Origin of the sequence: Kitasatospora sp. DSM 101779 (assembly GCF_025655475.1) — a bacterium.
Lineage (GTDB): Bacteria > Actinomycetota > Actinomycetes > Streptomycetales > Streptomycetaceae > Kitasatospora.
The window spans coordinates 799,622-854,563 of sequence record NZ_JAHTIK010000001.1 but is presented as its reverse complement, the minus strand read 5'-3'; the positions used below and the strand labels follow the sequence as shown (position 1 = coordinate 854,563).

General features: G+C 73.7%; 55 protein-coding genes, 1 tRNA gene and 3 pseudogenes (1 of these 59 running past the window's edge). 31 read left to right on the top strand and 28 right to left on the bottom strand.

The genetic code is table 11. The features are described 5' to 3' along the window. The 6 genes in view from KSNIM_RS04065 to KSNIM_RS04040 are tightly spaced (at most 33 nt apart) and all read right to left on the bottom strand, a layout consistent with a single transcriptional unit that may run on beyond the window. Positions 1-764 carry the 5' portion of an ABC transporter substrate-binding protein gene (locus KSNIM_RS04065; RefSeq protein ID WP_263101823.1) on the bottom strand. The gene continues 214 nt to the left of window position 1, outside the view, so 764 of the gene's 978 nt are visible here — the first part of the coding sequence; it begins with the start codon at positions 762-764; the stop codon falls past the left edge of the window. A 33-nt stretch (positions 765-797) separates the two neighbouring features. Next, positions 798-1,565, bottom strand: a complete 768-nt coding sequence (locus KSNIM_RS04060; RefSeq protein ID WP_317633988.1) for an amino acid ABC transporter ATP-binding protein — start codon at positions 1,563-1,565, stop codon at positions 798-800. Next, complete coding sequence (locus KSNIM_RS04055; RefSeq protein ID WP_263101822.1) at positions 1,562-2,530, bottom strand: amino acid ABC transporter permease; 969 nt, start codon at positions 2,528-2,530, stop codon at positions 1,562-1,564. The genes KSNIM_RS04060 and KSNIM_RS04055 overlap by 4 nt, the downstream gene beginning before the upstream one ends. 31 nt (positions 2,531-2,561) lie before the next feature. Next, entirely contained in the window at positions 2,562-3,494 is a 933-nt protein-coding gene (locus KSNIM_RS04050) for an ABC transporter substrate-binding protein (protein WP_411543654.1), read from the bottom strand. Next, a complete protein-coding gene (locus KSNIM_RS04045) occupies positions 3,491-4,012 on the bottom strand; it encodes a GNAT family N-acetyltransferase (protein ID WP_263101821.1) in 522 nt (173 codons plus the stop codon). Before KSNIM_RS04045 ends, KSNIM_RS04050 begins: the two co-directional genes overlap by 4 nt. Next, positions 4,009-5,160, bottom strand: a complete 1,152-nt coding sequence (locus tag KSNIM_RS04040; RefSeq protein ID WP_263101820.1) for an LLM class flavin-dependent oxidoreductase — start codon at positions 5,158-5,160, stop codon at positions 4,009-4,011. The genes KSNIM_RS04045 and KSNIM_RS04040 overlap by 4 nt, the downstream gene beginning before the upstream one ends. Before the next feature lie 562 nt (positions 5,161-5,722). Here KSNIM_RS04040 and KSNIM_RS04035 point away from each other — a divergent pair. The 4 genes from KSNIM_RS04035 (at position 5,723) to KSNIM_RS04020 (ending at position 10,058) form a co-directional block, all read left to right on the top strand. Further along, on the top strand, positions 5,723-6,673 hold the full coding sequence (locus KSNIM_RS04035; RefSeq protein ID WP_263101819.1) for an amino acid ABC transporter permease: 951 nt from the start codon (positions 5,723-5,725) through the stop codon (positions 6,671-6,673). After that, a complete protein-coding gene (locus tag KSNIM_RS04030) occupies positions 6,670-8,673 on the top strand; it encodes an FAD/NAD(P)-binding protein (protein WP_263101818.1) in 2,004 nt (667 codons plus the stop codon). Before KSNIM_RS04035 ends, KSNIM_RS04030 begins: the two co-directional genes overlap by 4 nt. A 104-nt stretch (positions 8,674-8,777) precedes the next feature. Beyond that, positions 8,778-9,869 carry a vWA domain-containing protein gene (locus KSNIM_RS04025; protein ID WP_263101817.1) on the top strand — a complete coding sequence of 364 codons (1,092 nt, stop codon included), beginning with the start codon at positions 8,778-8,780 and terminating at the stop codon, positions 9,867-9,869. Positions 9,870-9,981: 112 nt separating this feature from the next. Next, positions 9,982-10,058 (top strand) — tRNA-Met (locus KSNIM_RS04020). A 223-nt stretch (positions 10,059-10,281) separates the two neighbouring features. On the opposite strand, the gene KSNIM_RS04015 is transcribed toward KSNIM_RS04020, so the two are convergent. The 4 genes from KSNIM_RS04015 to KSNIM_RS04000 form a co-directional block, all read right to left on the bottom strand. Further along, positions 10,282-10,488 (bottom strand): STAS domain-containing protein, encoded by a 207-nt coding sequence (locus tag KSNIM_RS04015; RefSeq protein ID WP_263107825.1) that lies wholly within the window; start codon positions 10,486-10,488, stop codon positions 10,282-10,284. Next, entirely contained in the window at positions 10,440-10,640 is a 201-nt protein-coding gene (locus tag KSNIM_RS04010) for a hypothetical protein (protein WP_263108262.1), read from the bottom strand. The genes KSNIM_RS04015 and KSNIM_RS04010 overlap by 49 nt, the downstream gene beginning before the upstream one ends. Positions 10,641-10,796: 156 nt before the next feature. Continuing rightward, the gene (locus KSNIM_RS04005; RefSeq protein WP_263101816.1) at positions 10,797-11,003 is read right to left on the bottom strand and encodes a cold-shock protein; all 207 of its coding nucleotides are present in this window, start codon (positions 11,001-11,003) and stop codon (positions 10,797-10,799) included. A 120-nt stretch (positions 11,004-11,123) separates the two neighbouring features. Next, positions 11,124-11,498 (bottom strand): hypothetical protein, encoded by a 375-nt coding sequence (locus KSNIM_RS04000; RefSeq protein WP_263101815.1) that lies wholly within the window; start codon positions 11,496-11,498, stop codon positions 11,124-11,126. A 271-nt stretch (positions 11,499-11,769) separates the two neighbouring features. On the opposite strand from KSNIM_RS04000, the gene KSNIM_RS03995 reads away from it, so the two are divergent. From KSNIM_RS03995 to KSNIM_RS03985, 3 genes are all read left to right on the top strand, one after another. Continuing rightward, positions 11,770-12,120 (top strand): ArsR/SmtB family transcription factor, encoded by a 351-nt coding sequence (locus KSNIM_RS03995; RefSeq protein WP_263101814.1) that lies wholly within the window; start codon positions 11,770-11,772, stop codon positions 12,118-12,120. Then, the gene (locus KSNIM_RS03990) at positions 12,117-13,829 is read left to right on the top strand and encodes a SulP family inorganic anion transporter (RefSeq protein ID WP_411543653.1); all 1,713 of its coding nucleotides are present in this window, start codon (positions 12,117-12,119) and stop codon (positions 13,827-13,829) included. The genes KSNIM_RS03995 and KSNIM_RS03990 overlap by 4 nt, the downstream gene beginning before the upstream one ends. A gap of 139 nt (positions 13,830-13,968) precedes the next feature. Next, entirely contained in the window at positions 13,969-14,103 is a 135-nt protein-coding gene (locus KSNIM_RS03985) for a DUF6126 family protein (RefSeq protein WP_263101813.1), read from the top strand. 71 nt (positions 14,104-14,174) lie between these two features. Here the strand turns inward: KSNIM_RS03985 and KSNIM_RS03980 are convergent, their stop codons facing one another. Then, positions 14,175-14,588 (bottom strand): hypothetical protein, encoded by a 414-nt coding sequence (locus KSNIM_RS03980; RefSeq protein ID WP_263101812.1) that lies wholly within the window; start codon positions 14,586-14,588, stop codon positions 14,175-14,177. 239 nt (positions 14,589-14,827) lie between these two features. Between KSNIM_RS03980 and KSNIM_RS03975 the strand changes: the two genes are divergently transcribed. From KSNIM_RS03975 to KSNIM_RS03960, 4 genes are all read left to right on the top strand, one after another. Beyond that, positions 14,828-15,196 (top strand): ArsR/SmtB family transcription factor, encoded by a 369-nt coding sequence (locus KSNIM_RS03975; RefSeq protein ID WP_263101811.1) that lies wholly within the window; start codon positions 14,828-14,830, stop codon positions 15,194-15,196. Between the two features lie 224 nt (positions 15,197-15,420). After that, a complete protein-coding gene (locus KSNIM_RS03970) occupies positions 15,421-16,452 on the top strand; it encodes a glycosyltransferase family 2 protein (RefSeq protein ID WP_263101810.1) in 1,032 nt (343 codons plus the stop codon). Positions 16,453-16,620: 168 nt separating this feature from the next. Further along, positions 16,621-17,424 carry a glycerophosphodiester phosphodiesterase gene (locus KSNIM_RS03965; RefSeq protein WP_263101809.1) on the top strand — a complete coding sequence of 268 codons (804 nt, stop codon included), beginning with the start codon at positions 16,621-16,623 and terminating at the stop codon, positions 17,422-17,424. After that, positions 17,421-18,800, top strand: coding sequence for an MFS transporter (locus KSNIM_RS03960; protein WP_263101808.1), 1,380 nt, complete (start codon positions 17,421-17,423; stop codon positions 18,798-18,800). Before KSNIM_RS03965 ends, KSNIM_RS03960 begins: the two co-directional genes overlap by 4 nt. 55 nt (positions 18,801-18,855) lie before the next feature. Here the strand turns inward: KSNIM_RS03960 and KSNIM_RS03955 are convergent, their stop codons facing one another. Beyond that, a complete protein-coding gene (locus KSNIM_RS03955) occupies positions 18,856-19,467 on the bottom strand; it encodes a hypothetical protein (RefSeq protein ID WP_263101807.1) in 612 nt (203 codons plus the stop codon). 340 nt (positions 19,468-19,807) lie between these two features. Between KSNIM_RS03955 and KSNIM_RS03950 the strand changes: the two genes are divergently transcribed. Then, positions 19,808-20,743: a hypothetical protein gene (locus KSNIM_RS03950; RefSeq protein WP_263101806.1), complete on the top strand. Its 936-nt coding sequence runs from the start codon at positions 19,808-19,810 to the stop codon at positions 20,741-20,743. A gap of 49 nt (positions 20,744-20,792) precedes the next feature. On the opposite strand, the gene KSNIM_RS03945 is transcribed toward KSNIM_RS03950, so the two are convergent. Further along, the gene (locus tag KSNIM_RS03945) at positions 20,793-21,233 is read right to left on the bottom strand and encodes a MarR family winged helix-turn-helix transcriptional regulator (protein WP_263101805.1); all 441 of its coding nucleotides are present in this window, start codon (positions 21,231-21,233) and stop codon (positions 20,793-20,795) included. A 132-nt stretch (positions 21,234-21,365) separates the two neighbouring features. On the opposite strand from KSNIM_RS03945, the gene KSNIM_RS03940 reads away from it, so the two are divergent. After that, a complete protein-coding gene (locus KSNIM_RS03940) occupies positions 21,366-22,250 on the top strand; it encodes an MBL fold metallo-hydrolase (protein ID WP_263101804.1) in 885 nt (294 codons plus the stop codon). Between the two features lie 14 nt (positions 22,251-22,264). On the opposite strand, the gene KSNIM_RS03935 is transcribed toward KSNIM_RS03940, so the two are convergent. The 3 genes from KSNIM_RS03935 to KSNIM_RS03925 are packed head-to-tail and all read right to left on the bottom strand — an operon-like array spanning position 22,265 to position 25,154. Next, positions 22,265-22,732, bottom strand: coding sequence for a copper chaperone PCu(A)C (locus KSNIM_RS03935; protein ID WP_263101803.1), 468 nt, complete (start codon positions 22,730-22,732; stop codon positions 22,265-22,267). After that, a complete protein-coding gene (locus KSNIM_RS03930) occupies positions 22,729-24,903 on the bottom strand; it encodes a heavy metal translocating P-type ATPase (protein WP_263107823.1) in 2,175 nt (724 codons plus the stop codon). The genes KSNIM_RS03935 and KSNIM_RS03930 overlap by 4 nt, the downstream gene beginning before the upstream one ends. A gap of 44 nt (positions 24,904-24,947) precedes the next feature. Beyond that, on the bottom strand, positions 24,948-25,154 hold the full coding sequence (locus KSNIM_RS03925; protein ID WP_263101802.1) for a hypothetical protein: 207 nt from the start codon (positions 25,152-25,154) through the stop codon (positions 24,948-24,950). A gap of 333 nt (positions 25,155-25,487) precedes the next feature. On the opposite strand from KSNIM_RS03925, the gene KSNIM_RS03920 reads away from it, so the two are divergent. Continuing rightward, on the top strand, positions 25,488-26,042 hold the full coding sequence (locus KSNIM_RS03920) for a TetR/AcrR family transcriptional regulator (protein WP_263107822.1): 555 nt from the start codon (positions 25,488-25,490) through the stop codon (positions 26,040-26,042). Between the two features lie 31 nt (positions 26,043-26,073). Here the strand turns inward: KSNIM_RS03920 and KSNIM_RS03915 are convergent. After that, positions 26,074-26,280 (bottom strand): annotated as a pseudogene (locus KSNIM_RS03915) (helix-turn-helix domain-containing protein); the annotation flags it as partial. Between KSNIM_RS03915 and KSNIM_RS03910 the strand changes: the two are divergent. After that, a complete protein-coding gene (locus KSNIM_RS03910; RefSeq protein ID WP_317633987.1) occupies positions 26,279-27,205 on the top strand; it encodes an agmatine deiminase family protein in 927 nt (308 codons plus the stop codon). The pseudogene KSNIM_RS03915 and the gene KSNIM_RS03910 sit on opposite strands and share 2 nt — an antisense overlap. Positions 27,206-27,304: 99 nt before the next feature. Here the strand turns inward: KSNIM_RS03910 and KSNIM_RS03905 are convergent, their stop codons facing one another. Then, positions 27,305-28,213 carry a LysR family transcriptional regulator gene (locus KSNIM_RS03905; protein ID WP_263101800.1) on the bottom strand — a complete coding sequence of 303 codons (909 nt, stop codon included), beginning with the start codon at positions 28,211-28,213 and terminating at the stop codon, positions 27,305-27,307. Between the two features lie 513 nt (positions 28,214-28,726). Between KSNIM_RS03905 and KSNIM_RS03900 the strand changes: the two genes are divergently transcribed. The 10 genes from KSNIM_RS03900 (at position 28,727) to KSNIM_RS03855 (ending at position 39,099) form a co-directional block, all read left to right on the top strand. After that, positions 28,727-29,497 carry a PucR family transcriptional regulator gene (locus KSNIM_RS03900; protein WP_263101799.1) on the top strand — a complete coding sequence of 257 codons (771 nt, stop codon included), beginning with the start codon at positions 28,727-28,729 and terminating at the stop codon, positions 29,495-29,497. 259 nt (positions 29,498-29,756) lie between these two features. Then, positions 29,757-30,419, top strand: coding sequence for a DUF4142 domain-containing protein (locus KSNIM_RS03895; protein ID WP_263101798.1), 663 nt, complete (start codon positions 29,757-29,759; stop codon positions 30,417-30,419). A gap of 106 nt (positions 30,420-30,525) precedes the next feature. Then, complete coding sequence (locus KSNIM_RS03890; protein ID WP_263101797.1) at positions 30,526-31,875, top strand: DUF1996 domain-containing protein; 1,350 nt, start codon at positions 30,526-30,528, stop codon at positions 31,873-31,875. Positions 31,876-32,167: 292 nt separating this feature from the next. Next, the gene (locus KSNIM_RS03885) at positions 32,168-32,845 is read left to right on the top strand and encodes a hypothetical protein (protein WP_263101796.1); all 678 of its coding nucleotides are present in this window, start codon (positions 32,168-32,170) and stop codon (positions 32,843-32,845) included. Continuing rightward, complete coding sequence (locus KSNIM_RS03880; protein ID WP_263101795.1) at positions 32,842-34,278, top strand: NADH-quinone oxidoreductase subunit NuoF family protein; 1,437 nt, start codon at positions 32,842-32,844, stop codon at positions 34,276-34,278. The genes KSNIM_RS03885 and KSNIM_RS03880 overlap by 4 nt, the downstream gene beginning before the upstream one ends. A gap of 199 nt (positions 34,279-34,477) precedes the next feature. Next, positions 34,478-35,494, top strand: a complete 1,017-nt coding sequence (locus KSNIM_RS03875) for an SCO0930 family lipoprotein (protein ID WP_263101794.1) — start codon at positions 34,478-34,480, stop codon at positions 35,492-35,494. Next, a complete protein-coding gene (locus tag KSNIM_RS03870; protein WP_263101793.1) occupies positions 35,491-35,967 on the top strand; it encodes a hypothetical protein in 477 nt (158 codons plus the stop codon). Before KSNIM_RS03875 ends, KSNIM_RS03870 begins: the two co-directional genes overlap by 4 nt. Positions 35,968-36,511: 544 nt before the next feature. Next, positions 36,512-37,333, top strand: a complete 822-nt coding sequence (locus KSNIM_RS03865; RefSeq protein WP_263101792.1) for an RNA polymerase sigma factor — start codon at positions 36,512-36,514, stop codon at positions 37,331-37,333. A gap of 442 nt (positions 37,334-37,775) precedes the next feature. Continuing rightward, a complete protein-coding gene (locus KSNIM_RS03860) occupies positions 37,776-38,198 on the top strand; it encodes a hypothetical protein (protein ID WP_263101791.1) in 423 nt (140 codons plus the stop codon). Between the two features lie 64 nt (positions 38,199-38,262). Continuing rightward, positions 38,263-39,099, top strand: a complete 837-nt coding sequence (locus KSNIM_RS03855; RefSeq protein WP_263101790.1) for a hypothetical protein — start codon at positions 38,263-38,265, stop codon at positions 39,097-39,099. Positions 39,100-39,215: 116 nt separating this feature from the next. Here KSNIM_RS03855 and KSNIM_RS03850 read toward each other — a convergent pair whose 3' ends face one another. Further along, the gene (locus KSNIM_RS03850) at positions 39,216-40,154 is read right to left on the bottom strand and encodes an RNA polymerase sigma-70 factor (RefSeq protein ID WP_263101789.1); all 939 of its coding nucleotides are present in this window, start codon (positions 40,152-40,154) and stop codon (positions 39,216-39,218) included. A gap of 172 nt (positions 40,155-40,326) precedes the next feature. Between KSNIM_RS03850 and KSNIM_RS03845 the strand changes: the two genes are divergently transcribed. Continuing rightward, positions 40,327-40,812 (top strand): carboxymuconolactone decarboxylase family protein, encoded by a 486-nt coding sequence (locus KSNIM_RS03845; protein WP_263101788.1) that lies wholly within the window; start codon positions 40,327-40,329, stop codon positions 40,810-40,812. A 43-nt stretch (positions 40,813-40,855) separates the two neighbouring features. Here the strand turns inward: KSNIM_RS03845 and KSNIM_RS03840 are convergent, their stop codons facing one another. From KSNIM_RS03840 to KSNIM_RS03825, 4 genes are all read right to left on the bottom strand, one after another. After that, a complete protein-coding gene (locus KSNIM_RS03840) occupies positions 40,856-41,164 on the bottom strand; it encodes a hypothetical protein (protein ID WP_263101787.1) in 309 nt (102 codons plus the stop codon). A 509-nt stretch (positions 41,165-41,673) separates the two neighbouring features. After that, positions 41,674-42,057 carry a VOC family protein gene (locus KSNIM_RS03835; RefSeq protein ID WP_263101786.1) on the bottom strand — a complete coding sequence of 128 codons (384 nt, stop codon included), beginning with the start codon at positions 42,055-42,057 and terminating at the stop codon, positions 41,674-41,676. Positions 42,058-42,121: 64 nt separating this feature from the next. Then, entirely contained in the window at positions 42,122-42,628 is a 507-nt protein-coding gene (locus KSNIM_RS03830; RefSeq protein ID WP_263101785.1) for a DinB family protein, read from the bottom strand. Between the two features lie 172 nt (positions 42,629-42,800). Next, complete coding sequence (locus tag KSNIM_RS03825; RefSeq protein ID WP_263101784.1) at positions 42,801-43,007, bottom strand: hypothetical protein; 207 nt, start codon at positions 43,005-43,007, stop codon at positions 42,801-42,803. Positions 43,008-43,280: 273 nt separating this feature from the next. Between KSNIM_RS03825 and KSNIM_RS03820 the strand changes: the two genes are divergently transcribed. Both KSNIM_RS03820 and KSNIM_RS03815 read left to right on the top strand, forming a co-directional pair. Continuing rightward, complete coding sequence (locus KSNIM_RS03820; RefSeq protein ID WP_263101783.1) at positions 43,281-44,324, top strand: magnesium and cobalt transport protein CorA; 1,044 nt, start codon at positions 43,281-43,283, stop codon at positions 44,322-44,324. Positions 44,325-44,409: 85 nt separating this feature from the next. Further along, positions 44,410-45,564: a glutamate--cysteine ligase gene (locus KSNIM_RS03815; RefSeq protein ID WP_263101782.1), complete on the top strand. Its 1,155-nt coding sequence runs from the start codon at positions 44,410-44,412 to the stop codon at positions 45,562-45,564. Positions 45,565-45,643: 79 nt separating this feature from the next. Here KSNIM_RS03815 and KSNIM_RS03810 read toward each other — a convergent pair whose 3' ends face one another. After that, a complete protein-coding gene (locus KSNIM_RS03810; RefSeq protein ID WP_263101781.1) occupies positions 45,644-47,047 on the bottom strand; it encodes a PLP-dependent aminotransferase family protein in 1,404 nt (467 codons plus the stop codon). Here KSNIM_RS03810 and KSNIM_RS03805 point away from each other — a divergent pair. Together KSNIM_RS03805 and KSNIM_RS03800 are read left to right on the top strand one after the other, a co-directional pair. Then, complete coding sequence (locus tag KSNIM_RS03805; protein ID WP_263101780.1) at positions 47,046-48,284, top strand: aminotransferase class V-fold PLP-dependent enzyme; 1,239 nt, start codon at positions 47,046-47,048, stop codon at positions 48,282-48,284. The two genes, KSNIM_RS03810 and KSNIM_RS03805, sit on opposite strands and share 2 nt — an antisense overlap. Next, positions 48,281-49,585, top strand: coding sequence for an MFS transporter (locus KSNIM_RS03800; protein ID WP_263101779.1), 1,305 nt, complete (start codon positions 48,281-48,283; stop codon positions 49,583-49,585). The genes KSNIM_RS03805 and KSNIM_RS03800 overlap by 4 nt, the downstream gene beginning before the upstream one ends. 451 nt (positions 49,586-50,036) lie before the next feature. Here the strand turns inward: KSNIM_RS03800 and KSNIM_RS03795 are convergent, their stop codons facing one another. The 3 genes and pseudogenes from KSNIM_RS03795 to KSNIM_RS03785 all read right to left on the bottom strand — a co-directional run. Next, positions 50,037-50,849 carry a family 1 encapsulin nanocompartment shell protein gene (locus KSNIM_RS03795; RefSeq protein WP_263101778.1) on the bottom strand — a complete coding sequence of 271 codons (813 nt, stop codon included), beginning with the start codon at positions 50,847-50,849 and terminating at the stop codon, positions 50,037-50,039. A 69-nt stretch (positions 50,850-50,918) separates the two neighbouring features. Then, positions 50,919-51,896, bottom strand: a complete 978-nt coding sequence (locus KSNIM_RS03790) for a Dyp-type peroxidase (RefSeq protein WP_263107821.1) — start codon at positions 51,894-51,896, stop codon at positions 50,919-50,921. A 32-nt stretch (positions 51,897-51,928) separates the two neighbouring features. After that, a pseudogene (locus tag KSNIM_RS03785) lies at positions 51,929-52,144 on the bottom strand (hypothetical protein); the annotation flags it as partial. A 211-nt stretch (positions 52,145-52,355) separates the two neighbouring features. On the opposite strand from KSNIM_RS03785, the gene KSNIM_RS03780 reads away from it, so the two are divergent. After that, positions 52,356-54,728 (top strand): FdhF/YdeP family oxidoreductase, encoded by a 2,373-nt coding sequence (locus KSNIM_RS03780; protein ID WP_263101777.1) that lies wholly within the window; start codon positions 52,356-52,358, stop codon positions 54,726-54,728. Positions 54,729-54,744: 16 nt separating this feature from the next. Here the strand turns inward: KSNIM_RS03780 and KSNIM_RS03775 are convergent. Continuing rightward, positions 54,745-54,942 (bottom strand): annotated as a pseudogene (locus tag KSNIM_RS03775) (hypothetical protein); the annotation flags it as partial.

Sequence of the window (54,942 nt, the reverse complement as noted above, 5' to 3'; positions counted from 1 at the left end):
ACCTCGGTCTCGCCGGTCTGCGCGGCGTGGAAGGCCTCGGTCGGGTTGGGTCCGAGCCAGGCGTCGATCCGGCCCGAGGAGAGCGCCAGGTAGTAGTCGGAGGAGTTCTGGTAGTACTTGATGTCGACCGGCTTGAGGCCCGCGCGGACGTTCTGCTCGTTCCAGGCGATGAGCAGCTTCTCCTGGTTGGTGCCGGAGGAGGTGCCGATGGTGTGCCCGGCGACGTCCTTCGGTCCGGTGACGCGCCAGCTGCCGCCCTTCTTCGCCTCGAAGCCGAGGATGTCCAGCCGGTAGGTGGCGAAGTCGTACTTCTCCTTGCGGGCCTCGGTGACCGTGATGTTGGTGATACCGAGGTCGTACTTGCCGCTGTCGAGGCCGACGAAGACGTTCTCCCAGGAGACCGGGTTGAGTTCGACCTCCAGCCCGAGGACGTTGCCGATCAGGTGCGCGAGGTCCGGTTCGGCGCCGATGATCGTCCGGTCGTCGGTGGCGTGGAAGTCGAGCGGCGGGACGGTGCCCAGGGAGTCGACCACCTGGAGGGTGCCTCTTCGGCGGATCTCCGCCGGGACGAGGGCGGCGATCGCGTCCACCTTGGGTGTGGTGACGCGGTGCTGGTTCGGGGTCAGGTTGATCGTGACGCCGTTGGGGGCGGTGCCGGACTTCGCTCCCGCGAGGTCGGCGGACGCGCCGGTGGAGGCGGAGCCGCAGGCGGTGAGGAGGAGGGCGGCGGCAGCGGCGGCGAGGGCACGGCGGGGGAGGGACACGGCGGGACTCCTGTGCGGTGTTCGGAGGGAACGTCAGAGGACCTTGGAGAGGAAGGCGCGGGTGCGTTCGTGCTGCGGGTGGTCGAGGACGGCCTCCGGCGGGCCCTGTTCGACGACCACGCCGCCGTCCATGAAGACGACGGTGTCGGCGACCTCGCGGGCGAAGCCGATCTCGTGGGTGACGACGATCATGGTGGTGCCGGCCGCGGCGAGGTCCCGGATCACGTCCAGCACCTCGCCGACCAGTTCGGGGTCGAGCGCCGAGGTGGGCTCGTCGAAGAGCAGCACCTTGGGCTCCAGGGCGAGCGCCCGGGCGATCGCGACCCGCTGCTGCTGGCCGCCGGAGAGCCGGCGCGGGTACTCCTCGGCCTTGTCCGCGAGCCCGACCCGGGCGAGCAGCTCCAGGGCGGTGGCCCGGGCCTCGGCCCTGGACTTGCCGAGGGCGCTCACCGGCGCCTCGGTCAGGTTCTCCAGCACGGTGAGGTGCGGGAAGAGGTTGAAGTTCTGGAAGACGAAGCCGAGCCGGGTGCGCTGGCGCAGCACCTCGCGCTCCTTGAGCTCGTACAGCCGGCCGCCGGAGCGGCGGTAGCCGATGAGTTCGCCGTCGACGGATACGGTGCCGCGGTCCAGCTTCTCCAGGTGGTTGATCGCCCGCAGCAGGGTGGACTTGCCGGAGCCGGACGGGCCGAGCACGACGGTGACCGAGCCGGGGGCGGCCTGCAGGTCGACGCCGCGCAGCACCTCCAGCCGGCCGAAGCTCTTGTGGACGCCACGGACGTCCACCATGGCGGTCGCGGTCATCGCGGGCCTCCCGAGGGGCTGAGCCGGTCGTCGGTGATCCGGCGGACGAGGTCCCGGGCCCGGCGTAGCGGCCCGGGCGGCGGGGTGCGGTCGGCGCCGCGGGCGAAGTGCCGCTCGACCCAGAACTGGCCGATCGACAGCAGGGTGGTGAGCAGCACGTACCAGGCGGTGGCGACCATGAGCAGCGGGACGACCCGGCCGGTGCGGCCGTAGACCACCTGGACCTGGTAGAAGAGTTCGCCGATCGCCATCACGTAGACCACCGAGGTGGCCTTGAACAGCGAGACGATCTCGTTGGCGGCGTTCGGCAGGATGCCGCGCATGGCCTGCGGCAGGACGATCCGCCGGGCCTGCCGCAGCCGGGGGATGCCGAGGGCCGCGGCGGCCTCCAGCTGACCGGTGTCGACGGCGATCACCCCGGCACGGATGATCTCCGCGGCGTAGGCGGCCTGGTGCAGGGCGAGCCCGAGGACGGCGGCGCCGAACGCGCCGAGCACGTGCACGGTGTCGAACTCCCAAAGAACCGGCCCGAAGGGGACGCCGAGGCCGAACCGCCGGTACAGGTAGGAGAGGTTGAACCAGAAGACCAGCTGGACGATGAGCGGGATCGAGCGGAACGCCCAGACGTACGTCCAGCCGATGGTCTGCAGGATCGCGCTGCGGGAGAGCCGCAGCGCGGCCACCACCGCGCCGAGCGCGAAGCCCAGCAGGGTGGCCCAGAAGGTGAGCCGGAGGGTGGTGCCGACGGCCTGGAGGATCGTGCCGGTGGCGAAGTAGACCCGGAAGGTGGGCCAGTCCCAGCCCGGGTTGGTGGCGAGGCCGTGCAGGAACTGCGCGACCAGGACGAGGGCGGCGGCGCCGGCCGCCCAGCGCCACGGGTGGCGGGCGGGGACGACCGGGAGGCCGGCGTCGCCGGGCGGCCCGGTTCTCGGCCCGGCGGTCTGCGCGGGCGCGGTGGTGGTCATGGCGGGACTCCTCTGCGGGGCGGACACGGGATCACGGGTGCTCGGGCGGGCTGATCTGCGAGGCGGTGACCGCGGAGTCCCCGGTGCCCCACTTCTGCAGGATGCGTGCGTACGTGCCGTCCTTGATCAACTGGTTGACGGCGGCCTGGAAGGCAGGGGTGAGCGGCGAGCCCTTCTTGAACGCGAAGCCGACGTCGAGACGGTGGAACTCGCCGAGGAAGCGGGTGCCTGCGGCGGGCTGGGCGGCCTGGTGGCGCAGCCCGTTGATGGTGGACATCACCACGTCGATCCGGCCCTGCTGCAGCCCGGTCAGGACGGCGCCGCTGTCGGAGAACGCCCTGACCTCGTAGGGCTTGCGGCCGGCCGCGGCGCAGACGTCCTTCCTGGCGTTGAGCGTGGTCTCGAAGGTGGTGCCGGCGCCGGTGCCGATGGTGAGGCCGCAGAGCTGGACGAGGTCGGTGACCTGCTGCAACCTGGTGTCGTCCTTGCGGACGGCGAAGCCCTGGCCGTCGTCGATGTACGTGACGAAGTCGATGGTCCTCAGCCGGGCGGTGGTGACGCCGAAGTTGCCGGTGCCGACGTCGTACTTGCCGCTGCCGAGGGCGGGCAGGATGGTCTCGAAGGCGGCGTCCTCGCGCTGTACGGCGAGGCCGAGGACCTTGGCGACGGCGTCGGCGACGTCGACGTCCAGCCCGGCCGGGGTCTTCTTCGCCGGATCCGGGTAGAAGGCGCTCGGCGGGGCGCCGACGGCGCCGCCGAGCCGGATCGTGCCGGACTTCCGTACCTCCTCGGGCAGCAGTGCGGCGATCGCGTCGACCTTCCGCACGCCGGACACCACGTCGTGGGAGGCGGCCTCGACCGCGGAGGCTCCGGCCGCGGGCCCGGCCGGTACCGGGTCCGCGCCGCAGCCGGCCAGGAGGAATACGGCGGCGGCGGCTGCGACGGCGGCGGGTGTGCGGCTCACGGTTCGGGGGCCTCTCTCGGTTCGGGGGCCGCCGGGCGGCGGTCCGTCAGGTCCTTCTCGAAGGGCAGCGGGTGCAGGGCGCCCGGGGGCGCGTCCAGGTCGAACAGCGGTGTGTAGCCGGCCGCGAGGTAGAGCTGCCGGGCCTCGGGCTGGCGGGAGCCGGTGGTGAGGAAGAACCGCCGGTAGCCCTCCGCCGCCGCGGCCCGCTCCAGTTCGGCGAGGACCCGCCGGGCCAGGCCCCGGCGCCGGTGCGCGGAGTGCGTCCACATCCGTTTCACCTCGGCGGTGCCGGGATCACCGTGGCGCCGGTAGGCACCGCCGGCGACCGGTGCGCCCTGCTCCAGCAGGAGCAGCAGCAGGCCGCCCGGCGGGGCGAACTCCTCGACCGGGTAGCGCGCCATCTCCTCGTGGCCGCCCGGTCCGTAGCGGCTGACGTACTCGTGGGTGAGCTCGCGCACCAGCGGCTCGGCGACCGGTTCGTCCAGCCGGGCGGCCCGGATCTCGACGGTGGTGCTCACGCCTGGACCGCGATCAGCTGCTGCCGGTCGCGCTCCTTCGCCGCGGCCAGGGCGGCGGCCTTCGCGGCGTCCCGCTTCGCGACCTCCTCCCGGACGATCGGGATGACGTACCGCCCGAAGTCGACCGCGTCGGCGACGTGGTCGTAGCCGCGGGCGGAGATGATGTCCACGCCCAGGTCGTAGTAGTCGAGCAGTGCCTCGGCGACCGTCTCGGGGGTACCCACCAGGGCGTTGGAGTTGCCGGCGCCGCCGGTCGCGGCCGCGGTGGGCGTCCACAGCGCACGGTCGTAGCGCTCGCCGGCCTCGGCGATGGCGATCAGCCGCTGCGACCCGGTGTTCTCCGGGGCCTCCGCGGAACGCCGCCGCACCAGGTCGCCGCCGGCCCGCCGGTCCCTGATCGCGCCGACCGTCCGGTGCGCCTTCTCCCACGCGAGTTCCTCGGTGGCGGCGATGATCGGCCGGAACGCGACCTGGATCCGCGGGGTGTCGGCGCGGCCCGCTGCGCGGGCGGCCTGCTCGACCTTCTCGATCTGCTCGGCGGTGCGGGCCAGCGGCTCGCCCCACAGGCAGTAGACGTCCGCCTCCGCGCCACCGGCCGCGTACGCCGCCTCGGAGGAGCCGCCGAAGGACACGCCCGGCCGGGGCTGCTGCACGGGGAAGACGTCGGAGACGAAGTCCTCGAAGCGGTAGTGGGCGCCCTCGTGGTCGAACGGCTCGTGGGACGTCCAGGCCTTCTTGACGATGCCGATGTACTCGCGGGTGCGCTCGTAGCGCTCGTCCTTGGTGAGGTAGTCGCCCTCGCGGCGCTGCTCGTGGTCGTTGCCGCCGGTGATGAAGTGGACGGTGAGCCGGCCGTCGCTGATCCGGTCCAGGGTCGCGAAGGTCTTCGCCGCGAACGTCGGGTACGAGACGTTGGGCCGGTGCGCCAACAGGATCTGCAGCTGGTCCAGCTTCGAGGCGAGGAAGGCGGCGGCCGCCGCTGGCTCCGGGGAGCCGGCGCCGTAGGCGAACAGGACGCGGTCCCAGCCGTTGTCCTCGTGGGCGCGGGCGAGCCGCAGCGTGTAGTCGCGGTCGAACGCGGCGGTGGTGCGGGGCGTGGTCTCCGAGCCGTCGCCGGTGGCGGCGATGCCGAGGAACTCGACGGGCATGGTGCATGGCCTCTCTACGGGGGCGGGCAGGGTGGAGCACGCGCGCGGCGGGGCGCGTGGCAGGGCCGCCCGGCAGTACGGGTGGTGGACGGACGGGTGCGCGACGGACGCCGACGGTGCGTCGGCGGGAGCGGGTGCGCGGAAAGGCGGCGGCAGCATGCCGGGAGGTCCGCAGCGGGCGGACGGGAGCCGGCCCCAACACGGCGGGGCGGACGAGGGAGTGCCGCCCGGAAGGACGACGGGCCGGTCAGACGGCCTGCTGCCGGGTCAGCCGCAACACGCCGCGGACCACACCCGACCGAAGTCGATGTGGCCGCGCGTGACCAGGGGCTGCTCGGCGTACATGCGGCAAGTTGAGCAGTGAACCGTGGAGTTCGTCAACCTCCGTCCGGATCCGGGACGGCCGGAACGCCCTTGACACCCGCCGCTGCGGCACGCGTACGATCGGCCCGAGCGAGGTGCCCAGGAGCCGGCCGAAGTCCCGTCGGCTCCCGCCGTGTTGAGGGACGCGGCGCGCGTGACGGACCAGCAGACCCCTGCCCGCGTCCGCCCCGGAGTCCCCATGGCCACGTCGCACGACGTCCTGCCCGCCGCACTCGCCCCACCGCCCGCCGACACCGACCTGCCGATCGTCGCCCGCCGCCGACCCGGCCGGACGCTCGCCGCCGTGCTCGCCCTGCTCGCCGTCGGACTGCTGCTGAACTCGGTCGCGCACAACCGCGCCTTCCAGTGGGACGTGGTCGGCCAGTACCTCACCTCGACCGCGATCCTGCACGGCCTGGTACTCACCCTGTGGCTGACCGCCGCCGTCATGGCGCTCGGCTTCGCCCTCGGCACCCTGCTCGCGGCCGCCCGGCTGTCCGGCAACCCGGTGCTCGCCGCACTGAGCCGCGGCTACGTCTGGGTCTTCCGGGCCACGCCCGTCCTCGTCCAACTGCTCTTCTGGTTCAACATCGGCGCGCTCTACCCGACCTTCTCGCTCGGCGTCCCGTACGGGCCCGAACTGCTCAGCGTGAAGACGGTGAACCTGCTCGGGCCGACCGCCACCGCGATCGTCGGACTCACCCTGCACGAAGCCGCGTTCGCCGCCGAGGTCGTCCGGGCCGGCATCCTCTCCGTCGACCAGGGCCAGTTGGAGGCCGCCCAGTCGCTCGGGCTGCGCCCCGCCCGTGTGCTGCGCCGGATCGTCCTGCCGCAGGCGATGCGCTCGATCGTGCCGACCGCCGGCAACATGCTGATCGGCACCCTCAAGGGCACCAGCATCGTCAGCGTGCTCGCCGTGCACGACCTGCTCTTCTCCGCTCAGCTGATCTACAACCAGACCTACCAGGTGATCCCGCTGCTGGTGGTGGCCACGCTCTGGTACATCGCGGTGACCAGCGTGCTCTCCGTGGGCCAGTACTACGTCGAGCGGCACTACGCCCGCGGCGCCGGCCGCGACGAGCAGCCGCCGACCCCGCTCGCCCGGCTGCGGGCGGCGTTCGGACCCGGACGGCGGGAGCCGGCCCGGTGAGCGCGCTGGTCATCGTCGGCGCCGGGCCGCGCGGCACCGGACTGCTGGAGCGGATCGCCGCCAACGCACCCGAACTCCTGCCCGCGCAACGACCGTTGCACATCCACCTGGTCGACCCGCACCCGCCCGGCGGCGGGCGGATCTGGCGGCACGAGCAGTCCCCGCTGCTGCGGATGAACTCGATGGCCGAGGACGTCACCATGTTCACCGACGAACGGTCCACCGTCGCCGGACCCGTCCGGCCCGGCCCGTCCCTCGCCGAGTGGGCCGCCCGCCCCGAGGCGTACCCCCCGTTCCTGCCGCCGGCCGACCCGGCACTCGCCGAGGAGCTGCGCACCCTCGCCCCGGCCGACTTCCCGACCCGCCGGGCCCAGAGTGCCTACCTGGACTGGGTGTTCCGGCGCGCCGTGGCCGAACTGCCCCCGCACGTCACCGTCACCGTCCACCGGGACACCGCGCACGCGGTCACCGGCCCGGCCGACGGCCCGCAGTCCGTCCGGCTCACCGACCGGGTCCTCACCGCGGACCGGGTCGTCCTCGCCCTCGGCCACCTGGACTCCGCACCCGAGGCGCAGCACCGCGCGAACGCCGCCTTCGCCGCCCGGCACGGCCGCTTCCACCTACCGCCCGCCTACTCCGCCGACGCGGACCTCTCCGCGCTGCGGCCCGGCGAGCACGTCCTGTTGCACGGCATGGGACTGGCCGCCGTCGACCTGGTCTCGCTGCTCACCGAGGGGCGCGGCGGCCGCTTCGAACCCGCCGCGGACGGGCTGCGCTACCTGCCCTCGGGCCGCGAACCGGTGCTCCACCTGGGCTCCCGCCGCGGTGTCCCCTACCACTCCAAGACCCACTATCGGCTGCAGGGCCCGCCCGCCCCGCTGCCGCGCCACTTCGACGCAGCCGCGGTCGACGCCCTCGTCGCCCGCCCCGGGCCGCTCGAACTGCGCCGCGACGTCTGGCCGCTGATGGCCAAGGAGATCGGCTTCGGCTACTACCACGAGCTGTTCCACGCCCATCCGGAACGCACCGCGCTGCCCTGGCCGGAGTTCCTCGCCGCCTACGACCGGCTCGACTGGTACGGCCCCGAGAGGGCGGCCCTCGTCGCCGTGGCGGTGCCGGACCCGGCCGACCGGCTGGACCTCGAACACCTGGACCGGCCGCTCACCGGGGTGCTCCTGCCCGACGGCGAATCGCTGCAGGAACACCTGCGGGCCCATGTCCGCGCCGACGCCGACCGCCGGGCCGACCCGGAGCACAGCGCCGACCTCGGCGCGTTCCTCGCCCTGCTGTCGCTGTACGGGCAGCTGCCGAGGCTGCTCGGCTCCGGCCGGCTGTCGGCCCGCTCGGTCGCCGAGGACCTCGACGGCTGGTGGACGGGGTACTTCAGCCACCTCGCCTCCGGACCGCCCGGCTTCCGGCTGCGCCAGCTGCTCGCCCTCTCCGAGGCCGGCGTCGTACGCTTCCTCGGCGCCGACACCGCGATCGTCCCCGACGAGAGCGACGGCACCTTCGTCGCCCACAGCCCCACCGTGCCCGGCCGCCGGGTCCGGGCCACCGCGCTGATCGAGGCGCGCCTCCCGCGGCACGCCGCCGGCCGCACCGCCGACCCGGTGCTGCGCCGACTGCTGCGGGACGGCCGGATCCGCGAGGAGGTGCTCGCCGACCCCGGGCACACCCACCGCTCCGGCCTGATCGAGGTCGCCGCCGACGGCGGGCTGCTGGATCCGGCCCTCGACGGCGCCCCCCACCCGCGGCGGCTCGCCCTCGGCCCGCACACCAACGCCCGCAGCTACGCGGCCTTCGCCCGGCCGCGGACCGACGCCCCCGCCTTCCGCCAGAACGACACCGCGGCCCGGGCCCTGCTGCGGGCCTTCGCCGCGGACACCGCACCCGATGTGCCATCGGGGAAATCCCCGGGCGCGCTCCCGTCGGCCCGGTCGCGCGACGGGCATGCGTTCGCACACGTTTTGTCGGGGGGTGAGCGGGCCGATCCTGCATGACCGCAGGTCAGGAAGGAATGTCAGTGCTCCGCCGTACTGTGGAACCAACGTCGGAGGGGGCGCCGGAAATGGCGCCGGAAGAGCGTTGGAAAAGGGGCGGAACCATGTCTGCGAACAGGATCAAGCACAAGGTCAACCACGTTTCGCTGGTGGTCGACAAGTCCGGCTCGATGCGTCAGCACGAGGCGCAGCTCGTCCGCGTCGTCGACGAGTTCGTGAAGGGCCTCCAGGAGGAGTCCGACCGGCTCGGTCACGAGACCCGCATCAGCCTCTACGCGTTCGACCACGAGGTGGAGAACCTGGTCTGGGACATGGACGTGAAGCACCTGCCGTCGCTGCGGGGCCTCTACGCGGTCGACGGCGGTGCGACGGCGCTGATCGAGGCGGCCGTGAAGTCGGTCGACGACCTGAAGAACATCTGGGAGGGGTACGGCGAGCACTCCTTCCTCCAGGTCGTCGTCACCGACGGCGAGGAGAACGCCTCCGGCTGGTCCGAGACCGGCCAGATGCACACCCGCGTGGGCGGCAGCCGCGGCAGCGCCACCCTCCGCACCTGGATGGGCCGCATCCAGGGCGCCATGGACGCGCTCCCCGACCACTGGACCTCGGCGATCCTCGTCCCGAACTCCCTGGCCAAGCGCACCGCCCAGGAGTACGGCTTCCCGGCGGGCAACATCGCGATCTGGGACGCGGACTCCAGCAAGGGCGTCGAGGAGGCCATCGGCACCGTCAAGTCGGCTGCCACGAGCTTCCTGCGGGGCCGCGAGCAGGGCGTTCGCGGCACCAGGAACCTGTTCGCCATGGGCCAGGACCTGAGCACCGCCGAGGTGAAGGCCAACCTCGATGCCCTGGACACCGGCAAGTACATCCTGGTCCCGGTCGACCAGCCGACGCCGATCCGCGAGTTCGTCACCAGCGCCGGGCACGCCTACAAGACCGGCTGCGCCTTCTACGAGCTGTCCAAGCGCGAGAAGGTCCAGGGCAGCAAGCAGCTCGCCGTGGCGGAGAAGGACCCGGTCACCGGCCGGATGACGGGCCGGGTGTTCTCGGGTCCGGCGGCCCGCCAGCTCCTCGGCCTGCCGACCTCCGAAGCCACGGTGAAGCCGGGCGAGAACCCGTCGTACACCGTGTTCGTCCAGTCGACCTCCGTCAACCGGAAGCTGGTGCCTGGCACCAAGCTGCTCGTCCTCCTGTAGCCGGGAGTCCCGATCCGGTCCGTGACCGCCCTCGGGTCCGGGCTCTTCCGTGACGGCGTCCGTAACCGATTTCCTTCCGGCGCGGTCCGTGCCGTAGAGTCTGGTTCACCGACGCGGGGTGGAGCAGCTCGGTAGCTCGCTGGGCTCATAACCCAGAGGTCGCAGGTTCAAATCCTGTCCCCGCTACCACGACAGCAGGGCCCGGCACCATGAGGTGCCGGGCCCTGCTGCGTTCGGGCGCCGCCGGGGGGCGGCCCCGGCTTCGGTCAGTCGTTCCTGCGGGCGGCTTCCCATGCCTCCCGGATGCCGGAAGGGTCCGGGCGCCGGTCGCTGACGGCGTCGGCGTTCGCCCGGGCCCAGGCCCGAACCGCCCCCCTGAACGGTCCGGGCCCGCACCGGATGCGTCCGAGGGTCAGACGGCGTCCCGGGTGGTGGTGGGGGAGTCCTGGATGTCGAGGACGGTGTCGACCTCGGTGACGCGCAGCAGACGGCGCAGTTGGCCGGTGACGCCGGTGAGCCGCAGGGCGGTGCCCTGGCGCAGGGCGAGGCGCCGGGCCCTGAGCATCGCGTTCAGGCCGGCCGAGGTGCAGAAGGTGAGCTCGCGGCAGTCGACGAGCAGGACGTGCGGTGCGGGCAGGCTCCGCAGGGCGTGGTCGAAGGCGAGCCGGAGATCGGCGGAGCGGCGTCCTGGTCGGCCTCGCCGCGCAGGCGCAGGAAGTCGATGCCGGGCGCGGCGCCCGCGATGTGGGTGGTGTGCAGGAGCGGGATCATGACCCGTCCTTCGGCTGGGGGACGCCGGAGCGCTTGCGCTCTGACTGTCCCCCAGGCTTCTCCCCGCCCACCGACCTGTCAATGAAAGCGCGACCGGCCCGGAGCCCGGACCGTCCCACGGTCCGGGCTCCGCACGTCCGGGTCACCCGGTGGGCTCTACCGCAGGACCCGGACGTCGACCGCCTGCGGCCCGCGCTGGCCCTGCTGGACCTCGAACTCCACCCGGTCGTTCTCCTCCAGGTTCCTGAAGCCGCTCCCCGCGATCGCGGAGAAGTGGACGAAGACGTCCGGGCCTCCCTCGTCGGGTGCGATGAACCCGAAGCCCTTCTCGCCGTTGAACCACTTCACGGTGCCTTGCGCCATGTCGATCCCTCGCTCTGCGTCCTGCTGGGCGCAGTCAGTCTCCGGGCCGGACCGGTGGCTCCGATGCAGTGACACGGCATCTCACCCGCACGAGTGGCGCCCCGGTGGGCCGCGGTCCGGCTACAGCACCACGCGGTCGTCGATGAGCCGCAGGCGGTGGCGGGCCATGGCGAGGTTGGCGCGGGTGCGGTCCAGGACGAGGGAGAGGAACAGGACGCTGCCGGTGCGGGTGAGCGGGCGGATGAGGTGGTACTGGCCGGACAGCGAGGTGAGGATGTCCTCGACCCGTTCGCGGCCGAGGCCCGTGTCGTCCAGGGCGCGGCGGGCCGCCCGCACCACGTCGGTGTGGCAGGCAGCGGCGAGCGCCGGATCGATGCCGAGGGCCCCGCCGGTGCGGGTGCCGAGCGCCATGCCGCTGTCCCCGTCCACGATCGCCGCCCCCAGCGCACCGTCGATGCCCATGGCCTCCGTCAGTGCCTGCTCCACACCGTCCACGCCGGTCCTCCTCGTACGGGTCCTCCCGGGCGCGGCCGCGCACCGGTCTTGCCCGGGAGGCTATGAAACCGTGCCTGTTGCGGGCGTGCGGATGACCTCAACCGACCGCAATCGCCCACCGGGTCCCCTCGGCGCTCCATGAAGAGGTACATGAAGAGATCAGAAGTTGAAGAATTCTTCACATTGATACATGCTGCCAGGGTGCGGCCGGCTGGCAGGCCGCACGCGCAGCCCCGGCACGGGCCGGAGGCGGGAAGGAGCGACGGGTTCGATGGCGGCGGTACCGCTCTACCAGCTCAAGGCCGAGTTCTTCCGCACCCTCGGCCACCCGGCGCGCATCCGCGTCCTCGAACTCCTGCAGGACGGCCCGATGCCGGTGCGCGACCTGCTCGCCGCGCTCGAGATCGAGCCCTCCAACCTCTCCCAGCAACTCGCCGTGCTGCGCCGCACCCGGCTGGTCGCGGCCACCCGCGACGGCAACACCGTCGTGTACGCGCTGAGCACCCCGGACGTCGCGCAGCTGCTGCAGGCCGCACGCCGCATCCTCGGCGCGATGATCACCGACCAGTCGGACCTGCTGGCCGAGCTCGGCGGGCCGAAGTCGTCGGCGGCCGAGACATGAGCGGCGCGGTCACAGTGGCGCGCCGTCTCGGGATGCGGGTGCGCGCCGTGCTGCCCGACCACGCCACCTGGTCGACGATGCGGCGCTCGCCGCGCAAGGACCTGCTCGCCGGGCTGACGGTCGCGATCGTTGCCCTGCCGCTCGCGCTCGGCTTCGGTGTCGCCTCCGGCGCCGGCGCGCAGGCGGGTCTGGCCACCGCGGTGGTCGCCGGCGCGCTCGCCGCCGTGTTCGGCGGTTCCAACTTCCAGGTGTCCGGGCCGACCGGGGCGATGACCGTGGTCCTGGTGCCGATCGTCCACCGCTACGGCACCGACGGCGTGCTGACGGTGGGCCTGCTGGCCGGCCTGCTGCTCGTCGCGACGGCCCTGGGTGGTGCCGGGCGCTTCATGGCGTTCGTGCCGGCGCCGGTGGTGGAGGGCTTCACCCTCGGCATCGCCGCAGTCATCGGTCTGCAGCAGGTCCCGGCCGCACTCGGCGTGCAGGCCTCAGGCGCGGAGAACACCGCCGTCGCCGCGTGGGACGCCCTGGCCGACTTCGTCGCCGACCCGCACCCCACCGCCCTCGCCCTCGCTGCGGGCGTGGCGGCGGTGATGCTGCTCGGAGCCCGGCTGCGGCCCGGCGTCCCGTTCTCACTGCTCGCCGTGGTCGGCGCGACGCTGCTCGCCTCCGGCGCCGGCCTGGACGTGGCGACGATCGGCCACCTGCCCTCCGGGCTGCCCGCGCCCTCGCTCGGGTTCTTCCATGTCGCCGACGTGCCGAAGTTGGCGACGGCGGCGGTCGCCGTGGCGGCGCTCGCCGCGCTGGAGTCGCTGATGTCCGCGACGGCCGCGGACGCGATGAGCGTCTCGGAGCGGCACGACAGCGACCGGGAGCTGTTCGGGCAGGGCCTGGCCAACCTGGCCGCACCGCTGTTCGGCGGCGTCGCCGCCACCGGCGCGATCGCCCGCACTGCCGTCAACGTCCGCTCCGGCGCCGCCTCCCGGCTCGCCGCGCTCGTCCACGCGGCCGTCCTCGCGATCGTGGTGCTCCTCGCCGCCCCGCTCGTCGAGGGCATCCCGCTCGCGGCGCTGGCCGGCGTGCTGATCGCCACCGCGGTGCGGATGGTCGAGGTCGCCTCCCTGCGCGCCCTCGCCAGAGCCGGACGCGGCGAGGCCGCGATCCTGACGCTGACCGCGGCCACCACCCTCGCCTTCGACCTCGTGACCGCCGTCGTCGTGGGTCTGCTCGTGGCCGGTGCACTGGCGCTGCGCCAGGTGGCCCGCTCCGCCGCACTCACCCGGGTCCCGCTGCACGACGGTCTGCCGCCCGCCGACCACCACACCGAGGAACAGGCCCTGCTCGCCGAGCACATCGTCGCCTACCGGATCGACGGCCCGCTGTTCTTCGCCGCCGCCCACCGCTTCCTCCTCGAACTCGCCGAGACCGGCGACGTGAAGGCCCTCGTGCTGCGCCTGTCCCGGATCACCGCGATCGACGCCACCGGCGCCCTCGTCCTCGGCGACGCCATCGACAAGCTGGAACACCGCGGCGTCCTCGTCCTGGTCTCCGGCGTCCGCGAGGACCACCGCAGGACCCTGGACGCCCTCGGCACACTCGACCGGCTGCACGCCGAACACCGCGTCTTCGCCACCACCCCCGACGCCATCGCCCACGCCCGCACCCACCTCGGCGTCCACCTCACCCCCGCCGCCGGCGGAGGCGGCCGGTGAGCGCCGAGCGGCCGACGCCCCACCCGCGGGCCGCCGCCGGTTCCACGCACTCGGCCGTCGGCAGCCACGACAGCGACCTCCCTCCGCCCGATCCCCACCGCCCCGCCGCAACCAGCCGCAACCCGCTACGGAGTACCCGATGACCACCCCGGCCGGCCGCGACGAGAACGCCCGCCGCAAGGCCATGCTCGTCCGCGCCACCATCTACATCGCCGGAACGCACCTGTTCGCCGGCTTCGTGATCCTGCTCTTCACCCTCGGCCACCGCCGCTGAAGCCCCGTACCCCGCAGGCGGAGCCGTCCCGCCGTTGGAGCCGTCCCGCCGGCGGACGCGAACCCGGGAGGTCAGTCCAGGACGCCGGCCAGCCGGAACACCGACAGCCGCTCCGGCACCAGCAACAGCAGCTGGTCCGCCTCGCCGGACCACGGCCCCACCGGGATCCGCGGCCGGTCCCGCTCGTCCGGCTCCGCCACCAGTCGTACCGGTCCCGTCACCAGCACCAACCACCCGGAGTGCCCCTCCGGATCGATCCGCTGCGCCTGGTAGGTCAGCCGGCCGGGACAGACGGGGATGCCGCCCGGGAAGCGGACCCGGAGGTAGAGGAGGCGGCCCTCGACGAGATGCCGGACGACGGTCGGCGGCGTGCCACCGGGCGGTCGCAGCAGGCACCCCGGGGCGAGCCCGGCCAGCAGGGTCAGTGCCTGCACAGGTTCCTGGTCCACCGGGACCAGGGACGGAGCCCGGCCCTCGTCGTCCATCGCGCGCACCTCGAAAAGGCGGGGGCGGGCCCGCCGCACCCCCATAGCGCAGCGGGCCCGGGACGGCAGCGCCGTCGAAGCACCGCCGGTATCATTGAGTTTATCAGTTGCAAATATGTGCAATGTGCCTGTCGGGCGGGACGCCCGCGCCACCGGAAGACTGTCGCCGACCACCGTCCCGACCTGCGTTGATACCCTCGAAACAGCAGCTGATCGACTCTCGACACGGACGGTGATCCATGCCAGTCGGCAGACCCCGGCAGTCCTCCGTCGCCGCCGTGCCGCTGTACCAGGTCAAGGCCGAGTTCTTCAAGACCCTCGGCCACCCGGTGCGCATCCGCGTCCTCGAACTGCTCAGCCGGCGCGAGCACGCCGTCGCCGAACTCCTCGCCGACGTCGGCGTCGAGGCCTCCAACCTCTCCCAGCAGCTGGCCGTCCTGCGCCGCGCCGGCGTCGTCACCTCGCGGCGTGACGGGGCCACCGTGATCTACCGGATCACCAGCCCCGAGGTCGCCGAACTCCTCGCCGTCGCCCGGCACATCCTCACCGACGTGATCGCCGGCAGGGCCGAGCTCCTCGGCGACCTCCGGCCCGGCGCCACCGGCTGACGCGAGCCCGCGGCGCGGCCGCCCGCGCGGACGGGCGCACCGGTACAGGGGCCGGTACCGCCCGCTGTCGCACCGCGCCGCAGCTCCGCGACGCCAACCGCCGTTCACCCGGCGGTCGCACGCGTTCCCTACGCTCGGGCCGCCACCGGTGGCGACCATGCACTTCCGGTGATCGTTGGTCGGCGCCCGCACGGCGCGTCCGCCCCTGAGCGAAAGGCCGTTGGATGGCGCCGCGCCTCTCCGTCGTCGTTCCGATCTACAACGTCGAGCGCTACCTCAAGGAGTGCCTCGACTCGATCGCGGCCCAGACCTTCGAGGACTTCGAATGCGTGATGGTCGACGACGGCTCGACCGACGACGGCCCCGTCATCGCCAAGGCGTACGCCGCCGAAGACCCCCGCTTCCGACTGGTCCGGCAGGAGAACAAGGGTCTCGGCGCCGCCCGCAACACCGGCTGGCGCCACGTCACCCCCGGGACCGAGTACCTGGCCTTCGTCGACAGCGACGACGCCCTGCCGCCGCACGCGTACCAGCTGATGATCCGTACGCTGGACGAGACCGGATCCGACTTCGCCGCCGGCAACGCGATGCGGCTGCGGAGCGACGGCCTCACCCCCTCGCACGCCCACCGGCGCCCGTTCCGTGAGACCCGGCTGCGCACCCACGTCAGCGAACTGCCCGCCCTGGTCACCGACCGCACCGCCTGGAACAAGGTCTACCGGCGCTCGTTCTTCGACGTTGCGGGCCTCCTCTACCCCGAGGGCATCCTGTACGAGGACGCGCCGGTCAGCGTGCCCCACCACTTCCTCGCCGAGCGGGTCGACGTGCTGGCGGATCCGATCTACCACTGGCGGGTCCGCGAGGACGGCGAGCTGTCGATCACCCAGAAGAAGACCGACCCGCGCGGCCTGGTCGACCGGGTCCGGTCGATGGAACTCGTCCGGGAGTGGCTGCTCGGCCGGCCCGAGCCGGTGTTCGCCGAGCACCTGCGTGCCTACGACCGGAACTGCCTGGTCGAGGAGATCCCGATGTTCTTCTGGTCCGTCCCGGACGGCGACCACGCCTACCGCGAGGCCTACCAGCGCCACGTCAGCCGGCTGCTCCGTGCCATCGGCCCCGAGCGGCTGGCCGGGCTGAGCACCCAGCTGTGGCTCAAGTACCGCCTGACACTGGCCGATCGGATGCGCCGTTTCGTGGCCGTCCAGCGTCTGCACGGCCTCGCCCGGCGCACCCGGCAGGCCGTCGCCCGGGGCTGAGCCGGGCCCGGGGCCGGGCGGCCGGGCCGTTCCCCGGCCCGCTCCGGCACACCGCGCGTTACTGCTTGACAGGTTGCGTCATACTGTAACGCGCGCGGTCCGAGACACCGTCGGAGCGGGCAGTACCGTCCGGCCTCGCGTGGGCCCTCCCGCACCTCGGAGCACCACATGCATCCCTTCCTCGACCAACCGGGGCCGCTCGCCTTCGCCCACCGGGGCGGTGACCTCGGGCATCCGGAGAACTCGTTCGCCGCGTTCGAGGCCGCCGTCGCGCTCGGGTACCGCTACCTGGAGACGGACGTGCACGCCACCGCCGACGGCGTGCTGGTGGCCTTCCACGACTCCCGCCTCGACCGGGTCACCGACTCCACCGGGGCGGTGGCCGACCTGCCCTGGGACACCGTCAGGCGGGCCCGGATCGGCGGCACCGAGCCCGTACCGCTGCTGGAGGACCTGCTCGGCGCCTTCCCGGATGCCCGCTTCAACATCGACGTCAAGGCGGTGCAGGCCGTCGGGCCGCTGGTCGAGGCGATCCGCCGGACCGGCGCCTGGGACCGGGTCTGCGTCGGCGGGTTCTCCGACAGCCGCCTCGCCGCCGTCCGCGCCGCCGCCGGCCCCCGCCTGGCCACCTCGCTCGGCCCCCGCGAAGTGGCCCGACTGCGGCTGCGCTCGCTGACCGGGCCGTTGCTGCGGGGGAGCGGGGCACCGTTCGCCGGGGTGTGCGCACAGGTGCCGGAGCGGCACCGGGGGCTGCGGGTCGTCGACCGGGCCTTCGTCCGAACCGCCCACCGCCTCGGCCTGCAGGTGCACGTCTGGACTGTGGACGATCCCACACGGATCAGGGCTCTCCTCGACCTCGGCGTGGATGGCATCATGGCCGATCGCATCGACGTCCTGCGGGACGTCCTCGGCGAGCGCGGCTGCTGGAACGACGGCAGCACCGGCTCCGGCACGGAAACAGGAGCCCCATGAGCACCGCGGCCCAACTGCCCGACCACCTCGAGACCTCGGCCGACCGGCACGCCCTGCGCCGGATGCAGTTCGGCTGGTACATCAACGACTGGGCCAACGCGGCCTTCTCGGCCACCGTCCTGACGGTGTTCCTCGGGCCGTACCTGACCTCCGTCGCCAAGAACGCCGCCGACGCGGCCGGCGACGTGCACCCGCTCGGCCTCTCGATCCGTGCGGGGTCGTTCTTCCCGTACACGGTCTCCTTCTCCGTGCTGGTGTCGGTCGCGGTGATGCTGGTGACCGGCACCGTCGCGGACCGCACCGGGCGGCACAAGGAACTGATGTGCGGCTTCGCCTACGTGGGCTCGATCGCCACCATGGGGATGTTCTTCCTCGGTGGCGACCGCTACCTGCTCGGCGGCGCACTGCTGGTGGTCGCCAACATCGCGTACGCGGTGTCGGTGGCGCTGTCCTACGCCTACCTCCCGCGCCTGGCCACCCCCGACGAGCGCGACGCCGTCTCCTCGAAGGGCTGGGCGTACGGCTACGCAGGTGGCGGGCTGCTGCTGATCGCCAACCTGGCGCTGTTCGAGGGTCACGACGCGCTCGGCCTGTCGTCCGGCACCGCCGTGCGGATCTGCCTGGCCTCGGCCGGCCTGTGGTGGGCGCTGTTCACGATCGTCCCGATGCTGCGGCTGCCCTCCCGGGCCGGCGCCGGGCCCGAGCGTGCCGCGGCCGCACCCGACCGGCCCGCCGCCGGCAGCCTGCGCGAACTCGCCCGCACCCTGCGCGGCATGCGCCAGTACCCGCTCACGCTGCTCTACCTGGCCGCCTTCCTCTGCTACAACGACGGCATCCAGACCGTCGTCTCGCAGGCCTCGCTCTACGGCAGCGAGGAACTCGGCATGGACCAGACCTCGTTGGTCGCCGCCGTGCTCCTGGTCCAGATCGTGGCGATCGGCGGCGCGCTGCTGCTCGGCCGGATCGCGGGCCGGTACGGCGCCAAGCGGACCATCCTCGGCTCGCTGGTCGCCTGGGTGTTCACCCTCGCCCTGGGGTACGTCATGCCCGCCCACCGGCCGATCTGGTTCTTCGCCCTGGCCTGCATGATCGGCCTGGTGCTGGGCGGCAGCCAGGCGCTCTCCCGCTCGCTGTTCTCCCACCTCGTCCCGGCCGGCAAGGAGGCCGAGTACTTCAGCTTCTACAAGGTCAGCGACCGCGGCACCAGTTGGATGGGCCCGCTGGTCTTCGGCCTCGCGTACCAGATCACCGGCAGCTACCGTTCGGCGATCATCTCTCTGCTGGTGTTCTTCGTCATCGGCTTCGCCGTGCTGGTGAAGGTCCCCCTCCGCCGGGCCGTCGAGGCCGTCGGCAACCCCGTCCCCGAGCGGCTGTGACGGCTCGGCGCCCGGCCGCACCGGCCGGGCGCCGAGCCGTGCGGTGAACGTGCGGTCAGCCGGGGCCCGGTCGTTCGCCCCGGCCGTCCCGCAGGCCCGCTCCGGCCGTCCCCTCGCCGCCCGCTCCGGCCGTCCCCTCGCCGCCCGCTGCGGCCCGGTCCGCCGACATCCGGCGGCGCACCGCGTCGGGGTAGCGGGCGGTGAACGTGAACGCAGCTGTGATCAGCGCGATCGGGATCACCCAGTTGAGCCAGTCGTCGCCCTGGTCGACGTGCACCGCGACCACCCCCAGCACCGCGATCACGGCGAACACCAGCCCCCACACCGCCGTCAGCGTCCGGTTGACCTGCCGGAAGACCGGGCTGTCCCGGTACTGCCGTGGGGTCGACTCGCGCGCGTACTGGGCGGTGAACGGGTCGAACAGCAGCGAGCCGAACGCCACCACCGCCAGCACCCCGGACGAGATGACCTGGGCGTACGTCTCCAGCCAGGTCAGATCGTCCCGGCCGAGGACGAGCGCCAGCAGGCTCATGACCGCGAAGAACGCGATGCCGGCCACGTCCAGGATCTTCCAACCCCCGCGCCCGGCGGCCGGCCGTCCTAACAGGACGGCCGTGACCAGGCCGGCCAGGGCTGCGAACTCCCAGGTGCTCGGGCTCGCCACCACGTCGAAGACGATCCAGGGCGCGAACCCCGCGAAGTACCCTCCGCCGGCCGGCCGGCCGGCTCCCGTGCTCCTCGCTCCGGTGTTCCATCGGGACCTCCAGGCTCGGCGAACGAGTCCTCCCCCCGATCGTGGGTGATGCGCGGAGCACCTGCACGGCAGCCGGGGCCCGGCGGCCCGTGGCCCGGTCGGTGCCCGGCCGCCGCCCCGACAGCCGATCGTCCGAAACCCGGAGATTTCCGTTATCGGCGGCGCGTCCGCGGATCTCCTGAGTGACGCGGCCGGACCGGCCGGAGAACGCGCGGACGCACCGTCCCCCGGCAGCACGCTCGAAAGGCGCACCGTGACCACTGACTGGAAGGGCCACCGCCCGCTGCTCGCCTGCTCCCTGGTGCTGGCCGTCGGTGCGACCGCCCTGCTGGGGGTGGCCGCGCAGGGATCATCGGCGCAGGGTACCCCGGCGCCGGCTTCGTCCACGGGGCCGGGGCACTCCGTCGCCAAGCACGCCGCGGCGGCGGCCCCGGCGGCGGCCGGGAAGCACGGTGCCCACGCCATGGGCGGCACCGACGGGCTCGCCTCCGAACGCGACGGCTACCGCCTGGATCCCCGCCTCGGCAGCCTCCCCGCCGCCACCCCGACGAGCCTCCCGTTCGTGATCACCGGTCCGGACGGCCGGCCGGTCACCGACTTCGCCGAGGCCCAGACCGAGCGGATGCACCTCTTCGCGATCCGCTCGGACCTCACCGGCTACCAGCACCTGCACCCCGTGATGGCGGGCGACGGCACCTGGACGGCCGACCTGGCCGCGCTCGATCCGGGTGCCTGGCGGGTGTACGCCTCGTTCACCCCGAACAGCGGGCCGCGCAAGGGGACGGAGTACGTCCTCGGCCGCACCGTGACGGTGCCGGGCACCGCCACGGCGGAGCGACTGCCCGCCGCGTCCGGCACGGCCGAGGCCGACGGCTACACACTCGCCCTCCAGGCCGACCCGACCGCGAAGGAGGCGTTCCCGCTCACCGTCACCGCCACCGGACCGGACGGCAGGCCGGCCACCGACCTGCAGCCGTACCTCGGCAGCTACGCCCACCTCAGCGCCTTCCACGAGGGCGACCTGGCGCTGGCCCACCTGCACCCGATCACGCCCGTCACCGCGGGCGGCGGCGGCCCGGTGCTGACCTTCTACGCCCGGCTCGCCGGGCCGGGGAACTGGCGGGTCTTCCTGCAGTTCCGGGCCGGCGGCCGGCTGCACACCGCGGCCGTCACCCTCCGGGTGCCCTGACGCCGCACAGGTCCGGGCGCCGGACGGCCCGGGCCGTGGGCGGCGGGGCTCAGCGGCCGGTGACGGCCTGCTCCAGCAGGCCGTGCAGGAGGCCCTGCTCCTGCGGGGTGAGGCCGGAGAGCGGGGAGTCCACGGCGAGGAGGGCGAGCAGGCGTTCGCGCAGTGCGGTGCCCTCGGCGGTGAGGACGAGGTGCTTGGCCCGGCGGTCGGTGGGGTGCGGGCGGCGCTCGACGAGGCTCTGCTTCTCCAGCTTGTCGACGACGAAGGTGGTGTTGGAGGGCTCGCAGCTCATGCGTTCGGCGAGCTCGCGCATGGTCATCGGTCCGCTCATCTCCCGCAGTGCGGTCGCCTGGGACGCGGTCAGCCCCAGGGTGGCGGCGCGCTCCCGTACGTGCTCGGCGATGCGCTGGGCCAGCCCGTTCACCAGGCCGCACAGCTGTCGCTCGGCCACGGCCTGTGCCTGCGCCTCTGCCTGCGGGGACGTCGTCATGCGCCCAGCCTAGCAAATCCTCCCGATCCAAATATTTGCAACTTGAATGATTTGAACTTGATGCATATGGTGGGCGTCGCCGCCGCGGCCCACCGCGGCGTGCCTCTGACGACCATTCATGGGAGGCGACTCATGCTCGACGTGACGGCAGCTCAGGACGGACGACTCAACCGGCCGGCGGGAATCCGGTCGATCCGGCTGGGCGACACCACGGTGACGTACCTGCCGGACGGCGACGTGCGGCTCAGGCCGCTGCAGCTTCTCCCGGACAGCACCGCCGAGGTGTGGGCCGCGCACCCGGAGTACCTGGACGCCGCCGGCCGCCTCGTGGGCAGCGTCGGCGGTCTGCTGGTGGAGCACGGCGGCCGCGCGCTGCTGATCGACACGGGCTTCGGCCCGCAGACGCTGGCGGCCCCGGACGGCCCGCTCGACGTCATCCACGGCGGCGCCCTGCTGCACAACCTCGCCGAACTCGGCCGCGTACCGCAGGACATCGAGGCGGTGGCCTTCACCCACCTGCACTCCGACCACCTCGGCTGGGCCTGCCACGTCGTCCCCGGCGGCGACCGGCCCGTCTTCGCCCACGCGGACCACCTGGTCTCCGGACCGGAGTGGGAGGGGCGGGACCTGCTGGAGGCCCAGGGCGCGGCCGAACAGGTCGCCGCCCTCGCACCGCACGTCCGGACGATCGGCGACGGGCAGGAGGTCTTCCCCGGCGTCCGCGCGAGGATCACCCCCGGCCACACCCCCGGGCACGCCGAGTACGTCATCACCGGCGGCGGACGCCGCCTGATCGCCTTCGGCGACGCCGTGCACTCGCCGATCCAGATCGACCACCCGGAGTGGTCCGCAGCCTTCGACCACGACCTCGCCCGGACCGCCGAGCACCGCCGCCGGCTCGTCGCCGAACTCGCCGAGCCGGACACGATCGGGTTCGGCGTCCACTTCGCCGACGTGGTGTTCGGACACGTCCGGCAGGACGGCGACGGCCCGGCCTGGAAGCCCCTGGACGCCTGACCCTCCGCCGCCGGTCACCTCCCGGCGGAGCCCGGCGGGACCGCCACGGCCCGGACCCTGACGTCCGGGCCGCGGCGGAAGTGCAGGGTGAACTCCACCTGCTCCCCGGCGCGCAGGGCCGGCGGGCGGACGACCAGCAGGTCGACACCCTCGGGGGACATCCGCACCTCGGCCCGGGCAGGTACGGGCAGCCCCGCCGCCGGTTCCCAACTGCCGGTCGCCCCACGGTGCACGTGCCGCTTCAGCACCACCCGGCCCGCCGGCCCCCAGCTCGCCCCCGTCAGTTCGTCGGGCACGTCGCCGGCATTGCGCAGCACGAAGAACGCAGCCGTCGCCGTGCCCGTCGCCGAGACCAGGATCCGGCCCTCACCGGCGGCGACCGGCTCCGGCCGCCCCGCCCGGCCGAAGGAGGCCCAGCCGCACAGCAGCGCCAGCGCCGCCGTCGCCGCGGCCGCCGGCGGGAGCGCCGCCGCCCGGTTCACCGGACACCCCGCGCGGGCCGCCAGGTGCGCAGCCGCAGACTGTTGGCGACCACCAGCAGCGAACTCGCCGACATCGCGACCGCCGCGAGCATCGGATTCAACAGGCCCAGGGCCGCCATCGGCAGCAGGACGGCGTTGTAGCCGAACGCCCAGACCAGGTTGGTGCGGATCGTCGCCATGGTGCGCCGGGCCAGCCGCACCGCGACGACCAGGGACTCGATGTCCCCGCGCACCAACGTCAGCCCCGCCGCACCGATCGCCGCGTCCGTGCCGCCCGCAAGCGCGACGCCCAGGTCGGCCGAGGCCAGCGCCACCGCGTCGTTGACGCCGTCGCCGACCATCGCCACGCACCGCCCGGCCGCCCGCAGCTCGGCGACGACCTCGGCCTTGCGCTCCGGCGAGGCCGCGGCGTGCACCACGGTGATGCCCAACCCGGCCGCCACGGCCCGGGCCGGGCCCGGCCGGTCACCGGTGAGCAGCACCGGCTCCAGCCCCAGACCGCGCAGCCGCCGCACCGTCCGCCAACTGCCAGGCCGTACCGTGTCGCCCACCGTCAGGACGGCCGCCGCCCGTCCGTCGAGCTCCACCACCACGGCCGTCCGCCCGTCCGACTCGGCCCGGGCGAGCGCCCGGCGCAGGCGTCCCGGCAGACCCGGCGCGCGGTCGGGGCGGACGACCCGCACCCGCCGGCCCCCGACCGTCCCTCGGACACCGAGGCCCGCCGTCGCCGCGAACCCGTCGACCGCAGGCAGGTCCGCCCCGCCGCGCAACCGGGCCGCTGCGGCCACCGCCCGCCCGATCGGATGCTCCGAGCGGTCCTCGACCGCCCCGGCCAGCCGCAGCACCTCCGCCTCGTCGGCGTCCGGCGCCGCGGCGACCTCCACCAGCTCCATCCGCCCGGTGGTCAGGGTGCCGGTCTTGTCGAGCACCACCGTGTCGATCCGGCGCAGGCCCTCCAGCACCTCGGGCCCGCGCACCAGCACGCCCAACTCGGCACCCCGGCCGGTCGCGGCCAGCAGGGCCGTCGGTGTCGCCAGCCCGAGCGCACAGGGACACGCCACCACCAGCACCGCCACCGCCGCCGTGACCGCGGCCTGCGGATCGCCACCCGCGCCCAGCCAGAAGCCCAGCACACAGGCGGCCACCGCCAGCACGCACGGCACGAACCCGCCGGCGACCGCGTCGGCCACCCGCTGCGCCCGTGCCTTGCCCGCCTGGGCCTCGGTCACCAGGGCGGTGATCCGGGCGAGCTGCGTGTCCGCCCCGACCGCCGTCGCGCGAACCACCAGCACCCCGCCGACGTTGACCGTGGCGCCGGTGACCCGGTCGCCCGGGCCGACCTCCACCGGCACGCTCTCGCCGGTGAGCAGGCTCGCGTCCAGCGCCGAGCGGCCCCCGACGACCACACCGTCCGTGGCGACCTTCTCGCCGGGCCGTACGACGAACTCCTGGCCGGGCAGCAACTGCCGCACCGGGACGAGCCGTTCGACGCCCGCCTCGCGGACGCAGACCTCCTTGGCGCCGAGCTCGGCGAGCGCCCGCAGCGCAGATCCGCCGCGGCGGCGGGCCCGGCCCTCCAGGAAGCGGCCGCACAGCACGAACAGCGGCACGCCGACCGCCGCCTCCAGGTACACGTGGGCGGCGCCACCGGTGTCCGCGGTGAGCGAGAACGGCATCCGCATGTCGGCCGCGCCGGCGCCGCCGAGGAACAGCGCGTACGCGGACCAGCCGAAGGAGGCCAGGACACCCAGGCTCACCAGGGTGTCCATGGTGGCCGTCGCCTGCCGCAGGTTGTGCCAGGCCCGCCGGTGGAACCCGTACGCGCCCCAGGTCACCACCGGCACGGCCAGCAGGAAGCAGACCCACTGCCAGGCCGGGAACTGCAGCCCGGGCGCCATCGACACGGTCAGCACCGGCGCGGCAAGCGCGGCCGTGACGGCCGGTCGGAGCCGTCCTTCGGCCTCCTCCGCAGGGACGGCCCCGGCCGGCCCGTCGGGGACGGGGGCGGCGGTGTAGCCGGCGCGCTCGACCGCGGCGACCAGGTCGGCGGGCGGGACCTCGGCCGGATGGACGACCCGTGCACGGCCGGTGGCGAGGTTCACCGACGCCGTCACGCCGTCGATCCGGGCCAGCCGCTTCTCGACCCGGCCGACGCAGGCGGCGCAGGTCATGCCGCCCACGGTCAGGTCGGTGACCACCCGGTCGGTCGCGGTGCTCACCGGGCCGCCCCCATCACATGGCCCGGCATGCCGTCGCCCGGGTGACCGGTGCCGGGCGTGCCGCCGGTGGCGGGCCGCAGCCCCGGTGCCACCGGGCCGACGGCCCGGCCCAGGGCGAACGCCCCGCCGAACACGAGGACGAGCAGCAGCACGAAGCCCGTCAGAACACGATGCGGCCGGGTGTCCGGCTCCGTTGTCTCCACACCTCAGCAGTCGGCGCGGGGAGGCCGTGAGTTCCCGGGTCCGCTCGGATCCCGCCGGCGGGTTCGGGGACGGGCGGGCGACGGGTGGGGCGGTGGCAGCCGGGCCGGGCGGTTTGAAGAATAGGTCAGGATGTGTGGCCGCTCCGGCCACTCAGTGCCGTCGCCCGGGGCGGACCGGCTCGGACCGCCGGCTGCTGTCACGACGAAGCTGCAGCTCGACGTCGGTACATTAGGCGAATCCGATGGCTGATGAGAAGGTCAGCAGATGTGCTGACCAGGGCGTCCCGCCGAGTAGGGTGGTCGACCGTGGCCAGTCCTCGTAGAACATCAATCCTGGAAGCAGCCGCGCGGGTGATCGCGAGGCGCGGTGTCCGCGGGCTGCGGGTCGAGGAACTCGCGGCGGAGGCCGGCGTGTCCACCGCGCTGATCTACTACCATTTCAAGGACCGCACCGGGATCCTCCGCCAGACGCTCGAGTTCATCAACGACCGGGCGGAGCGCTACACGACGGAGCGCGACCCCGACGCACCGCCGCTCAGCCCCCGCGAGGACCTCGACCACACGCTGCTGCTGGAGCTGCAGGACTCGGCCGAGGTGCGGGAGAACAGCACGGCCTGGGGCGAGCTGAGGGCGAGCGCGGTCTTCGACGACGCGCTGCGTGAGGACCTGGCCAGGGCGACCCTGGTCTGGGTGCAGGAGATCGCCGAGCTGCTGGGCCGGGTGCGGCCGATGACTCCCGCCACCGCGCTGGCCTCGGCGGCCGAGCGGCTGACCGCGCTGCTGGAGGGTCTGAGCATGCGCTGGCTCAGCGGGAGCCTGCCGCTCGCCCACGCGCGGGCGCTGATGGCCGAGGCGATCGAGGTCGAGGTGGCGCGGCTCGGCCGCTGAGCCGGGCACGGGCCCGTTCGAGCGCCCCCGGGCGCTCGGCGGTGTAGCGGTCGGCCCGGTCGCTGATGAACTCCAGGGTCCTGCGCAGGATCCCGGCGCGGTCGCCGAAGTGGTGGTAGATCAGCGACGTCGAGACCCCCGCCTCGGCGGCGAGTTCCTCCACGCGCAGTCCGCGGACGCCCCGCCGTGCGATGACGCGGGTCGCGGCCCTGAGTATCGCTGTTTGACGGTCCGACATGGGCGCCCACTCCACCCGGATCCAGCCGAGCCCGGGTCATTTCCTGACCGGAAAATCAGCGTGCGGCCCCTCCCGGCCGCATGCGGTGAATGCTGCTGGCGGCCATGTCGGCACCGATCCCGGACGGCGTTTTCCGCTGTCCGTGCCCGCGGGGGCTGGAGATCGGCGGATCGGTGGCCGAGTTGTCTTGGCTGAATTTTCAGTTCGATGGAGGATGTGGGCCACACCGCAAACGGCTGGGGCGGCCGGCAGACCCACGCCAAGGACGCCCTGGTCACGCAGCGGATCGCCGCGTACGTCGGCGTCCCGTTCCACCGCGGCCGGCCTGGTCGCGGAGGGCGGGGCCATCGAACAGGACGGTGCCGGCACCCTGATGGCCACCCGCAGCAGCATCATCCACAGCAACCGCAACCCCGGCCGGAGCCAGGCCCGGCTGGAGGCCGCGATGTGCGCCGCCTACGGCGCGTCGAGGGTGATCTGGTTCAAGGGCATCGCCGGCCAGGACATCACCGACGACCGTGTCGACGCGACCTCGCGCTTCCTGACCCCGGGTTCGGGCCTGGGCCAGATGTCGCTCGCCACCGACACCGACGCCTGGGCCGACGACGTCCGCCAGCAGTACCGGATCCTCTCGACCGCGACGACCGTCGCCGGCCGCCCGATCGCGGTGACCAAGCTACAGGGACCCGACTACTGCAAGATCCGCTCCAGCGGCCCCAACTTCGTCGCCGCCTACGCCAACTACCACGTCTGCAACGGCGCGGTGATCTCCGCGCAGCTCGGTGACGCCTCGGCCGACTCCGAGGCCAGGGCGACCCTGGCGCGGATGTTCCCCGGCCGCACGGTGGTGCAGCTCGACATCGACTGCCTGGGCGCCGGTGGCGGCGGCATCCACTGCGTCACCCAGCAGCAGCCCGTCGTCTGATCCTCTGGTGCCCGGTCCCCTGGCGCCCGATCCGCTGCCGCCCGGTCCCCGGCCGGCAGATCGCCCCGCGCCGTCGGCGTGGGGCCGCGCCCCCGCCCGTCACGCCGCCTCGGCCGTCGCCCCCGCGACCTCGCGCAGGAGCGGGAGCAGCAGCTGCTCGTAGGCGGTGAGCGGGCGGGCCAGCGTCCAGCTGGCGACGACGGCGCGGCGCTCGGGCGCCGGGCGGATCGCGAGTTCGGCGAGCACGCCGTGCCGGAGTTCCAGCTGGACGGAACGGCGCGGCACCAGGCCGACCCCGAGGCCTATCCGCGCGGCCTCCTTGACGCCCTCGGTGCCCCACAGGTCGAGGGTGCGGGTGCCGGTCAGCTCCCAGCTGTGCAGCAGGTCGGCCAGCTGGCGGCGGGTCCGGGAGCCGCACTCGCGCAGCAGGAAGGTCTCGCCCGACAGGTCGGACGGGGTGACGGGCCGGCCCGCCAGCGGATGGTCGGCCGGGCAGATCAGCAGCATGTCGTCCTCGGCGAGCCGCTCGGACCGGTAGCGGCCGGGCGGCAGCGGGCCGCCGCTCAGCCCGATGCCAGTCCGGCCCTCCTCGAGGGCCTCGGCGAGCTGGTCGGCGGTGCCGATGGCGAGGCTGAACTGGGCGGCCGGCTCGCGGCGCCGCAGCTCCCGCAGGACCGATGGCAGGAACAGGCCGCTGACGGTGCTCGTACTGCCGATGACCAGGGGTTCCGTGCGCAGCAGTGCGGCCGCCTGGACGGCCTCGACCGCGTGGTCCGCGACGGCGAGCACCTCCTTGCTCTGCGCCAGCAGGACCTCGCCCGCCAGGGTGGGCCGGATCTTCGGGCCCGAGCGGTCGACCAGCTGCGTCCGCAGGGCTATCTCCAGGTTCTGCACCTGTTTCGACACGGAGGACTGGCTCAGGAACAGCACCTGTGCGGCGGCCGAGAATCCCCCGCACTCGATGACCTTCGCGAAAACCGCCAGTTGATTGAGGTTCAGTCGCATCATGGCCTCGCTCGCGTCCGGAGGGTTGGGACACAGGGGCCGGCGCGGCAGCCCGCGGGCCCGGCCGGTACGGCAATGTACCGTGCACCGGGCCCGTGTCACAGGCGGTTCACCTGCAAGATCAACAGGTCGTGTGCGGCCGTTCTCCGTGTGCCGCAACCGGGTTGACGAGCAGTCGGGCCGGCCGGCGGCCGCCGGGGCGCGGCCCGGACCGGAATCCGGCAAAGAGTAAAGGATTGGCAAAGGCGCGGGACGAAACCTCGATCCGGCCCTCTTCTCACGGTGACCGGCCCGCCCGTGGCCGGCAGTTCCCCCGGGAGGTGGTCCGGTGCACGCTTGCCCCAGCGGTCGACCGGCAGTGCATTCCCCGTCCGACGCATCCGTGCGGCGGACACCCGGCCCGTCCGGCGCCCCCGCGCACAGGACGCCCACCCCGTCCGGCCGCCGCGCCGACACCGCGAAGCCCGGCGACCGCCCCCCTCGGTGCAGCTCCGGCAGGCCGTGGAGGGAGGCGCTGTGGATTCACTGACCCTGCCCGGCGGCGGCCGCGGCGAACTCGTCCGACGCAGGCCGTCCGCGCCCGCCGACAAGCCCCAGCTGCAGGCCGGCCCCGGAGTCGCCCAGGCGGTGGCACTCTCCGCCGTACCGGGACCGCCCCCGCCGGGCCTCTCCAGCGCGAAGGTCGTCGCCTACCTGCACGGCCCCGAGCCCTACCTGCTGATCCCCGACCCCGCGCCGGGGATGCGCCGGAACCTCACCCGCTGGCTGCAGGGCCGGGCCGCCGTGGTCGGCCCGGTGGTCTCCCGGTCCGAGGCCGGAGCGTCCCTGCGCTGGGCCCGCACCCTGCTCGCACTGGGGCCGCAGTGGCCGGACGGCCACGGCGAACTCCTCTTCGTCGAGGATCACCTGGCCAAGGTGCTCCTGCTCCAGGACCCGCTGCTGGCCGGCCGCCTGTCGGCCAAGTGGCTCGGCCGGCTGAACGACCTGACGCCGCGCCAGCGCGAACGGATGGAGCAGACCCTGCTCGCGTGGCTGGAGGGCGGCGGCGCCACCGAGGCGGCGGTGCTGCTGCGCATCCACCCGCAGACCGTGCGTTACCGGCTCCGCAAGCTGGAGCGGATCTTCGGCAGCAGCCTGCGCACCTCGCAGGCCCGCTTCGAGATCCTGTTGGCACTGAAGATCCACGGCACGGCCGCCGAATGCGCCCGGCTGCGCCGCAGAGCGGAGGAACTGCCCCCGCACCGGACGTTCGGCGCCCGCCAGGACGTCCGCCGCAGCAGCCGCTGAGCGCTGCGCGCCCCGATCGCACCGGGATTCCGTGACCTTCGACCGGGATCCGCGGCCGTTCGAAAAACCTGTCCATTGTTGATGAATGATCCGACGGCCGCCCCCGCGTTCCGTAGGGTTTTCACCGAGGTCGCCGGGAAAGTCCGAAAGGAATACCGGCGGCGGCCGGTGCGATCACCCATTCCGGCGTGATAGGAAATTGATGTCATCTTCCAGGAAGAAACGCGGATCCGAGAAAGGCGTGTACGGCCTGCCCAGGGTGAGCCGCCTTCCGCGGTCGTTCGCCACCCTCGCGATCATCGTGGCCATGATGTCCACGGTCACGGCCCTGGTGGTCCCCGTCGTGAAGTCGGCGGGCTCCTACCGGACACCCCAGGCGGGCGGGGCAACCCCGGGAACGACGACGCAGACCGCGACCGGTCCGCTGACGGCGCTCGACCGGGACTTCGTCAAACGGGTCCGGCTGGCCGGACTCTGGGAGATCCCCGCGGGCCGGATGGCCCTGGCCAAGGGCGGCACGCCCGAGGTCAAGACCGCCGGCCAGCACCTGGTCGACGGGCACACCGCGCTCGACCGGGCCGACCTGGAGGCGGCCGCGGCCCTGGGCATGGACGTCCCCAGTGAGCCGAACGACCAGCAGAAGGGCTGGTTGCAGCAGCTGGACGCGGCCCAGGGCGCCGAGTTCGACAGGCTCTTCGCGAACATCGTGCGCAATGCCCACGGCCAGGTCTTCGCCGTGGTCGCGCAGGTGCGCGCCAGTACCCAGAATTCCACCGTCCGGGATCTCGCGACCGTGGCGAATTCCACGGTCCTCGACCACATGACGGTGCTTGAGGACACCCGTCTGGTCAATTACGGCGGACTTTCCGCGCTGCCTGCGGGATCCGCCTCACCGAGCCCGAAACCGGCGGGACAGCGCTGAACGAAGCGGGTGATCCGCAGCGCCGGACAATGTGCAGAAAACCCTGTCCACGACTACCGAGAGTGTGAATATGAGGACTCACAAACGCGATAAGGCCGGACGGAGAATGCTGGCCCTGCTGCTCGCCGGCGTGCTGGCCGTCGCCGGTGGCTCGGTGATCGCCGCGGCCGCGTTCGCCGGGCAGCGCCCGTCCAGGTCGCAGCAGGCCAACGCCCAGACGGGCACGGTCGCCTGCGCGGACGTCGGGCTGGGCCTGGCCTCGGTGCCGGACAACGCCCGTGCGGACGTCGACCGGGACCTCGCCGACCTCGACGTGCAGGTCGCGGACGCCTACCGCAGCCTCTCCGAGCCCGGCGCCGGGGGCGGCGAGAAGCGCGTCATGGGTGACCTGGCCGCCAAGCGGTCCGACACCCTGCGCAAGCTCGCCGCGAGCGCCGGGAAGGACTCCGGCCTGCCGCAGGACATGTCCGGACTGGCGAACTGCGCGATCCGCAAGGACCTGGTGGTCGACGCCTCCACCAAGGACTACGCCAACGACGCGCAGAGCGTCGCCGCCCAGAGCAAGAACTCCGGCGGGTCGAAGTCCGGCCCCGGCCGCGGCTTCGTCGATATCCGGTCCGTCGCCCCGAACACCGCCCGCCCCGCCCGCAACGGCCCCGCCACCGGCACCTTCACCTCCAGCTGCGGACGCAACGAGAACCGCCACCTCAACCCCGACAACGTCATCGTCGCGCCCGGTGTGAGCAACGGCGCCCACCACATGCACGACTACGTCGGCAACCGCATCACCGACGGGTTCTCCTCCAACGGCAAGCTCGCCGGCGCCGGCACCACCTGCTCCAACGGGGACCAGTCCGCGTACTACTGGCCGGTGCTGCGGCTCCTCGACGGCACCAACGACAAGGACGCCAAGGCCCCGGGCGGCGGCAAGGACAAGAACGTCGGACGCATCCTGCAGCCCGCCGAGGTCGGGATCACCTACAGCTCCGCCAACGGGAACCGCGTCCAGCCGATGACCCGCTTCCTGCGGATCATCACCGGCGACGCCAAGGCCCTCACCAACGGGCCGGCCAACGCCCACGCCTCCTGGAGCTGCACCGGCTTCGAGGACCGCCAGCTCGCCGACAAGTACCCGATCTGCCCGAACGGCAGCCGGGTCGTGCGGACCCTGAAGTTCCCGGACTGCTGGGACGGCAAGAACATCGACAGCGCCAACCACCGCACGCACACCGCCTTCTCCAAGAACGGCAGCTGCCCTCGGAACTTCCGGGCCATCCCCCAGCTGGTGGAGCGCGTCGCCTACGACGTGCCGTCCGGCGCCAAGTTCGCCGTCGACAGCTTCCCCGAGCAGCTCCACAACCCGATCACCGACCACGGTGACTTCATCAACGTGATGAACCGCAACCTGCTGGACCAGATGGTGAGTTGCATCAACGAGGGTCGCCGCTGCGGCTGACCCGTCGGGTCGCCGCCGGGCACACCCCGGGCGGCCAGGGCCGCGACCCCTCGCGCGGCCCGCCCGGGGAGCCGGGCGCCATTCGAGCAGAGCAAGGACACAGCCGGAGGGCTCAGCGATGTTGACAGGTCAAGGACGCCGATCCTGGCATTCGGCCGCAGGGCCGGCGCGAGCGGGCCGAGCGGCCCGAAACCGCCAGGCGAACCGGTCGGCCCGTGCCGCGCGCACCGAGCAGGCACCCGCCGCGGTCGCGGCGGACCGGCCCGACGCCGGCGGCCGGCAGCCCCGTTCGGTGTGGTCTTTCCTCCCCGTGCTGGCGGCGGGGCTCGGCCTCACGGCCGTCGCCGTCAACGGCGCACTCCAGGCGTTCCTCGGCATTGCGGCCGGGGTGCTCGCCCTGGTGTCGTTCACCTCCGCGGTGCTGTGGGGCCTGGCGGCGACCGACCGGCTGCTGCTGTACCCCGTCCACCGGCTCGCCGCCCAGGCGATCCACCGGGTGATGGGCATCAGCGGCGTGGTCTTCCTCGTCCTGCACGTGTGGATGAACCTGATCCAGGACCAGATCGGAGCACTCGGTGCGTTCGTGCCGTTCGCCGATCCGCAGAAGCCCGTGCTCTACGGCCTCGGCGTGCTCTCCGGCTACGTGCTCCTCACCGTCGCACTGGCCGGAGCGGCCCGCGGCCTGCTGGCCCGCACCGGCGACTCGCGTCGCTGGCGGATCGTCCACGTCCTCGCCTACCCGGCCTGGGGCGCCGGCCTGGTCCACGGACTCAACGCGGGCCGGCTGCCCGCCACCTACATCACCGTCATGTACTGCGTGGCCGTGGTCGGCGTGATCGTCGCGCTCGGGCTGCGGATGGCCTTCCAGGACCGCGGCGCCCCGCGCCGCCCGGCCACCGCGGTCCGGCCCGACACGGCCTCCCGGCCGACGGTCGCCGCCGGCACCGGACGACGCAGGCAGGACGGATGAGCGGCGCCCCGATCGCCTGGCTCGGCCGGCCCGTGCTCTTCGCCGGCCTGGAGCACGCCGAGCAGCTGGACTACCGCGAGCACCTGGTCGTCCACGGCCGGCTGTCCCCGATGAAGGCCGAGGACCTGGCCGACCTCGCCGAGAACGTCGACCTGCGCGGCCGGGGCGGCGCCGGCTTCCCGTTCGCCCGGAAGCTCCGGGCCGTCGTGAAGTCGGCCGCCCGGCGCCGCACCCGCCCGGTCGTGGTCGTCAACGGAACGGAAGGAGAACCGAGTTGTCTCAAGGACGCGGCCCTGCTGCTGCGCACCCCCCACCTCGTCGTGGACGGGGCCCTGCTGGCAGCCGAGGCCCTGGACGCCGAGCAGGTGGTGCTCGGGGTCACCCGCGCCGACACCGAGCAGTCGCTGCGCCGGGCGCTGGCGGAGCGGCGGTCGACCCGGGTGCCGGTCAACGTCGCCCGGCTGCCCGAGCGGTTCGTCTCGGGCGAGGGCAGCTCGCTGGCCCGCGGCATCACCAGCGGGATCGCCCTGCCGCGCGGCGGCAAGGTCCGGACGAGCGACAGCGGCGTCCGCGGCCTGCCGACCCTGCTGTCCAACGCCGAGACCTACGCGCAACTCGCCGTCGCGGCCCGGCTGGGGGCACTGCCCTACCGCGAGGCAGGCACCCCGTCGGAGCCAGGGACGGTCCTGCTCACCCTCGCCGGCCGCCAGGTGGTGGAGACGCCCCTCGGCGTCCCGCTCCCGCAACTGCTCGCACTGTTCGACCTGGAGATCGGGCAGGGCGTGCTGACCGGCGGCTACCACGGCAAGTGGCTCAGCCCTGAAGCCGCGAGCCGGGCGACGGTGTCGCGGCAGTCCCTGCGGAGCCTGGGCGGGGCACTGGGCGCCGGAGCGCTCCTGCCGCTGCCGCCCACCACCTGCCCGCTCGGCGAGGTCCTCCGGGTCGCCCGCTGGCTGGCCGACGAGACGGCGGGCCAGTGCGGGCCCTGCTATCTCGGACTGCCGGCCCTGGTGAAGGAGCTGGAGCAGGTGGTGAAGGGTGGCGGACGTCCCGCCCTGGAGGCCGTCGAGTCGCGGATGAAGGCGGTCACGGGACGGGGCGCGTGCAGCCACCCCGACGCCGCCTCCCGGTTCGTCGCCTCGGCGCTGGAGGTCTTCGACGAGGACCTGCAGATGCACACCTACCAGTACGGCTGCGGCCGGCCCGTCCAGGACGTGCTCCCCATGCCGGTCATGGAGAGCGCCGGGACGATCGTCGTGGACTGGACCCTCTGCGAGGCGCACGGCCTGTGCACCAGCGTCCTGCCCGAGGTCATCAGCCTGGAGGCGGACGGCTTCCCCGCCGCCGGTGTCATGCCCGTTCCGCCGGAGCTGCTCCAGCAGGCCGCCCGCGCGGTGGACCGGTGCCCGGCGCTGGCCCTGAAGATCCAGTGATCCCCGCACGTCCCCACGGACGACGTCCCAGTACCGACAACGTCCCAGTACCGACGACGCCCCAGTACCGACGACAGCCGTGCACCGGCGACGCACCTGAACCGACGATCCCCTGACCGAACGATTCCCCGACCGAACGACCTTGACCAGCGATCCCTCGAACAGCACCACCGATGGAAAGGCAAGGAAGATCTTGACGATGACCACGAAACGATACGGCCTCGTGGCGGTCTGCCTCCTGCTGGCCGGCCTTGTGCTCATGGCCGCCTTCGGCAGCGCCAACAGCAGCGCCAGCCCGTCCAACGGCAAGACCGACGCCGGCCAGCTGGCCGGGGCGGGAGGCACGCCGGCCCCGGCGGGCGGAGGCGGAGCCTACGGGGACTACGGGTCCTCCGCGCCGGCGGGCACCGCGGGCAAGCCGGGCGGACAGCTGGCCGTCCGCGTCGACGAGAAGCTCGGCCCGGTGCTGACGGACGGCGAGGGCTTCACCCTCTACCGCTTCGACAAGGACACCGCCAAGCCGCCGGCGTCCAACTGCGCGGGGACGTGCGCCACCACCTGGCCGCCCGTCCTGAAGGACGACACCACCACGGCGGGCACCGGCGTCGACGCCGGCAAGCTCGGCGAGATCACCCGGGCCGACGGCTCCCGGCAGCTGACGGTCGGCGGATGGCCCGCCTACCGCTACGCACAGGACACCGCGCCCGGTGACACCAAGGGCGAGGGCGTGGGCGGCACCTGGCACGCCCTGGCGCCGGACGGGAGCAAGGCCAAGGCCGGCGGCGCCACCGCGGCGCCCACCGCGACCGCCCAGCCCACCGCCATGCCGTCGATGACCCAGCAGGCCCCGGCCGGCGTCCAGATCTCGGTCTTCAACCACCCGCAGCTCGGTCCGATCATGGTGGACGCCAACGGCATGACGCTCTACCACTTCGGCAAGGACACCGCCTGGCCGATGAAGTCCAACTGTGAGGGGGAGTGCCTCAAGACCTGGACGCCCGCGCCGCCGGTCGACCCCAAGAAGATCAAGGGTGTGGACCCGAAGCTGATCGGCAAGATGCAGCGCTCGGACGGCTCCTGGCAGCTGAGCATCAACTGCACCCCCGCCTACCTCTACACCGGTGACAAGACCGCCGGCGACGCGCTGGGGAACGGCCTGGCCAACGGCCTGTGGACGGCCATCAACCCGCAGGGCAAGGCGGCGACCGGCAAGTGAGGCCCCTGAGCGCGGCCCTGGCGCCGCCCGGGGACGGCCGCTCCGTCCGCACCGCACTGAAGTGGTCCGCGCTGGCCCTCCTGCTCCTCCTCGGGGTCTTCGAACTCCTCTGGGGGCCGGGAGGATTGGCCGGCACCTCGCAGGCCGCCCAGCGCCCCTCCGGCAACTCGGTGGAGCTGCTGGCCCAGCGGATCGGCTGCACAGCCGAGATCACCGCCGACACGGCCGACCTCCGCCAGGGCCTGTGCAGCTCGGGCGGGGAGGAGATCTGGATCGCCACCTTCCCGGAGCCCCGGGCCCAGCAGGCCTGGATCACCGAGGCCGAGGCCTACGGCGGGTCCTATCTGGTGGGCGACGACTGGGTGGTGGTGCTCTCCGACGCCACCGCGGACCAACTCCACGGCCTGCTGGGCGGAAAGGTGGTGAACGGGGCCGACCACACCGGAACGCACGAGCACACCGGCGGGGGATAGCCGGACACGCACAGCGACGAGAGGGCGGGGTTACCGCCGGCAACAGCCGGGGGTGACCCCGCCCTCTTGCATGCGCGTTGTCGCTGTGCGCTGCACGGCATGTGTCGGAGCGTCACCCAAATTGCTGACACTCTGTCACACAAGCCGCCCGCCGGGGGCGCCCAACCATGCAAATGCTGTATGAACTTTCCGCGCATTTCGCAGCCGTTCCACTTGACGCGGTCGCGCCAGAGTGTCGGGAAGTGCGCCCACCAGGGGCGGGAGCGCGTCCTGCGGCGCCGAGACGCAGCCGTGATGCGATGCACGCGATTCCCCCACATTCGGATCCGGAATCGTCCTGCGCGCCGGTGTTTTGAAGACTGTTGCACTGAAACCCGTGGGACTGGTGTGCTGTGGCCCTCCCGCCACACCGTCCCGACGGCCCCAGCAGACGCCGTCGATGCCTTTCGTCCAGGCAGTTCCCCGTCCCGGCCCGTGCGGCCGACACGCCGGCCAGGCCCCGCGAACTCCCCCCGTGAGAAGGCCAGAGCTGAGGAGGAACAGGGTGACCCCTCGTACCAGTACCCCCGAGTCCGGTTTGAGCGCGCTGAGCGACGCCGAACTCGCGGAGGTCATCGCCGCCCCGACCGCGACCGGAACCTCCCGCATCCGGGAGGTGATGGCCGAGGTGTTCACGCGCCACCACGGCGCCGTGCTCGCCTACGCCCGCCGCTACTGCCGCGACCTGCAGACCGCGCAGGACCTCGCCGCCGAGGCCTACGCCAGCACGTACCACTCTGTCGCCCGCGGCCGCGGTCCGCGGCACGCCTGGCGCCCGTACCTGAAGGCCTGCGTCCGCCGGACGGCGATGGAGTGGAGCGCCCAGACCGCGGACCGCGTCCTGCTGCCGGACGACTTCCACAGCTGGGCCGACCACCTGGCCGACGAGACGGCCACCGAGAACGCGCTGCTCGCCGCCGAGGAGGCCGAGCTGATCGCCCGGGCCTTCCGGGCCCTGCCCGAGCGCTGGCAGGTGCTGCTCTGGTTCTTCGTGGTGGAGGGCGAGTCCGCCGCGACCGTCGGCAAGCGGATGAGCATGACGCCGAGCGGCGTGCGCTCCCTCGCGGCCCGGGCCCGGTCCGGGCTGCGCGAGGCGTACCTGCGCGCGCACGTGGACGAGGGCACCGGTCTGGAGTGCCGCTACTTCACCTCGCTGCTGGCCGGCGCCGTGCGCCGCCCGGGCCGGCGGCGCGGGCGGGAGCTGGCGCGGCACCTGGACGAGTGCCTCAGCTGCGGCCGGGTGGCCGAGGAGTTCCGCCGGGCCAACCGCCGGATCGTCACCTCGTCCCTGATACCCACCCTGCCCGAGGCGGTGGCACCCTGCTGACCCCGGCGGGCCGACCGGCCGCCGCCGCTGCGGTCCGGACCCGCCCGCGCCGGCCGTCCCGCGCGATCGCCGAACCGGTCCGGCCCCGGGGGCGGAGTCCGAGCACCCGACCCCGCGGAGCCCCCGCTGGCATATCCGAGCCCCTCGGTACGACTCGCTCGCACTGCCGGACGGAGCATCAACATCCGTGCGTAGAAGGTCGATTACGGCCTCGCGTCGGTGTGGCCGGGGGGCGGGAACCGCCGGAGCGGGGGGATCCACCGCGGCTAGTCTCGCGGCACATCCAGGTCGGCGCGCTCTGTGACCGGCCGGATGCGTCCAGCGGGTGGGACATGGCAGCGCCGGTGCTCGTGGTGGACTTCGGCACGTCCTTCCCCGGCCAGTACAGCCACCTCGCCCATGCGTTCGGCGATGTGACCCGGACCCTGGCCGGCGCGGCGCGGTGCGGGCGGAGTCGGAGAGCCGGATCGCCCGCGAGCGGGGGTCCGCCCGGGAGGCACTGGTCCGGCTGGAGTCCGCCCGGACGGCCACCAGCGAGCAGGCCACCCGCCGGGCGGCCGAACTCGGGCCGGAGAGACGCCCGTTGGTCGACACCCGGGCCGCTGTTGTGGAACAGCTCGGTGCCCGGCTGGCCGACCTGCTCGAACTGCGCCGGGTGGCCGGCGAGTACGGCACCGACCCGGCCGCCCGGCTGGGCCTCCCCGCCGGCACGCCCCGCCCCGAACTGCCCCGCCGAGCCGTCGCCCGGCTGGCACACTGGTCAGCGCTGACCGCAGACCCTGCCTTCGGCGGCCCCGACCGGCGTGCCTGCCAGGTGCTGCGCCGCAGCCACGAACGCCTGGTCGGCGAACTCGCACCGTCCTGACCGGCACGGCCGGGCGCAACCGATGCTGTCCGGCCGTACGTCGGTAACCGGAGGAGGGACGCGCATGGATTGGGAACTGGTCGTCAAACACAAGGAGTTGGTGTCGATCGGCCTCGACGGCGGTCGGTCGTCGCTGCGGGTCGTGCCGCCGGCGCCGGGGTGGTCGGCACGCGACCTCGTGCTGCGGCTGGTCATGCCGCCGGCCCGTCCGGTCGTGCGGGTGCGGCGGAGGTACGACGCTGCCGACGGCACGAGGACGCACGTGGAGCTCGCGCCCACCGTCCGGAGCGGGCGGCAGTGCACGCTGGAGTATCCGGTGGACACCGCGGCCGGCGAGGACGCCGCACGGTTCGAGCTGGACTGGGAGGCCCGGCGCTCGGCCGACGGACAGGAGACGGCGGGGGACGAGCAGTTGCTGACCCGGATCCACCTCGTCGCGCCCCTTCCGGACGGCGGCGACCGCCTGCTGGCCGCCGCCCTGCTGCGGCTCATCTGGTGCGATCCGCGGGACCGGGAGTCCGTGAACCTCCTGCTGCTGCAGGCGGCGGCCGACGAGTCCCTGGCCGGGCCCGTCCGCACCGCACTCGCCGAGCTGGCCGAGGCCGACCGGGCGGCGGTCCCGGCCTGTTCGTACTGCATCCTGCGGTGGGAGCTGCGACTGCTCCACGCGGCCGACCGGGCACGCGATGCCGTCCGCGGCTGCAGCCGCCTCGCCGGGCTGCCGGAGCTGCTCGACACCACGACCGACGGCCGCACCTTCAGCCGGCCCTGCGGCTGCTGGCGGCAGAACCCCGGACGGGCCGGACTCGCCCCGGAGATCCCGGAGGACGAGCTGCGCCGCGACCTGGCCGCCGCCCGCGCCCGTCACGCGGCCCGCCGCACGGCGCCGCCGACCCTCTGACCCGCCGCATCCTCCCCCGCCGGACCGGGGCACGCCCTCGACCGCGAGGCGCCGGCGACCGAACCGGGCGACCCGGGCGACCCGGGCACCTTCGGGGACTGACCCGGGCCGGCCGCTCAGCGGCGCAGTTCGGTCTCCCGCTCCATCCGGGACAGCTTCTCGGGATTGCGCACGGCGTAGAGCCCGGTGATCAGGCCGTCCTCGAAGCGCAGGGCCAGCACGGTGTCGAGCTCGCCGTCGAGCTGCAGTACCAGCGCCGGCCAGCCGTTGACCTGGGTCGGCTGCAGCGACCGGTCCGTGGTGAGCCGGCCGAAGCCGGCGGCCAGCAGCCGGGCCACCTTGTCCGCCCCCACGACCGGCCGCAGCACGGCCTGCTTGATCCCGCCGCCGTCCCCGAGCAGGACGACGTCCGGCGCCAGGACGTCGAGCAGGCCCTGCAGGTCGCCCGTCTCGGTCGCCCGCCGGAACGCGTCCAGCGCGTCCCGGGTCTCGGCCGGGGACACCGTCCCGCGCGGCCGCCGCGCCGCGACGTGCGCCCGCGCCCGGTGCGCGATCTGACGGACGGCCGCCGGGCTCTTGTCCACCGCCTCCGCGATCTCCCCGTACTCCAGGTCGAACACCTCGCGCAGCACGAACACCGCCCGCTCGGTCGGCGCGAGCGTCTCCAGCACCAGCAGCATCGCCATCGAGACGCTGTCGGCCAGCTCGACGTCCTCGGCCACGTCCGGCGCGGTGAGCAGCGGCTCCGGCAGCCAGGACCCCACGTAGGACTCCCTGCGGCGGCCGAGCGTCCGCAGGCGGCCGAGCGCCTGCCGGGTGGTGATCCGCACCAGGTAGGCGCGCCGGTCCCGCACCTCGGCGAGGTCGACGCCCGTCCACCGCAGCCAGGTCTCCTGCAGGACGTCCTCGGCGTCGACGGCCGAGCCGAGCATCTCGTACGCCACGGTGAAGAGCAGGTTGCGGTGGGCGACGAACGCCTCGGTGGCCGGGTCCGGCCCCGCCCCGCCGGCCCCGCCGTCCGAACCCGCCGTACGCCCGCTGCGCTCGTTCCCCACCGGCTGCTCCCGTCTGCTCGCTCCCGACGACGTCCCGCGCACAGGACGCCGCTCCCCGCCGCGCTGTGACAGCCGCGGACCGTGGCGTCCGTCACAGCGACGGCCCGTCACACGGCAGGGGCCGGCGGCATCTTGTGGTCGCCGGTGCACCACTACGAGTGAGGACGAAGTCATGGACGCCCGATTCAACCTGTTCGAGAACGAGCTCGCCGCCAAGTTCGCCAAGCGGTTCGCCAACGCCTCCCTGGTGATCCAGCAGTCGCCGCTGCCGCGGTCCACCCAGGAGCTGGTGTCCCTGCGGGCCAGCCAGATCAACGGCTGCGGCTGGTGCATCGACATGCACACCAAGGAGGCCGCGGCCGCCGGCGAGGACGCCGCCCGGCTGCACCTGGTCGCCGCCTGGCGCGAGTCCACCGTGTTCACCGACGCCGAGCGGGCCGCGCTCGCGCTCGCCGAGGAGGGCACCCGGCTCGCCGACGCCCACCAGGGCGTGTCCGACGAGACCTGGGCCCTGGTGCGCAAGCACTACGACGACGACCGGATCGCCGCGCTGGTCTCCCTGGTGGCCCTGATCAACGCGGCCAACCGGCTCGCCGTGATCGTGCACCAGAAGGGCGGCTCCTACGAGCCCGGCATGTTCGCCGCCGCCCTCGGCTGAGCACCGCCCGACCGGCCCCGCGCCCGACCGGCCCGGGGCCGGCTCACTCCTCCGGGACGAGGCCCGCGTTCACCGCCCGCCGCCGCAGCCGCCGGTGCCATTCGTTCGTGTCCTGGCCCGGCTCGGCCGTCAGAACGGGAGTGGGCGCGGACTCGACGAGGTGCAGCAGGGTCCATGCGACGCCGTAGCAGTCGTCCGGACCGAAGCACTGCGCCAGCCGCGCCGCCTCCTCGGCGGTGACCGGGCGCGTGATCGCCTCCAGCTGCCGCACCCGCCGGTCGATCTCGTCCTCGTGAGCGTCCTCGTCGGGCAGCGGGCCGTCGGCGACGAACGCCGCCACTTCGGGTCTCATGGCCGCATGATCGCCCTCCGGCGCCGCCGACGGCGAACCCGTTCGGCCCACGCGGCCCGGCATCTCCGGGATGCTCCCGCCGGACGGCCCGCACCGGTGCCGGGCCGGACGGTGTGAAGTACATGGTGCTGTTGTACGCCGGACCCGGCGGCGACCGCGGCGATGACCGCCGACGAGCGGGCCGAGGTGTTCGCCCGGCACGAGGCGCTCCACCGGGACCCGGCGGACTCCGGCGAACTGCTCAACGGTGCCGGGCCGGCCTGCCCCGCGGACACCACCACGCTCCGGATGGACGGCGTGGACGGTGGCGCGGCCGCGTCGGACGGGCCGCTCCCCGCCGCGGCGGAACAGCTGACCGCCTCCTACGTGCTCGACAGCGCGAGCCCGGCGCGGGCCCGCGAGGTCGCCGGACGGGTGGTCGACTTCCACGTCGTGGCGCTCGAAGTGCGGCCCGTCCACGACTCGTGCGGCAGGGGCGTGGCCGACGGCACCGGCCGATCCGATGCCGGTCAGACGGGCTCGATCCGGGTGCGCAGCAGGCAGAACTCGTTGCCCTCCGGGTCGGCCAGCACGTACCAGCTCTCGGTGCCGGTCTGGCCGACGTCGGTGTGCCGGGCGCCGAGGGCGAGCAGCCGCGCCAGTTCGGCCTCCTGGTCGCGGTCGGTGGCGCTGACGTCGATGTGCAGGCGGAGCTTCGCCGGCCGCGGGTCGGTCGTGGGGCCGATGACGAGGGTGGGCTGCGGGCCGCCGAAGCCGGTGCCGGGCGGCCCGATCTCGATGCTTCCGTCGTCCTCCCGGCCGAGTTCGACGTAGCCGAGCACCTCGCTCCAGAAGGCGGCGAGCAGGCCGGGATCGGCCGCGTCGAGGACCAGCTCACTGATGCGGCATGCCATGCCCGTCAGTGTACGTCGACGACCCGGGACCCCGGCCCGACCGCGGTGTGTCGGCGACGGACCGTCAGGCTCCGGTGGTGCCGTCGACGAGTTCACGGATGACGTCGAGGTGTCCGTTGTGCCGGGCGGTCTCCTCGATCATGTGCAGCAGGATCCACCGCAGGTCGACCTGGCCGCCGTCGCCGCGGGTCCGCTTCGCCACCGTGTCGAGGGAGTTGGCCGCGACCAGCTCACGGTGCCGGGCGCACGCGGCCTCGTACTCGGCGAGCAGCTCGTCGAGCGGGCGGTCGACGGCGATCCGCATCTCCCGGTCGGGGTCCTCGTCCGTCCAGGGGCCGCGGTCCTCCTCGCCGAGGAACATGACCTCGAACCACCAGTGCTCGACCCACCGGAGATGGTTGATCAGGCCGGCGAGGGTCATCAGGGGCGAGCCGGGCAGCGGAGCGCGGCGGGCGTTCTCGGCGCTGACTCCCTCGCACTTGGCGTGCGCGGTGGCGCGGGCGTAGTCGAGGAAGGTGGTGAGCTGGGTGCGCTCGTCCAGGGCCGCGGGTACATCGGTTCGTGTTGTCATCGACTGGATGATCTTCCATGCGGAGCCCGGCTGTCCAGCGGTTTCGGATGGATCCCGCTCCCTTGCGGGCGACCTGACGCAGCGTCCGGGGCCGGCGGGCGCGGCCGCGGAAGGCGGGTGTCGCGGAAAGCGGGTGCTGCGGCGTCCGTGCGCACCGACAGCATCCGACCGCTCACCGCCGAAACCCGCTTCCGGAGCGGATCCACATGCCCGTTCCCGCACCGCAGCTCCCGTCCGGCGCGTCCGCGGTGGGGCCGTTCTGCCGCTGCCGCTGCTGCCGCTGCCGCTGCTGCGGCTCGGTGCCGGCCGTGCAGGCCACCGTCCGCGGCCACCAGGGATTCCTGGTGGTGACTTCGCGGACGTCGGCGACTGCGTCCATAGCAGCGGCACCGACGAGCGGCCGGACCTCGGCGTGGTCGACTGCTCCGGCTCGGACGACGAGTTCCGGATCGTCGCGCACCGGGGCTGCCGGTCTCCCGCCGGCGCGGGACCGGCAGCCGGGCTGCCCCGGTGCGGCCCCGGTGCGGCCGCGGGCTCGCTGAGCGGGCCGCGGCGAGTCGGAGGAACATCGGTTGCCGGGAGGCGTGTACGGCGCGCCATGCCGCATCCGGGCGACAGAGGGCGCAGTCGGCCGGACGCGAGGAGAACGGTCATGATCGTGGACTGCGCGCACTACCGCGACGGACGCCGGCAGCACGAGGGCGCGATGTCGGTGGAACAGGCCGCCGCCCATGCCAGAAAGGGCGGATTCGTCTGGCTCGGCGTCTTCGAACCCGGGCCGGAGGAGCTGGCCGGCGTCCGGGAGACCTTCGGACTGCACGAACTGGCCGTCGAGGACGCCCAGGCCTTCCACCTGCGGCCGAAGGCCGAGCAGTACGAGGACGGCACCGAGCTGATCATCCTCCGCACCGCGCGGTACGACGACGAGCGCGAGGAGATCGACACCGGCGAGATCAGCATCTTCCTCGCCGAACACTTCGTGATCACCGTCCGCCAGGGCATCGCCAGCGAACTGGCCGGCGCCCGCAGCCGCCTCGAACGCCGCCCGGACCTGCTGCGGACGGGCAGCGCCGCGACCCTGTGGGCCATCCTCGACCAGGTCGTCGACGGCTACGCCCCGGTCGTCGCGGAACTCGACCGCGACATCGAGCAGATCGAGGCCACCGTCTTCTCCGGCGCGGTCGCGCCGACCGAGCGGATCTACTTCCTGCGGCGCGAGGCCACCGATTTCTACCGCGCCGTCCACCCGCTGCTCGCCGTGCTCGCCCGGCGCCTGCAGCCGGGTCGGGCACCGGCCGAACTGCTGCCGTTCTTCCGCGACGTGCACGACCACCTCCTGCTGGTGAACGAGGAGGTCGCGGCCCAGCGCGACCTGCTGGCCACCGTCCTGGAGGCCAACATCGCGGTGATCTCCGTCGAGCAGAACACCATCACCCTGCGCCAGAGCGCCACCATGGAACGACTCACCGTCATCGCCACGGTCTTCCTGCCGCTCTCCTTCGTCGTCGGCTTCTTCGGGCAGAACTTCGCCTGGCTGGTCAGGCACATCGACAGCCTCACGGCCTTCCTCGTGCTCACCCTCGGCGGACTGCTGCTGCCCTGCCTGCTGCTCTACGTCTGGCTGCACCGTCGCCGCCGCAGGCCCGCGGCCCCCGTCCCCGGCGGCAGCGGCCTCTCCCGCGAGGACAGGCCGTAGTCGGACGGCTCCGGGCGCGCCCGGCGGACCCCCCCGGAAAGCCCGCCCGGATGTGCTGACGCGGCGGACGTGGTAGCCCGGAGTCATGGGCGCTGGCACCGACACGGCAGGCGGGGGCGGACCGCTGCGCGATCCGCGGGTCTTCCCGACGGTCGGGGTCGAGGAGGAGTACCTGCTGCTCGATCCCGAGAGCGGACTGCCGCTGCCGCGGGTCGACGCGGTGCGGCAGATCGCCGGACTGCACCCCGCGGTGCACCACGACGAACTGCAGAACGAGCTGCTGCAGGCCCAGGTGGAGGTGGCCACCCCGGTCTGCGAGGGCCTGGGCGAGGTCGGCGGCCACCTGCTCCGCCTGCGCCACGCGCTGGCGGCTGCGGCGGAGTCGGCCGGCTGCCGGCTGGCGGCCTGCGGCACCGCCCCGTACGCGCCCGAGACACCCCCGGAGATCGTGGACGCCCCGCGCTACCACTCGATCCGGAGCGTCGTCTCGCGGCTGGCCGACGAGGCGATGATCAACGGCATGCACGTGCACGTGGCCGTCCCCGACCCGGAGACCGGGGTCCAGGTGCTCAACCGCCTGCGGCCCTGGCTGCCGGTGCTGACCGCGCTCTCGGCCAACTCGCCGCTCTGGTACGGCACCGACACCGGCTACGCGAGCTGGCGGACGGTGGTCTTCGGCCGCTGGCCGATCAGTGGCATCCCGCCGCGCTTCGCCGACGCGCAGGACTACGAGCGGAGGATCGACCACCTCCTGGAGGCCCGGCTGATCCGCGACCGCGGCCAGCTGTACTGGCAGGCCCGGCTGTCGGCCAAGTTCCCGACCATGGAGCTGCGCGCGATGGATGTCCAGCTGCGCGCCGACGAGGCGGTGATGCTCGCCGGGCTGGTCCGGGCGCTGGCCGTCACGGCGATGCGGGACGCGGCCGAAGGAGTCCCCCCGGACGGGCGGACGCCGGAGAGCCTGGAGGGCGCGGCCTGGCACGCCGCCCGGTACGGCATGGACGGCACCCTGCACGACCCGGCGACCGGGCTGTCCCGGCCCGCCGGCAAGGTCGCCGCCGACATGCTGGAACACCTCCGCCGGGCGCTGGAGGAGCTCGGTGACACTCGCGCGGTGGCCCCGCTGGTCGGCCGGCTGCTGCGGGAGGGCAACGGCGCCGAACGGCAGCGCCGCCACCTCGCCGAGCACGGCAGGGCCGGACTGATCGCGATGATCGCGGCGGAGAGCGCCGCGTCCTGAGACCGGCCGCGTTCGACGACCGGGCCGGTCGGGCAGGACCGGCCCCGCGGCCGGGTCGCGGAGGACCGGCCCCGCGACGTCAGGCCCCGCTGCGGGCGGCCGCGGCGAGTCGGCGCACGGCCTCGGCGAGGTCGGCGGGCTCCGCGGCGGCGGCGAAGGCGAGCCGCACGTGGGCGGCGGTCGGTTCGGCGGGGAAGAACCGGTGACCGGGGTCGACGGCGACGCCGTGCGCGCGGGCCGCGTCGGCGAGGGCGGACTCGGTCGGGCCGGGCGGCAGCCGCAGCCACAGGTGGAGGCCGCCCTCCGGGGTCGGGGCCGGTGTCCAGTCCGGGAGTTCGCGGGCGACGGCGTGGGCGAGCACGGCGCAGCGCTGCCGCAGTGCGGTACCGAGTCCGCGCAGGTGGCGGTCCCAGGCGGGGGTGGAGAGCAGTTCGACGGCGGCCTCCTGGAGCGGCCGGGCGAGGAAGAAGTCGTCGGCCCGGCGCAGGCTCAGCAGCCGCCGTACGACCGGTCCGCGGGCGGTGATCGCGCCGATCCGCAGGCTGGGCGAGGCGGGCTTGCTGAGCGAGGTGAGGTGGACGACGGTGCCGTCGCGGTCGTCGGCCGCCAGCGGGCGGGGGACGGCGCGGCCGTGGCCGAGGTGGCGTGCGAAGTCGTCCTCGATCAGGAAGGCGCCCGCGGCCCGCGCCACGTCGACGACCTGGCGGCGCCGTTCGGGGGCGAGGACGACGCCGGTGGGGTTGTGGAAGGTCGGCTGGCAGTAGAGCAGCCGGGCGCCGGTCATCGCGAAGGCGTCGGCGAGCAGGTCGGGGCGCAGGCCGCGGTCGTCCATCGGGACGGGCACCGGGCGCAGTCCGGCGGCACGTGCGGCGGCCAGCGCGCCGGGGTAGGTCGGCGACTCGACGAGCAGGGGCGCGCCGGGCGCGGCGACGGCCCGGAAGAGCATGGACAGGGCGCTCTGGCCCCCGGCGGTGACGAGAACGTCCTCGGGCCCGTGGTCGCCGCCGGTCTGGCGGGCGAACAGGGCACGCAGGGTGGCGAGGCCGGCGGCGGGCGCGCGGTGCCAGGCGTCCGGGCGGCGGGCGGCGCGGGCGAGGGCCGCGCCGAGGATCCGGCCGGGCTGCAGGCTCTCGTGCAGGTAGCCGCCGGAGAGCGGAACGGTGCCGGGCGGGAGCTCCGGCAGGGCCGTCTCCTCCTCGGCGGCGTCGATCCGGCGGTCCGCCAGTACGACGGACTGCCAGGAGGTGTCCGGGGCCGCGGAGCCCGCGGTCCGGCGCGCCGTCACGTAGGTGCCGCTGCCGGGCCGGGTGACGACGACGCCCTCGGCCGCGAGCTGGGCGACGGCACGGGAGACCGTGACCGGCCCGACGCCGTGACGGGCGATCAGATCCCTGCTGCTGGGCAGGCGGTCGCCCGGAGCCAGGGCGGCGATCTCGGTACGGAGGATCGCCAGCAGGGCCTCAGTACTGCTACCGTCATTCATGACGACACAGAATAGCGCTTTCGCCATCGGCCCGGAACCGCTCCTCGACATCGCCGCCCTGCGGGCCGACACCCCCGGCTGCGCCTCCGTGGTCCACTTCAACAACGCCGGCTGCGGACTGACGCCCCGTCCGGTGCTGCGCACGGTGGTCGAACACCTGGAGCTGGAGGCCGCCACCGGCGGCTACGAGGCCGCCGCCGCCCGCACCGCCGAGATCGCCGACTTCTACGCGGCCACCGCCGGCCTGCTCAACACCCGCCCCGGCAACATCGCCTTCGCCGCCAGCGCCACCCACGCCTACACCAAGGCGCTCTCCTCGTTCGACTTCCGACCGGGCGACACCGTCCTCACCACCCGGAACGACTTCGTCTCCAACCAGATCGCCTTCCTCTCGCTGCGCCGCCGGCACGGCGTCCGGATCGTGCACGCCCCCGACCGCCCCGACGGCAGCGGCGTCGACGTCGAGGCGATGGCCGCCCTGATGCGCGCCCACCGCCCCAGGCTGGTCGCCGCCACCCACGTGCCCACCAACTCCGGCCTGGTCCAGCCGGTCGCCGAGATCGGCCGGCACTGCCGGGAACTGGGCCTGCTCTACCTCGTGGACGCCTGCCAGTCGGTCGGCCAGTACCGGATCGACGTCGAGGAGATCGGCTGCGACCTGCTCACCGCCACCTGCCGCAAGTTCCTGCGCGGGCCCCGCGGTTCAGGCTTCCTCTACGTCTCCGACCGCGTCCTGCAGGCCGGCGGCGAGCCGCTGTACATCGACATGCACGGCGCCCGCTGGGTCGCCCCCGGCCACTACCGGCCCGTCCCCACCGCCGCCCGCTTCGAGGAGTGGGAGTTCCCCTACGCCACCGTCCTCGGCTGCGCAGCCGCCGTCCGCTACGCGCTGGCGGTCGGCCAGGACGCGGTGGCCCGACGCACCCCCGCGCTCGCCGCCCTGCTGCGCGAGCGGCTCGCCGGCGTGCCCGGTGTCCGCACCCTCGACCGCGGGCCGGCGCCCGCCGCGCTGGTGACCGTCGCCGTCGAGGGCTGGGAGCCGCATCCGTTCAAGGCGGCCCTGGACCGCCGAGGCATCAACTCGGCGCTGAGCTTCCGGGAGTTCGCCCAGTTCGACTTCCGCGACAAGGAGGTCGAGTGGTGCCTGCGGCTGTCGCCGCACTACTACAACACCGAGGACGAGGTCGCCGAGGTGGCCGGGGCGGTCGCCGAACTCGCCGCGGAGGGCCTGCGATGACCGCCCTCTCGCCCTCATCCGGCAGCGCGGCCCCGGTGCAGGCGACCCGCGCTACCCCGCCGAGCCTGTGGCACAACCGCGACTTCGTCCGGTTCTGGCTCGGCGAGACGGTCTCCCTGCTCGGCACCCAGGTCACCGCGCTCGCCCTGCCGCTCACCGCCATCGACGCCTTCGGCGCCACCGACGAGCAGGTCGGCCTGCTGCGCTTCCTGCAACTCGTCCCCTACCTCGGCCTCGCGCTGGTGATCGGCGTCTGGGCGGACCGGGCCCGGCGCCGCCCCGTGATGCTCGGCGCCAACCTGGTCCGCCTGGTGCTGCTCGCCCTCGTGCCGCTGCTGTACTGGTGGCACGCGCTCGACCTGACGGTGCTGATGGTGATCGCCTGCGCCGTGGGCACCGCCTCGGTGGTGTTCGACGTCAGCTGGATGTCCTACGTGCCGCTGCTGGTGCGGGACCGCAGGCAGTACGTGGCGGCGAGCGCGCGGATGAGCGCCTCCTCCTCCGCCGCGGACGTGGCCGGGCCGGGCCTCGCGGGCGTGCTGGTCTCCGCCGTCGGCGCGCCCGCCGCGCTGGTCGTCGACGCATGCTCGTACGCGGTCTCCGTCGTTTCGCTGCTGCTGATCCGCACCCCCGAACCGCGCCCCGAGCGGCCCGCCGAACGGCACCTGCTCCGCGAACTCCGGGACGGCCTTGGCTTCGTGCTGCGCAACGGGGTGCTGCGGGCGCTCGCCCTGATCGGGTTCTGCTGCAACTTCTCCATGGTCACGGTGTGGACGATGTTCCTGCTGTACGGCAGCCACGACCTGCGGCTGTCCTCCACCGCACTGGGCGGCGTCTTCGCCACCGCCTCGGCCGGCGGCCTGCTCGGCGCCGTCCTCTCGCGCCGGGTGATCGAGCGCTTCCCGCTCGGCCGCGTCTACCTGGTCGCCCAGTCGGCGCTGCTGCTCGGCCCCGTGCTCATCCCGTGCGCCACCGGGCCGCGCCCGGTCATGACGGCGATGTTCGTGCTCTCCTTCCTCACCACCTACCTCGGGCTCGGCATCGCCGGAGTGATCATCGTCAGCCTCCGCCAGGCCGTCACCCCGCAGCCGATGATGGGCCGGATGACCGCGGCCTTCCGCACCCTGCTCTTCGGCGGCGGCGCACTCGGCGGCCTCGGCGCGGGCCTGCTGGCCGGACACCTCGGCGCGCGCGCCGCCCTGGCCGTCGCCGCGGCCGGCTCCGCCGTCGTCGTCCTCGCGCTCCCGGCCTCCCCGGTCGTCCGGCTGCGCAGCCTCCCGGCGGCCCCTGCCGAACACTGACACCACGGGCACGGGTCTGCTCCGGCCGGGGGCGGGGCAGACCCGGAGGCATCGGTGCTCCGGCGGTCGATCGTGGTCCGGACGGTCGGGCCGGCGTCGACTGCGCCCGGGCGGAGGTCACGTGCTCGAACGGGACCGCGGCACCACGCCGATCGGGCGGCATTCAGTCGGTGCCGGATCCGGTCTTCCAGGCGGGGCGGAGCTGCTGCTCGGCATCGCCGGGTCGACGAAGGCCCCCGGTGGGCCGGTTCCCGGGCCGACCGGCCGGTCCGGGACGAACGCGCTGATGGGATGCCGGATCGGACCCGACGGTCACCACCGTCCGCGCCGCGGGGCGACCGCCGCGGCACCGACCGCGCCCTGGCCGCTTCTGCGAACTCCTGCGGCATCGAACCGGGGCGGACGACCGCGCGGTGACCGCAGGCCGCAGCCCGGCCCGTGCACCGCCGGGCTATCGGGCCGCGGGGGCGGGGTTGATCGGGACGACCGCCTCCTCGGTGTGGACGAGGAAGGTCAGCGACTCCTGGAAGTAGAGCTCGACGGTGTCGGTGTCGTGCGCGAGGTAGCCGATGGACAGGTCCTGGCCGAGCCGGAGCGTGAAGTCGCCGCCGCGGGTGGAGATCAGGAAGGCGCCGTCGATGGCGGGGGCCCAGATGATCTCGCCGTCGAGGAGGCGGCGCAGGTGCTCGTGGATCGGGTAGCCGTGGTCGGAGGTCTCGCTGACGGCGGTGAAGGCGTCCGCGCTCAGGGCGAGCGTGTAGGCGCCGCCGACGCCGGCCAGCCGGAGTTCGCCGATCGCCTGGCTGATCACGGTCGGGTAGTCGCGCGGGTCGGCGGGCAGGGTCAGCGCCTCGTTGGCGGAGCAGGCCCGCAGACCCGCGATGCCGGCCGCCGGGTAGCCCTCGAACACGGCGCGGTCCTCGGCGAAGGCGATCCGCCGGGCGGCCTCCTTCACCGGACCCCAGTCCGCGTCCTCGGCACCCCGGGCGACGTCGTCCACCTGCGACCGGTCCACGGTGAACGGCACCCGCAGCTCCACCAGCGACTGCGCCTGCCGCAGCCGGGCCCGCACCCCGGGGTCGGGCGAGCGGATCTCGTCCAGCCGGCCGGTGTTGACCGCGGCCAGCTCCGTGCCGCCGGCCTCCGGGACGTCCACGATGCGGCGGGCGGCCACGTGCCGGGTGAAGGTGCGCCGGGCCTCCTGCTCCAGGTCGGCCCAGGCCGCGGCCGAGACGGGCGCGAGTTCGCGGTGCAGGTTGTCCATGCCGGGTCTCCTGTCGCCTGCGTCGGTGCCGGCAGCACTGCTCCGGCGCCGACCGTGCGGTCGGTGCTGTCAGCGGTTCCTGAGGTCGCCGATGCCGAGCGACCCCCGTTCGCCGGCACCGGAGTCCTCCTCGGCCCCCAGGTCCTCCAGCAGGTCGGCGGAGGGCACGAAGAACAGCGTGCCGGTGACGGCCGTGGAGAAGTCGAGGATGCGGTCGTGGCTCACCGGCCCGTCGCCGAGGAACATGTGGCGGAGCATCTCCTCGGTGACCTCCGGCGTCCGCGCGTACCCGATGAAGTACGTGCCGAACTCGCCGCCGCCGGGGCTGCCGAAGGGCATGTTGTCGCGCAGGATCTGCCGTTCCCCGCCGTCGGGGCCGGTGATCGTGTTGAGGTCGACGTGCGAGCCGGGGGAGTCGATCTCGACGTTGGTGAGCTTGCGGCGGCCGACGATCCGCTCCTGCTGCTCGACCGGCAGGCGGTTCCAGGCGTCGAGGTCGTGCAGGTACTTCTGCACGATCACGTAGGAGCCGCCGGCGAAGTCCGGGTCCTCCGCGCCGATCAGCACGGCCTCGGCCGCCGCCCGGCCGACGGGGTTCTCGGTGCCGTCGACGAAGCCGAGCAGGTCGCGCTGGTCCAGGTACGTGAAGCCGGTGACCTCGTCCGCCACCGCGACGGCCCCGCGCAGCCGCGCCATGATCTCCGAGCCGAGCGAGAAGCAGAGGTCCTGCCGGGCGGCCCGGATGTGCAGGAGCAGGTCGCCCGGGGTGGCCGGGGCCCGGTGGCGGACACCGCGCAGCTCCCGGAAGGGGTGCAGCCCGGCCGGGCGCGGGCCCTCCACCAGGCGGTCCCAGCAGGCCGAGCCGATCCCGGCGACGACGCTGAGCCGCCCGTCGGGGTGCCCGAAGCCGACGCTGCGCCGCAGGCCCGCCAGGTCGGCCAGCAGCTCGCGCACCACGGGCTCGCCGCCGGGGTCGACGGTGAGTACGAGGAACAGCGATGCGGTGGTCAGCGGGCCGAGCACCGGCTGCGGGGTGGGCGCCTCCATGTCCCCGGTCACGTCCAAGGTCCTCCCGTCCCTTCCCTGTCCAGGTCCTTGCTGCCGTCCCCGGTCGCGCGCTGCGAGGCGCGGGCGATCAGCGCCCGGGAGGACGCCGTGAGCAGCCGCCCGATCGGTACGCGCTGCACCGCGGGCGGTGAGGACGCCGCGGACATGCCGAAGAAGCGGTTGAGCAGGTCGGAGAAGGGATCCGCGGACCCGAAGGAGCCGAAACCCTCCACGGGGGGCAAACCCATGGAAATCACTCGCTTCATCTCACAATGGACACAACTCCTGCCACCCTAACGGGACCCCGCCGGACCGGCCGGACGACGGCCGCAGGCCCGCGCCCCGGCGCCGCGGGCGGACCCCGCCCCCCGGGCATAGCCTGGGCAGCGGGCGTCGGCCCGCGCCCGCAGAGGCCCCGGCGCCGGACGCCAGGGGGTCCGACGCCGAAGGGTGAGTGCCGTGAACGCCTCCGACCGCAACGACGACGCACCGCTCGCGACGGACACCGGCACCACCGAGGGTGCCGCCGGGGCAAACGGCCACCGCGCCGGGAACGGGTCCGGTCCGACCCCCGGGAACCGGCCGGAGTTCCGGCCCTACCACCACCCGGCAGCCGGCTGGGGCGCCGCGAAGAGCGTGAGCCGGGTCCTCGTCCGCGAAGGCGCCCTCGTCGACGGCCCGCGCGCGATCCTGCGGATGAACCACGAGAACACCGGCTTCGACTGCCCCGGCTGCGCCTGGCCCGACGACACCAAGGGCCTGCACCTGGACATCTGCGAGAACGGCATCAAGCACGTCACCTGGGAGATGACCCGCAAGCGCGCCGGCAAGGAGTTCTTCGCCACCCACACCGTCACCGAACTCATGGAGTGGTCCGACTTCGCCCTCGAGAACGAGGGCCGCCTGACCGGGCCGCTGGTCTACGACGCCGCCACCGACCACTACGTGCCGATCAGTTGGAAGGACGCCTTCGCACTCGTCGGCCGCACCCTGCGCGAACTGGACAGCCCCGACCGGGCCGCCTACTACACCTCCGGCCGGCTGGGCAACGAGGCCACCTTCCTCTACCAGCTGATGGCCCGTGAGCTCGGCACGAACAACCTCCCCGACTGTTCCAACATGTGCCACGAGGCGAGCGGACGCGCCATGGAGGCGTCGCTCGGCACCGGCAAGGGCACCGTCGACCTCAAGGACTGGGAGACCACCGACGCCCTGTTCATCATCGGCGTCAACGCCGCCTCCAACGCGCCCCGAATGCTCACCGCCCTCGCCGAGGCGCACCGCCGCGGCGCCCGGATCGTGCACATCAACCCCCTGGTCGAGGCCGCCGCCACCCGCACCATCGTCCCGCACGACTTCGTCGACATGGCGCTGTTCCACCCCACCGCGACCACCACCCTCAACCTGCAGCCGCGGATCGGCGGCGACATGGCCCTGCTGCGCGGCATCGCGAAGGCGATCCTCGAACTGTCCGGCTCCGACCCCAAGGCACTCGACCGGGAGTTCGTCGACCGCCACACCAGCGGCTTCGAGGAGTACCGCGCCCGGTGCGAGGCCACCTCCTGGGAGGAGATCGAGCAGCAGTCCGGCGTCCCGCGCGCCGGAATCCTGGCAGCCGCCCGGATCTACCGCGACGCCGACCGCTCCATCGTCAGCTGGTGCCTCGGCGTCACCCAGCACGAGCACGGCGTCGACACCGTCCGCGAGATCGTCAACCTCCTGCTGCTGCGCGGCAACGTCGGCCGCGAGGGCGCCGGCCCCTCACCCGTGCGCGGCCACAGCAACGTCCAGGGCAACCGCACCTGCGGCATCGACCACCGCCCCGCCGAGGAGTTCCTCGACCGGCTCGCCGAGGTGTGCGGCATCGACCCGCCGCGCGCCCACGGCCTGGACACCGTCGGCACCGTCGAGGCCATGCACCGCGGCGACGTCAAGGTCTTCGTCGGCATGGGCGGCAACTTCGCCCTGGCCGCCCCCGACACCCCGTACACCCACGAGGCGCTGCGCCGCACGGAACTGACCGTGCAGGTCAGCACCAAGCTCAACCGCAGCCACCTGGTGCACGGCCGGCAGGCCCTGATCCTGCCCTGCCTCGGCCGCACCGAGAGGGACCACCAGCGGGCCGGAGTGCAGAGCACCTCCGTCGAGGACTCGATGAGCATGGTCCACCTGTCCGTCGGCATGAAGCGGCCCGCCTCGCCCCACCTGCTCTCCGAACCCGCGATCATCGCCGGCATCGCCCGAGCCGCCCTCCCCGACAGCGCCACCCCGTGGGAGTGGTACGTCGAGGACTACGACCGCATCCGCGACACCATGGCCAAGGTCCTCGACGGCTTCGAGGACTTCAACCGCCGCGTCCGGCTGCCGCTCGGCTTCCGGATCAAGCAGCCCGCCCGCGAGCTGGTCTTCCTCACCCCGTCCGGCCGAGCCGAGTTCTCCGCCGCGCCGCTGCCCGACGTCGTCCCCGCCCCCGGCACCCTGGCGCTCGGCACCATGCGCTCGCACGACCAGTGGAACACCACCATCTACTCCGACGACGACCGCTACCGCGGCATCAAGAACCTGCGCACCCTGGTCTTCATGAACGCCGACGACATGCGCGAGCGCGGCCTCGGCGAGTTCGACCCGGTCGACATCACCAGCACCGCCCGCGACGGCTCCACCCGCTCGCTGCACGGCTACCTCGCCGTCCCCTACGACATCCCGCGCGGCTGCGCCGCGGGCTACATGCCCGAGATGAACGTGCTCTGCGCGCTCGGCGACCACAGCACGCAGAGCGATCAGCCGATCATGAAGCACCTCAAGGTCACCGTCGAGCGCTCGGCGGCCTGAACCGCGGCGCGCCCCCTCACCGGCCGTGCGCCAGCCGGCCCGACAGCACGTACCCGCGCTGCTCCGCCGCGGCCGGCACCGCCGGACCGATCCCGGCCGGCCACAAGTCGCCGGCCGCGGCGTCGTCGGCCTTCCGCAGCTCCACCACGGCTGCCGCCAGCCGGGCCGGCACCTCCTCCGGCGGCGGGCCGGCGTCCGGCGCCGGCGCGCGCTC

Excerpts from the sequence above, each read along its gene's own strand:
- KSNIM_RS04060 (WP_317633988.1), bottom strand. The coding sequence starts at position 1,565 with ATGACCGCGACCGCCATGGTGGACGTCCGTGGCGTCCACAAGAGCTTC.
- KSNIM_RS04055 (WP_263101822.1), bottom strand. The coding sequence starts at position 2,530 with ATGACCACCACCGCGCCCGCGCAGACCGCCGGGCCGAGAACCGGGCCG.
- KSNIM_RS04040 (WP_263101820.1), bottom strand. The coding sequence starts at position 5,160 with ATGCCCGTCGAGTTCCTCGGCATCGCCGCCACCGGCGACGGCTCGGAG.
- KSNIM_RS04035 (WP_263101819.1), top strand. The coding sequence starts at position 5,723 with ATGGCCACGTCGCACGACGTCCTGCCCGCCGCACTCGCCCCACCGCCC.
- KSNIM_RS04025 (WP_263101817.1), top strand. The coding sequence starts at position 8,778 with ATGTCTGCGAACAGGATCAAGCACAAGGTCAACCACGTTTCGCTGGTG.
- KSNIM_RS04010 (WP_263108262.1), bottom strand. The coding sequence starts at position 10,640 with ATGATCCCGCTCCTGCACACCACCCACATCGCGGGCGCCGCGCCCGGC.
- KSNIM_RS04005 (WP_263101816.1), bottom strand. The coding sequence starts at position 11,003 with ATGGCGCAAGGCACCGTGAAGTGGTTCAACGGCGAGAAGGGCTTCGGG.
- KSNIM_RS03995 (WP_263101814.1), top strand. The coding sequence starts at position 11,770 with ATGGCGGCGGTACCGCTCTACCAGCTCAAGGCCGAGTTCTTCCGCACC.
- KSNIM_RS03990 (WP_411543653.1), top strand. The coding sequence starts at position 12,117 with ATGAGCGGCGCGGTCACAGTGGCGCGCCGTCTCGGGATGCGGGTGCGC.
- KSNIM_RS03985 (WP_263101813.1), top strand. The coding sequence starts at position 13,969 with ATGACCACCCCGGCCGGCCGCGACGAGAACGCCCGCCGCAAGGCCATG.
- KSNIM_RS03980 (WP_263101812.1), bottom strand. The coding sequence starts at position 14,588 with ATGGACGACGAGGGCCGGGCTCCGTCCCTGGTCCCGGTGGACCAGGAA.
- KSNIM_RS03975 (WP_263101811.1), top strand. The coding sequence starts at position 14,828 with ATGCCAGTCGGCAGACCCCGGCAGTCCTCCGTCGCCGCCGTGCCGCTG.
- KSNIM_RS03970 (WP_263101810.1), top strand. The coding sequence starts at position 15,421 with ATGGCGCCGCGCCTCTCCGTCGTCGTTCCGATCTACAACGTCGAGCGC.
- KSNIM_RS03965 (WP_263101809.1), top strand. The coding sequence starts at position 16,621 with ATGCATCCCTTCCTCGACCAACCGGGGCCGCTCGCCTTCGCCCACCGG.
- KSNIM_RS03960 (WP_263101808.1), top strand. The coding sequence starts at position 17,421 with ATGAGCACCGCGGCCCAACTGCCCGACCACCTCGAGACCTCGGCCGAC.
- KSNIM_RS03945 (WP_263101805.1), bottom strand. The coding sequence starts at position 21,233 with ATGACGACGTCCCCGCAGGCAGAGGCGCAGGCACAGGCCGTGGCCGAG.
- KSNIM_RS03940 (WP_263101804.1), top strand. The coding sequence starts at position 21,366 with ATGCTCGACGTGACGGCAGCTCAGGACGGACGACTCAACCGGCCGGCG.
- KSNIM_RS03930 (WP_263107823.1), bottom strand. The coding sequence starts at position 24,903 with ATGACCTGCGCCGCCTGCGTCGGCCGGGTCGAGAAGCGGCTGGCCCGG.
- KSNIM_RS03910 (WP_317633987.1), top strand. The coding sequence starts at position 26,279 with ATGGGCGCCCACTCCACCCGGATCCAGCCGAGCCCGGGTCATTTCCTG.
- KSNIM_RS03905 (WP_263101800.1), bottom strand. The coding sequence starts at position 28,213 with ATGATGCGACTGAACCTCAATCAACTGGCGGTTTTCGCGAAGGTCATC.
- KSNIM_RS03890 (WP_263101797.1), top strand. The coding sequence starts at position 30,526 with ATGCTGGCCCTGCTGCTCGCCGGCGTGCTGGCCGTCGCCGGTGGCTCG.
- KSNIM_RS03880 (WP_263101795.1), top strand. The coding sequence starts at position 32,842 with ATGAGCGGCGCCCCGATCGCCTGGCTCGGCCGGCCCGTGCTCTTCGCC.
- KSNIM_RS03875 (WP_263101794.1), top strand. The coding sequence starts at position 34,478 with ATGACCACGAAACGATACGGCCTCGTGGCGGTCTGCCTCCTGCTGGCC.
- KSNIM_RS03855 (WP_263101790.1), top strand. The coding sequence starts at position 38,263 with ATGGATTGGGAACTGGTCGTCAAACACAAGGAGTTGGTGTCGATCGGC.
- KSNIM_RS03845 (WP_263101788.1), top strand. The coding sequence starts at position 40,327 with ATGGACGCCCGATTCAACCTGTTCGAGAACGAGCTCGCCGCCAAGTTC.
- KSNIM_RS03840 (WP_263101787.1), bottom strand. The coding sequence starts at position 41,164 with ATGAGACCCGAAGTGGCGGCGTTCGTCGCCGACGGCCCGCTGCCCGAC.
- KSNIM_RS03835 (WP_263101786.1), bottom strand. The coding sequence starts at position 42,057 with ATGGCATGCCGCATCAGTGAGCTGGTCCTCGACGCGGCCGATCCCGGC.
- KSNIM_RS03830 (WP_263101785.1), bottom strand. The coding sequence starts at position 42,628 with ATGACAACACGAACCGATGTACCCGCGGCCCTGGACGAGCGCACCCAG.
- KSNIM_RS03825 (WP_263101784.1), bottom strand. The coding sequence starts at position 43,007 with ATGGACGCAGTCGCCGACGTCCGCGAAGTCACCACCAGGAATCCCTGG.
- KSNIM_RS03820 (WP_263101783.1), top strand. The coding sequence starts at position 43,281 with ATGATCGTGGACTGCGCGCACTACCGCGACGGACGCCGGCAGCACGAG.
- KSNIM_RS03815 (WP_263101782.1), top strand. The coding sequence starts at position 44,410 with ATGGGCGCTGGCACCGACACGGCAGGCGGGGGCGGACCGCTGCGCGAT.
- KSNIM_RS03805 (WP_263101780.1), top strand. The coding sequence starts at position 47,046 with ATGACGACACAGAATAGCGCTTTCGCCATCGGCCCGGAACCGCTCCTC.
- KSNIM_RS03810 (WP_263101781.1), bottom strand. The coding sequence starts at position 47,047 with ATGAATGACGGTAGCAGTACTGAGGCCCTGCTGGCGATCCTCCGTACC.
- KSNIM_RS03800 (WP_263101779.1), top strand. The coding sequence starts at position 48,281 with ATGACCGCCCTCTCGCCCTCATCCGGCAGCGCGGCCCCGGTGCAGGCG.
- KSNIM_RS03795 (WP_263101778.1), bottom strand. The coding sequence starts at position 50,849 with ATGGACAACCTGCACCGCGAACTCGCGCCCGTCTCGGCCGCGGCCTGG.
- KSNIM_RS03790 (WP_263107821.1), bottom strand. The coding sequence starts at position 51,896 with ATGGAGGCGCCCACCCCGCAGCCGGTGCTCGGCCCGCTGACCACCGCA.